This is a genomic window from Columbia Basin potato purple top phytoplasma, assembly GCF_028595955.1.
Lineage (GTDB): Bacteria > Bacillota_I > Bacilli_A > Acholeplasmatales > Acholeplasmataceae > Phytoplasma.
On sequence record NZ_JANHJP010000004.1, the window covers coordinates 1 to 57,671 of the forward strand.

At 21.7% G+C, this 57,671-nt stretch carries 52 protein-coding genes, 1 other RNA gene and 1 pseudogene; 17 read left to right on the forward strand and 37 right to left on the reverse strand.

Annotated features, from left to right (window positions below; genetic code table 11):
- The first annotated feature begins 28 nt into the window (after positions 1 to 28).
- Positions 29 to 550, forward strand: a complete 522-nt coding sequence (locus M8044_RS01230; RefSeq protein WP_273585252.1) for a dTMP kinase — start codon at positions 29 to 31, stop codon at positions 548 to 550.
- A 1,520-nt stretch (positions 551 to 2,070) separates the two neighbouring features.
- Here M8044_RS01230 and M8044_RS01240 read toward each other — a convergent pair.
- The 6 genes from M8044_RS01240 to nusA all read right to left on the reverse strand — a co-directional run bounded on the left by M8044_RS01240 (position 2,071) and on the right by nusA (position 11,498).
- Entirely contained in the window at positions 2,071 to 3,372 is a 1,302-nt protein-coding gene (locus tag M8044_RS01240) for a glucose-6-phosphate isomerase (RefSeq protein WP_273585253.1), read from the reverse strand.
- Between the two features lie 65 nt (positions 3,373 to 3,437).
- Positions 3,438 to 4,877, reverse strand: coding sequence for an MATE family efflux transporter (locus M8044_RS01245; protein WP_273585254.1), 1,440 nt, complete (start codon positions 4,875 to 4,877; stop codon positions 3,438 to 3,440).
- A gap of 833 nt (positions 4,878 to 5,710) precedes the next feature.
- A complete protein-coding gene (gene priA / locus M8044_RS01250) occupies positions 5,711 to 8,065 on the reverse strand; it encodes a replication restart helicase PriA (protein WP_273585255.1) in 2,355 nt (784 codons plus the stop codon).
- A 99-nt stretch (positions 8,066 to 8,164) separates the two neighbouring features.
- Positions 8,165 to 8,512: a 30S ribosome-binding factor RbfA gene (gene rbfA / locus M8044_RS01255; RefSeq protein WP_273585256.1), complete on the reverse strand. Its 348-nt coding sequence runs from the start codon at positions 8,510 to 8,512 to the stop codon at positions 8,165 to 8,167.
- 1 nt (position 8,513) lies between these two features.
- Entirely contained in the window at positions 8,514 to 10,316 is a 1,803-nt protein-coding gene (infB, locus tag M8044_RS01260; protein ID WP_273585257.1) for a translation initiation factor IF-2, read from the reverse strand.
- 114 nt (positions 10,317 to 10,430) lie between these two features.
- A complete protein-coding gene (gene nusA / locus M8044_RS01265; protein WP_273585258.1) occupies positions 10,431 to 11,498 on the reverse strand; it encodes a transcription termination factor NusA in 1,068 nt (355 codons plus the stop codon).
- A gap of 392 nt (positions 11,499 to 11,890) precedes the next feature.
- On the opposite strand from nusA, the gene M8044_RS01270 reads away from it, so the two are divergent.
- A complete protein-coding gene (locus tag M8044_RS01270; protein ID WP_273585259.1) occupies positions 11,891 to 13,081 on the forward strand; it encodes an NAD(P)-dependent malic enzyme in 1,191 nt (396 codons plus the stop codon).
- Positions 13,082 to 13,357: 276 nt separating this feature from the next.
- Here M8044_RS01270 and M8044_RS01275 read toward each other — a convergent pair whose 3' ends face one another.
- The 6 genes from M8044_RS01275 to nrdE form a co-directional block, all read right to left on the reverse strand.
- Positions 13,358 to 14,473, reverse strand: coding sequence for a hypothetical protein (locus M8044_RS01275; protein ID WP_273585260.1), 1,116 nt, complete (start codon positions 14,471 to 14,473; stop codon positions 13,358 to 13,360).
- 258 nt (positions 14,474 to 14,731) lie between these two features.
- Positions 14,732 to 15,748: a tryptophan--tRNA ligase gene (trpS, locus tag M8044_RS01280; RefSeq protein WP_273585261.1), complete on the reverse strand. Its 1,017-nt coding sequence runs from the start codon at positions 15,746 to 15,748 to the stop codon at positions 14,732 to 14,734.
- A 17-nt stretch (positions 15,749 to 15,765) separates the two neighbouring features.
- A complete protein-coding gene (locus M8044_RS01285) occupies positions 15,766 to 16,593 on the reverse strand; it encodes a hypothetical protein (RefSeq protein ID WP_273585262.1) in 828 nt (275 codons plus the stop codon).
- 25 nt (positions 16,594 to 16,618) lie between these two features.
- Positions 16,619 to 17,755 carry a DNA polymerase III subunit beta gene (dnaN, locus tag M8044_RS01290; protein ID WP_273585263.1) on the reverse strand — a complete coding sequence of 379 codons (1,137 nt, stop codon included), beginning with the start codon at positions 17,753 to 17,755 and terminating at the stop codon, positions 16,619 to 16,621.
- A gap of 41 nt (positions 17,756 to 17,796) precedes the next feature.
- Positions 17,797 to 19,173, reverse strand: coding sequence for a chromosomal replication initiator protein DnaA (gene dnaA, locus M8044_RS01295; RefSeq protein ID WP_273585264.1), 1,377 nt, complete (start codon positions 19,171 to 19,173; stop codon positions 17,797 to 17,799).
- Between the two features lie 104 nt (positions 19,174 to 19,277).
- A complete protein-coding gene (gene nrdE / locus M8044_RS01300) occupies positions 19,278 to 21,764 on the reverse strand; it encodes a class 1b ribonucleoside-diphosphate reductase subunit alpha (protein ID WP_273585265.1) in 2,487 nt (828 codons plus the stop codon).
- A gap of 815 nt (positions 21,765 to 22,579) precedes the next feature.
- Between nrdE and glyA the strand changes: the two genes are divergently transcribed.
- The 8 genes from glyA (at position 22,580) to rsmG (ending at position 28,732) form a co-directional block, all read left to right on the forward strand.
- The gene (gene glyA, locus M8044_RS01305) at positions 22,580 to 23,833 is read left to right on the forward strand and encodes a serine hydroxymethyltransferase (RefSeq protein WP_273585266.1); all 1,254 of its coding nucleotides are present in this window, start codon (positions 22,580 to 22,582) and stop codon (positions 23,831 to 23,833) included.
- A gap of 167 nt (positions 23,834 to 24,000) precedes the next feature.
- Complete coding sequence (gene rpmE, locus M8044_RS01310; RefSeq protein WP_273585267.1) at positions 24,001 to 24,267, forward strand: 50S ribosomal protein L31; 267 nt, start codon at positions 24,001 to 24,003, stop codon at positions 24,265 to 24,267.
- 54 nt (positions 24,268 to 24,321) lie between these two features.
- On the forward strand, positions 24,322 to 24,897 hold the full coding sequence (locus M8044_RS01315) for a thymidine kinase (RefSeq protein ID WP_273585268.1): 576 nt from the start codon (positions 24,322 to 24,324) through the stop codon (positions 24,895 to 24,897).
- A 20-nt stretch (positions 24,898 to 24,917) separates the two neighbouring features.
- A complete protein-coding gene (locus tag M8044_RS01320; RefSeq protein WP_273585269.1) occupies positions 24,918 to 25,373 on the forward strand; it encodes a nucleoside deaminase in 456 nt (151 codons plus the stop codon).
- A gap of 28 nt (positions 25,374 to 25,401) precedes the next feature.
- Positions 25,402 to 25,497: signal recognition particle sRNA small type (ffs, locus tag M8044_RS01325), an RNA gene on the forward strand.
- Positions 25,498 to 25,545: 48 nt separating this feature from the next.
- Positions 25,546 to 26,166 (forward strand): hypothetical protein, encoded by a 621-nt coding sequence (locus M8044_RS01330; RefSeq protein ID WP_273585270.1) that lies wholly within the window; start codon positions 25,546 to 25,548, stop codon positions 26,164 to 26,166.
- 84 nt (positions 26,167 to 26,250) lie between these two features.
- Positions 26,251 to 28,104, forward strand: coding sequence for a tRNA uridine-5-carboxymethylaminomethyl(34) synthesis enzyme MnmG (gene mnmG, locus M8044_RS01335; RefSeq protein WP_273585271.1), 1,854 nt, complete (start codon positions 26,251 to 26,253; stop codon positions 28,102 to 28,104).
- Positions 28,094 to 28,732: a 16S rRNA (guanine(527)-N(7))-methyltransferase RsmG gene (rsmG, locus tag M8044_RS01340; protein WP_273585272.1), complete on the forward strand. Its 639-nt coding sequence runs from the start codon at positions 28,094 to 28,096 to the stop codon at positions 28,730 to 28,732. Before mnmG ends, rsmG begins: the two co-directional genes overlap by 11 nt.
- Before the next feature lie 42 nt (positions 28,733 to 28,774).
- Here rsmG and M8044_RS01345 read toward each other — a convergent pair whose 3' ends face one another.
- The 18 genes from M8044_RS01345 to infC all read right to left on the reverse strand — a co-directional run bounded on the left by M8044_RS01345 (position 28,775) and on the right by infC (position 45,656).
- Positions 28,775 to 30,115 carry an ABC transporter substrate-binding protein gene (locus M8044_RS01345; RefSeq protein ID WP_273585273.1) on the reverse strand — a complete coding sequence of 447 codons (1,341 nt, stop codon included), beginning with the start codon at positions 30,113 to 30,115 and terminating at the stop codon, positions 28,775 to 28,777.
- Between the two features lie 46 nt (positions 30,116 to 30,161).
- The gene (locus tag M8044_RS01350; RefSeq protein WP_273585274.1) at positions 30,162 to 30,356 is read right to left on the reverse strand and encodes a hypothetical protein; all 195 of its coding nucleotides are present in this window, start codon (positions 30,354 to 30,356) and stop codon (positions 30,162 to 30,164) included.
- Between the two features lie 61 nt (positions 30,357 to 30,417).
- Complete coding sequence (locus M8044_RS01355; protein ID WP_273585275.1) at positions 30,418 to 31,284, reverse strand: ABC transporter permease; 867 nt, start codon at positions 31,282 to 31,284, stop codon at positions 30,418 to 30,420.
- A 45-nt stretch (positions 31,285 to 31,329) separates the two neighbouring features.
- Positions 31,330 to 32,241 (reverse strand): ABC transporter permease, encoded by a 912-nt coding sequence (locus tag M8044_RS01360; RefSeq protein ID WP_273585276.1) that lies wholly within the window; start codon positions 32,239 to 32,241, stop codon positions 31,330 to 31,332.
- A gap of 53 nt (positions 32,242 to 32,294) precedes the next feature.
- Positions 32,295 to 33,092 carry an ABC transporter ATP-binding protein gene (locus M8044_RS01365; RefSeq protein ID WP_273585277.1) on the reverse strand — a complete coding sequence of 266 codons (798 nt, stop codon included), beginning with the start codon at positions 33,090 to 33,092 and terminating at the stop codon, positions 32,295 to 32,297.
- Positions 33,092 to 34,069 (reverse strand): ATP-binding cassette domain-containing protein, encoded by a 978-nt coding sequence (locus M8044_RS01370; protein ID WP_273585278.1) that lies wholly within the window; start codon positions 34,067 to 34,069, stop codon positions 33,092 to 33,094. Before M8044_RS01370 ends, M8044_RS01365 begins: the two co-directional genes overlap by 1 nt.
- A 428-nt stretch (positions 34,070 to 34,497) precedes the next feature.
- Positions 34,498 to 36,270 (reverse strand): ABC transporter ATP-binding protein, encoded by a 1,773-nt coding sequence (locus M8044_RS01375; protein WP_273585279.1) that lies wholly within the window; start codon positions 36,268 to 36,270, stop codon positions 34,498 to 34,500.
- A 3-nt stretch (positions 36,271 to 36,273) separates the two neighbouring features.
- The gene (locus M8044_RS01380; protein ID WP_273585280.1) at positions 36,274 to 37,992 is read right to left on the reverse strand and encodes an ABC transporter ATP-binding protein; all 1,719 of its coding nucleotides are present in this window, start codon (positions 37,990 to 37,992) and stop codon (positions 36,274 to 36,276) included.
- Between the two features lie 202 nt (positions 37,993 to 38,194).
- A complete protein-coding gene (gene groL / locus M8044_RS01385; protein WP_273585281.1) occupies positions 38,195 to 39,811 on the reverse strand; it encodes a chaperonin GroEL in 1,617 nt (538 codons plus the stop codon).
- A gap of 44 nt (positions 39,812 to 39,855) precedes the next feature.
- On the reverse strand, positions 39,856 to 40,122 hold the full coding sequence (locus tag M8044_RS01390; RefSeq protein WP_273585282.1) for a GroES family chaperonin: 267 nt from the start codon (positions 40,120 to 40,122) through the stop codon (positions 39,856 to 39,858).
- A gap of 237 nt (positions 40,123 to 40,359) precedes the next feature.
- A complete protein-coding gene (locus tag M8044_RS01395) occupies positions 40,360 to 41,928 on the reverse strand; it encodes a YidC/Oxa1 family membrane protein insertase (RefSeq protein ID WP_273585283.1) in 1,569 nt (522 codons plus the stop codon).
- Between the two features lie 27 nt (positions 41,929 to 41,955).
- Complete coding sequence (rnpA, locus tag M8044_RS01400) at positions 41,956 to 42,288, reverse strand: ribonuclease P protein component (RefSeq protein ID WP_273585284.1); 333 nt, start codon at positions 42,286 to 42,288, stop codon at positions 41,956 to 41,958.
- A 41-nt stretch (positions 42,289 to 42,329) separates the two neighbouring features.
- Positions 42,330 to 42,467, reverse strand: coding sequence for a 50S ribosomal protein L34 (rpmH, locus tag M8044_RS01405; protein WP_273585285.1), 138 nt, complete (start codon positions 42,465 to 42,467; stop codon positions 42,330 to 42,332).
- 92 nt (positions 42,468 to 42,559) lie between these two features.
- Positions 42,560 to 43,621, reverse strand: coding sequence for a M42 family metallopeptidase (locus tag M8044_RS01410; protein WP_273585286.1), 1,062 nt, complete (start codon positions 43,619 to 43,621; stop codon positions 42,560 to 42,562).
- Between the two features lie 34 nt (positions 43,622 to 43,655).
- Complete coding sequence (locus M8044_RS01415) at positions 43,656 to 44,282, reverse strand: hypothetical protein (RefSeq protein WP_273585287.1); 627 nt, start codon at positions 44,280 to 44,282, stop codon at positions 43,656 to 43,658.
- A 35-nt stretch (positions 44,283 to 44,317) separates the two neighbouring features.
- On the reverse strand, positions 44,318 to 44,893 hold the full coding sequence (rplT, locus tag M8044_RS01425) for a 50S ribosomal protein L20 (RefSeq protein WP_323805915.1): 576 nt from the start codon (positions 44,891 to 44,893) through the stop codon (positions 44,318 to 44,320).
- 34 nt (positions 44,894 to 44,927) lie between these two features.
- Entirely contained in the window at positions 44,928 to 45,116 is a 189-nt protein-coding gene (rpmI, locus tag M8044_RS01430; protein WP_273585288.1) for a 50S ribosomal protein L35, read from the reverse strand.
- A 42-nt stretch (positions 45,117 to 45,158) separates the two neighbouring features.
- The gene (gene infC / locus M8044_RS01435; protein WP_273585289.1) at positions 45,159 to 45,656 is read right to left on the reverse strand and encodes a translation initiation factor IF-3; all 498 of its coding nucleotides are present in this window, start codon (positions 45,654 to 45,656) and stop codon (positions 45,159 to 45,161) included.
- Between the two features lie 676 nt (positions 45,657 to 46,332).
- Here infC and M8044_RS01440 point away from each other — a divergent pair.
- Positions 46,333 to 47,298 carry an IS3 family transposase gene (locus M8044_RS01440; RefSeq protein WP_273585290.1) on the forward strand — a complete coding sequence of 322 codons (966 nt, stop codon included), beginning with the start codon at positions 46,333 to 46,335 and terminating at the stop codon, positions 47,296 to 47,298.
- A gap of 382 nt (positions 47,299 to 47,680) precedes the next feature.
- On the opposite strand, the gene M8044_RS01445 is transcribed toward M8044_RS01440, so the two are convergent.
- From M8044_RS01445 to M8044_RS01475, 7 genes are all read right to left on the reverse strand, one after another.
- Positions 47,681 to 48,727: a hypothetical protein gene (locus M8044_RS01445; RefSeq protein ID WP_273585291.1), complete on the reverse strand. Its 1,047-nt coding sequence runs from the start codon at positions 48,725 to 48,727 to the stop codon at positions 47,681 to 47,683.
- Positions 48,728 to 48,863: 136 nt separating this feature from the next.
- Positions 48,864 to 50,519: a hypothetical protein gene (locus M8044_RS01450; protein WP_273585292.1), complete on the reverse strand. Its 1,656-nt coding sequence runs from the start codon at positions 50,517 to 50,519 to the stop codon at positions 48,864 to 48,866.
- Between the two features lie 16 nt (positions 50,520 to 50,535).
- Positions 50,536 to 51,891 carry an AAA family ATPase gene (locus M8044_RS01455; RefSeq protein ID WP_273585293.1) on the reverse strand — a complete coding sequence of 452 codons (1,356 nt, stop codon included), beginning with the start codon at positions 51,889 to 51,891 and terminating at the stop codon, positions 50,536 to 50,538.
- Between the two features lie 30 nt (positions 51,892 to 51,921).
- Positions 51,922 to 52,551, reverse strand: coding sequence for a hypothetical protein (locus M8044_RS01460; protein ID WP_273585294.1), 630 nt, complete (start codon positions 52,549 to 52,551; stop codon positions 51,922 to 51,924).
- Positions 52,552 to 52,699: 148 nt separating this feature from the next.
- Complete coding sequence (locus tag M8044_RS01465) at positions 52,700 to 53,098, reverse strand: hypothetical protein (RefSeq protein ID WP_273585295.1); 399 nt, start codon at positions 53,096 to 53,098, stop codon at positions 52,700 to 52,702.
- Positions 53,099 to 53,200: 102 nt separating this feature from the next.
- Positions 53,201 to 53,809: a hypothetical protein gene (locus M8044_RS01470; protein ID WP_273585296.1), complete on the reverse strand. Its 609-nt coding sequence runs from the start codon at positions 53,807 to 53,809 to the stop codon at positions 53,201 to 53,203.
- A gap of 232 nt (positions 53,810 to 54,041) precedes the next feature.
- Positions 54,042 to 54,758 carry a hypothetical protein gene (locus M8044_RS01475; protein WP_273585297.1) on the reverse strand — a complete coding sequence of 239 codons (717 nt, stop codon included), beginning with the start codon at positions 54,756 to 54,758 and terminating at the stop codon, positions 54,042 to 54,044.
- 435 nt (positions 54,759 to 55,193) lie between these two features.
- Here M8044_RS01475 and M8044_RS01480 point away from each other — a divergent pair, with 435 nt between their 5' ends.
- The 6 genes and pseudogenes from M8044_RS01480 to M8044_RS01500 all read left to right on the forward strand — a co-directional run bounded on the left by M8044_RS01480 (position 55,194) and on the right by M8044_RS01500 (position 57,401).
- Positions 55,194 to 55,325, forward strand: a complete 132-nt coding sequence (locus M8044_RS01480; RefSeq protein WP_273585298.1) for a hypothetical protein — start codon at positions 55,194 to 55,196, stop codon at positions 55,323 to 55,325.
- 216 nt (positions 55,326 to 55,541) lie between these two features.
- The gene (locus tag M8044_RS01485; RefSeq protein WP_273585299.1) at positions 55,542 to 55,811 is read left to right on the forward strand and encodes a hypothetical protein; all 270 of its coding nucleotides are present in this window, start codon (positions 55,542 to 55,544) and stop codon (positions 55,809 to 55,811) included.
- Between the two features lie 280 nt (positions 55,812 to 56,091).
- Positions 56,092 to 56,262, forward strand: a complete 171-nt coding sequence (locus M8044_RS01490; RefSeq protein WP_273585300.1) for a hypothetical protein — start codon at positions 56,092 to 56,094, stop codon at positions 56,260 to 56,262.
- Positions 56,250 to 56,477 (forward strand): hypothetical protein, encoded by a 228-nt coding sequence (locus M8044_RS01495; protein WP_273585301.1) that lies wholly within the window; start codon positions 56,250 to 56,252, stop codon positions 56,475 to 56,477. Before M8044_RS01490 ends, M8044_RS01495 begins: the two co-directional genes overlap by 13 nt.
- Positions 56,478 to 57,051: 574 nt before the next feature.
- Positions 57,052 to 57,192, forward strand: a pseudogene (locus tag M8044_RS02610) (AAA family ATPase); the annotation flags it as partial.
- Positions 57,189 to 57,401 (forward strand): AAA family ATPase, encoded by a 213-nt coding sequence (locus tag M8044_RS01500; protein ID WP_273585302.1) that lies wholly within the window; start codon positions 57,189 to 57,191, stop codon positions 57,399 to 57,401. The pseudogene M8044_RS02610 and the gene M8044_RS01500, both read left to right, overlap by 4 nt.
- The last annotated feature ends 270 nt before the right edge of the window (positions 57,402 to 57,671 follow it).

Genomic DNA, 57,671 nt, shown 5'->3' on the forward strand with positions numbered 1-57,671 from the left:
TAGACCTTCAAATCGAAGGTCTTTTTTTATGCCCAAACAAGACTTAGGGAGTAGTTCTCTTGGGAAGGAAATTAGAGGTTTATTTTTAAATTTTCAAAAAGTAGATTACCTCACTCGTTTTTATTTAAGTCTAGCTAATATGGCTCAAATTCAAGCGGAATTATTTAAAAATAACCAATTAATTATCTTAGACCGTTGGTTACCCTCTACTTATGCTTACCAATTATTTCCCTTTTCTAAGGAAAAGAAAAAACTATTACCTTTAAAAAAGATCTTTCAGCTGAATCATAAAACTATCTTAAGAAAACCTGATTTATTAATTTATTTAGATATTGACCCTCTTATCGGAAGAAATAGAAAGAAAAAACAAAAAAACCATCAAAGAGATCTCATTGAAAGACAATCATTAACTTATTTTCAAACTGTTCACCAAGGATATAATTATTATCTCACTCATTACGCTAGCGGCATGAAAAAATTAATCTTAAACGGAAGTGATTCTATTCCGTCTAATATTCAAAAAATGATGAAATATCTAGGAGAAAGATAATGGTTATTGTTATTAAGAAAAAATGTAAAAACGGTAATCTTTATTTTTATTACCATAATGGGAAAATTAAAACCATCAAACCTAAGATGGGACCACCTTCCGTTACTTGGAAAACGAAAAAAATTAAGAAGAAAAGACCTTAAAACAAGGTCTTTTCTTCTTCAAAACATTAATAACTTTATGCCAACCCAAGAATTTAAGACCTTAATCAAGCAACAAAATTCAACCCCTAAATTCGTCATCCAACCCCTTTATTTAAAAAAACTCACCCTTATTCAACCAAATTAGAGATTATTATCATTATTTGTTAATTTCTAACCGAAATATAACGAAAAACCAACCAGGATTAACTTATTTAACTCAAAAAAGAAAACTCACTTTAGAAACTATTAAAGAATTTAAACTTGGTTACCCCCCTTATATGATAAACCTTTATCTTTTCGTCTAATAAATTACTGTCAAAAAAAAATATTAATATAGATCAATTTATTAGAATATGATTTTATCAAAGCAAAAACCAGTCAACAAAGAAAAAAATATTATCATGATACTTTCCATGGTTCAATTATTATCCCCATTGAAAATGGTTATCATCAAACTTTTCATTTTTATCAAAACCATTTCCGCGAAGTTTCTTATTTCCGACCCAAATATCAAACTTTAACTAATTTTAGTCAAACTCCGACCTTTTCATTTCAGTTATCGTTTTTTTGAAGCTTTACCTTTTATTAAACAAAAAAACCATTATTATTCATGAAGGTTTTTTTGATGTCATTAGTTGTTGACAAAATGAGATTAAAAACGTGTTCGGTCTAATTTATGTCACTCAGCTACTTTCTCAATCTCAACTAGAAATTCTCAAAAAAGAAAAAATTAAGGTAATTATAACCCTAGATAAAGATGAAACAGGTCAAAAACGAAGCGAAGTCTTAAGGAAAACAACTTAAAGAAGAAAATATTATATACGAAATTAGATATATTTTGCCTCTTTATGTTAAAACTTGTAAATATATCGATGATTTATTACGTCAATAAGGAAAAGAGAAGCTTATCAAAAATGTTTTTTAGCTCCATACATCACTTATAAAGAGGTCAAAAAGAAAATTATCGTTGAAAAGAAATATAATAGAGAATATGTACGGATTCAGCATAACCTTTTACTTTAGTAGGATCCTTATCTTGATTTAGAGACGATAAAATGGTTTAGGTTCTGATTTTTTTGAATCTTCTTGGTTTTGTTTAACTTCTGTAATACTTGTTTGATGCATAAGATTCTTCTAACTGTTGAGAATTTAATTTCAAAGTTAAATATCTAAAATTCAACACGCCATTAATTTCAATAATAAGAGCTAAAGGTGTATTAATTTTAAAAATAATAAAATAATATTATTTCTTGAAAAATATTAAAAATTTAAATAATTTATTTTTTATTTCGTTAATATTTTATTTGAAAAAAGATTAACTTATAAAAGTCAGTCTTTAGATATAAAAAATTTATTTACTTAAAAAAATTACAATAGTTAGAACCAGTGAGTTTTATTTTTTAAAAGAGAAAACATTTTTTGTTTATAAAATTCAACCCCTGGTTGATCAAAAGGATTAATACCTATTAAATAACCAGACATAGCACAAGATTTTTGAAAAAAATAAATAAGATAACCTAAAGAATACTCATCTAAACGAGGAATAAAAATTTCTATATTAGGGACTCCCCCTTCTATATGTGCTTCTTTAGTAGCTCTTAAAATTGTTTGATTTATATCAGAAAAAGTTCTCCCTGATAAATAATTTAACTTATCTAAATCTTTATCAATAAGAGGAATTGAACAATCATCTTTTATACTACTAATATTCAAAATTGTTTCAAACATCATTCTTGGACCTTCTTGAATAAATTGACCTAAAGAATGTAAATCTGTAGAATTATTCACTGAACTAACAAAAAGCCCTTTACCTTCTTTTCCTTCTGTTTCTGCAAATAATTGTTTCCACCATTCAGCAAAAGATGATAAATGAGGTTCGTAACTAACAAATAATTCTATTTTTTTATTTAATTTAGTAAACATTAAATATCTCGCTGCTGCATATTGATAAGCTAAATTATTATTAAAATCATTAGTTAAAGTATCTTGATAAGCTTGCAAAGCCCCTTTTAAAATAGCTTCTGCATCTAAATCAGCAAAAATAAAAGGTAATAAACCTACAGGAGTTAAAACGCTAAAACGACCTCCAATAGAATTCGGTAAAAAAAATGTTTCATAACCCTCTTTTTGAGCGATATTCAATAAAATACCTTTTGTAGCATCAGTAGTAACAAAAATATTTTTTTTCGCTTTTTCTTTACCGTATTTCTTTTCGATTTCTTGTTTTAAAATCCTAAAAGTTAAAGAAGGTTCTAAAGTTGTTCCTGATTTAGAAATTACATTGATAGCCCATTTTTTATTTTTTAAATAACAAATTAAATTAGTTAAATAATCCCCTGAGACTTGATATCCAGCAAAAATAATTTCTGTTTTAGTTTTCTTAAAAGGAGTTTTAAGAAATTCTATACCTGCTTTAGCACCTAAATAAGAACCTCCAATTCCTATAACTACTAAAACTTCTAAATCTTCATTTAATTTTCTTAATTTTTGAATTTGTTTTATATTCGAAATAGTATTTTGATCTAAAGGCAAAGTTAACCAACCTAAATATTTATTTTTTAGATCATTATCTTTATGTAATTGGTCGTGTATTTTTAGAATTTGAGATTTTATTAAAGAACTTTCTTTATCCCAATCTAAAAAATTTTTTATACCTTGTATATCTAATTTAAATTTCATTATTAAAATACCTTTATTAATTAAATTATTTCGTTATAAAATAATACTTTTTAAATTATATTTAATTATTTTTGATCCCATTCTATTTTCTTTTGTTTCTTAATAAAAGAAAGAAATAAAATAATAGTAACTAATAAGACAATTATATTACTAATACAAGTGCTTAAACCAATTTTGACATAATTATTTATTATTGTTGAAGAATAAAATACATGATGAAAAAACCAAATACAAAACATTCTTGTTATAATCCTTAAAATATTTAACCAAAATACAATATAAGCTTTCTTTTTGTAAGACATGATATAAAACATCATCATAGAAGCCCAAATAGAAGTAAATAAAGACATTTGTTCAAAAAATAAAACTTGTCTAAAAAACGATAATTGTTCTTGGTTATCTGATTTTGTTAAAAATTTCAACAAATCTGTTCCATAAAATGTATTAACTAAAATACCAATAATACCGATAATTAAAGTAATAACAAAAACATTTTTAAAAATTTTTAAAGTTTTTTGATTTTTCTCCTGTGATGTCCTCTGCGAAACCATTACTATTTCGGCATCTTCAAAAGATTGAGAAATAGAAAAAATAATACCGTTAACAACTGATACAAAGCCTATTATAGTTATCATTTCTTTGCCATAATAGCTTGTAACCATATCATTAACAAATTTTTTACCAATTTCATAAGTTGTTTTTCCTATAACTAAAACACCTGATAATTTTAAAATATTTTTAATAATGTCTTTAGGAAAAATTAATTTGTCGAATTGAAGTCGAAAATCATTTTTAGGTTGGAACATTAAATAAAAAACAATAAGAGAAATAATAAAATTAGATAAAAAATCAGTCCAAGCTAAATGAATAAGCGTAATGTTCTCTCTGTGAATATGTTTATATAAAAAAGTAAAAATAATCTTTGAAATAATATTTAAAATATTCAAAAACAAAACAAAAGTATTTTTATTTTTAGATTTTTCTAAACCAATAAAAACAGAATTTATAGTAATAAAAACAAAACTTAATAAAGAAATAGTATAATATGTAAATCCTCCATCAGAATGATAATCTCTTTTTAAAAAAATATCTCCCAAATGAGAAGGTAAACAAGCACCTAAATAAAAAATAAAAAAAATACCGAATGATCCTAAAACAGCAATAATAAAAGATAAAGTAGCGTATTGTCTAGCTTTTTTATAATTTTTTTGTTTATATTCTCTAGCGACAAAAATAATACCGGCTCCAGCTAAAGATACAGCAATACTTTGGAGCACTTTTTTAATTTGTTTCATATAAGAAATGACAGAATTTAATATACCAGCATTTTGTTTTGCAGCATCTCCTACAATATAATAATCTATACTAGAACCTAAATGTTGAAATAATAAAAACAAAGCAACGGGGAAAGCTAAAATAATTAAACTTATCCAAATAGGTCGCTCTTTTTTAAATTGAGAATTAAATGCATTTGGTTTTTCAGAAGCAGATGTTATTTTTAACATATAAAATAATTTATAACCTTCCTTATTTATTTTGCTCCAAATCCCAAAAAATAAATAAATTATGTTTTTATTAAAATAAATAAAAAATTATAAAAAAGCATTTATCATAAAATAAAATCTAAAATATTTTAGATGCCTTCTTAATAAAAGTAAAATAAAAAATAATTAAAAAATAAAATTTCTTTCCGTTTAATAAACTAATTTAATATTATGTTTACAAAAAATATCTCGTCAACATCTTAATTTAATTATTCATTTTTTTCGATTAAAGAATAAAAAATTTTTGTTATTTTATTTCTAACCAAGATTCTTGACTATCTATAATTTTCTTAAACAAAAAATCATAAAAATAAATAAAAATTTCAAAATTAATAGTTATTTAATAAGGTGATTATAATTTTTCTTTTTTTATTAAAACACGAATCCAAAATCAAATAATGAATTTATTTACAAATATATTACGACAATCTAAATAAACATGTTTTTGTATATATATTTCTGTATTTAATATAACACCCTCTTTCATTTAATTTGATCGGCATTTATAACATTACCTTATTTATTATATAAAACTTTTTAAAAAAACTCAATTTCCCATAATTTATATTTTTTCATAAATTAAAAAAACAATCAATACTCGAAATTCATAAGTTATTAAACTGTTTTATTTTAAAAATGATAATATGTCATTTTAAGAAATGTTCGCTAATACCCTGTATAAAAAAACCTCTATCAAGATATTCTATTTCTATTTTTAACAATAACATTACAAATTTCAATGTTTCAAAAAATTTAAATTTTATCATTCTAAATGATAATAAAAATAAACATAATTAAATTACGGCTGCAAAACGATCAAATAACAGTAAAGCATCTTCGTTTAAATTTTGCTCAATGATAAAATTTAAATCTAAAGGCCAATCATTATATTTTAAAGTCAACAAAACCCTATAATTTTTATTTTTATAAAAAATTAAAGGATAAGTGGGGCCTAAAATTTTGATTTTATAACACAAATGATTTTCTAAATTTTCTTTTATTTTTAAAGCAATAGATGAAACTTTTAAATAATTTTTGTGAGAAATTAATATTTTACTATAAAAAGCAAAAGGGGGATTATTAGTTAATTTTCTTTCTTTTAAACTTTGTTCTAAAAAAGAAAAAATATCATAATATTGTCCTTTTTGAAGAGTATAATGTTGTATATTATAACCCTGAACAATCATTTCTCCTTCATCAGAAAGATAATTAGACATTTTCATTAGTAATTGAAAAGTTTTTTCTGTTGCCTTAAAATGAGGAATATTCAAAAGAGCATCTACCATCAAAATTCCTACTGTTTCAATAGAAGGTAATTTTAAATTTTTAGCAACCATTTCTGTTCCTAATAAAAGATCAATTTCATTATTATCTAATTTTTTTAAAATATTTTGATATTGAGATAATGTTTGAACAGAATTAGAATCTATAATTGCTAAATTCACGGAAGGTATTTGTTTTTTTAAAAAAATTAAAATATATTCGATGCCTAAAGTAACATTTTTTAATAAAGAATTAGAACAACAAGGACATTTAGAACTAAACGGTCGATTATAATGACAAAAAGTACATTTGAAAATATAACTTTGATGAAAAAAAACTAAATTTTGACGGCATTTATCACATTTCGGGACATAACCGCAAAAACGACACAAAACAAAAGGAGCAAAACCTAAAATATTAATAAATAAAATAGTTTTTTTCTTTTCTTTTATATTTTTCATTAATTTCTCTAATAAAACAGAAGATAAAGGAGATAAATTACCTTGTTTTAATTCTTGTTTCATATCAATTAATTGCATCATCTTTTTATTTTTTTTTGTTAAATCAAAAAAAATAATTTGTTTCTGTTTTATGCCTAAATAACTATCCATTGAAGGCATTGTTGTAAAAAAAATCAAAGGAATATTGTGGTATTTAGCACGAATATATGCTAATTCTTTAGCATCATAATTAGGAGTTTTATCTTTTTCAATTAAAGACTCATCATTTTCTTCATCAATAATAAGAACTCCTATCTTTTGTAAAGGAGCGAAAATAGCTTTTTTAGTCCCTATAACAATAAAAATTTTTTGGTATTGGATATCTTGATTTTTTTGATAATGTTTTATTAAACCAGACTCATTTTTTAAAATAGTTAATTCAATGTTAGGGAAATATTTTTGAATTTGTTCTTTTAAAGAAATGATCAAAATTATTTCTGCTACCAAAATTAAAACTTGCTTTTGTTTTTGTAAAGCAGTTTGAATTAATTTTAAATATATTGCTATCTTATCTTCATATTGATCATAATATAATAAATAATTATTATAACTATCCCAACAAATTTGTTTATAAACATAATCTTGTTTTTTATTTAAAACAAAAGAATTAACTAAATTTAAATTTATTTCTTTTGGCTTTCGAAAAACTTCTTTTTTTTGAATTAAAATAATTTTTTGTTCTACAAATTTTTTTAACATAACTGAAGACAAAAATTTACAAATATCTTCTTTGGAATAAAAATAAATTTTATTATTAGTGATGGAACCTTTTAAACTTTGAATAATTTTTTGTTGTTTAGTAGTTAATTTAAGATTTGGTATTTCTGTCAAACAAGGATTTAAATAATAAAAATTTAAAAGTTTAGGGCGATAATCTTTTTTAAAAATTATAATCTTTGAATCAATAATTTTTCTTTTTTGTAATTCTAATAATTTATCTTTTGAAAGAAAATTATCTTTTAAAGTTAAAAATCCTTTTTTTTTAACTAAATATTCTTGAATTTGTGAAGGTAATTCTTTTTCTTGCAAAATTGTAATTTGTCTCATATAAGTGCTTAAAAAACTTCTAGGTATAATGACATTATATGCTAAAGAAGTATTAATAAAAGGGATTTTTAAAATTTCTTCGGCCATTAAAAAAAGTTCTTCATTCAAAAAAGGAACTTTATCTAAAATTTCTACAATAGCTTTTGCTTTTTTTTCAAACAAACTTTCTTCTTTAAGTTTTAAAATATATCCTAAACGATAAGTATTCTTGGAACCGAAAGGAACAATAACTCTCATTCCTTTTTTAATTATCTTTTTCCACTCTTGAGGTATCAAATAATCAAAATATTCTGTTAAATGAGGAATTTTATTATCAACTATGACTTCTGCATACAACATATATTATTTTATGGGACCTTTTATATAATTTGTAAATGTTTTCGAATTATAAAATAAAAAAAGATAAATTTACTAATTTACCTTTTTTTATTATTTTCATTATTTTTTAATATTATCTAAAAGTTTATCAATTTTTTTACCATAAGTTAAAGATTCATCGTATTTAAATATTAAATCAGGAATTTTTTTAATATCTCTGATTTGACTAGCTAATTTTAAACGGATTTCTTTTTTATTTTCTTCTAAAAGTTTTTGAGCTAAATCTAAAAATTCAGATTTATCATTCAAAATAGTATAAAAAACATTACAAAAAGATAAATCATTGGATAAATCAACACCAGTTAAACTAATATAACCTAAACTATCATTTTTAATAACATCATTAATGATATCAACTAACAATTTATGAATGACATTAGCCCTTCTTTTAATAACCATATTATTCATTTCAAATTTTCACTTTCTCTATTTTAGATGATTCTATTATATCATCAATTTGAAAATCATTAAAATCATCTAATAAAATACCACATTCGTGTCCTTGAGAAGAACTAGAAATATTATTTTTTAAATGTTTCAAGGAAACAATTTTACCTTTAAAAATAACTTTATCATTTCTAATAACTTTTGCTATAGAATTATTAAAAACTGTTCCTTCAATAACATAACAACCTGCAATAGTGCCTATAGAACTTATAGAAAAGATTTTTTGAATTTTAGCTTTACCAGTAACTTTTTCTTCTAAAACAGGCTCTACTAATTTTTTCAATTTATCTTTTATATCATCAATCATTTTATAAAGAATATTATAAGTTGTCATATCAACGTTAAGATTTTTAGCAGCATTAACTACAGAATTGCTAACAGATGTATTAAAATTAATTAAACAAGAATTAAAAAGTTTAGCAAAATCAATATCATTAAGAGTAACTGTTCCAACTGAAAATTTCAAAATATTTACTTTAATATCTTGAACGCTTAATTTTTCTAAAGATTCAACAATAGCTTCTAAACTACCTTGAGTATCAGCTTTTAAAATAATGTTTAAATACTTATTTTCGTTATCTTTTTGAGGCGCTAAAACATTATTATACATATGACTGTTTTCTTTATCAAGAAATTTATTTTGTTCTTTCAAAAGATTTTGTTTACTTTCAATAATTTGTTTCGCTATTTTTTTATTTTCTACTACTTCAAAAAGATCTCCTGCTTGAGGTACAGAATCTAATCCTGTGACCAAAACAGGTTGAGAAGGATAAACCTCTTTAAAACTATTCTTTAAATCATCTTCAATAGAACGAATTTTACCATAAGTATTATCGCCTACAACTATAACATCTCCGAGTTTTAAAATCCCTTGAGAAGTAAGTAAAGTAGCTGAAGGACCTTTATTCTTGTCTAAACTAGCTTCCAAAATAACTCCTTTAGCAACCTTAGTCAAGTCAGTTTGAATATTTTTCATTTCACTAATTAGTAAAATGACTTTTAATAATCGATCTATTCCTTCTTTTTTTAAAGCTGAAATTTCAACATATGATGTTGTGCCACCCCATTCTTCAGGAATCAAACCTAAATTAGATAAATCAGTCATAATACTTTCTTTTTTATTATGATTTTTGTCTACTTTATTAATAACAACAATAATTTCGACTTTAGCTTTTTGAGCATGTTTAACAGATTCAATAGTTTGTGGTTTAACTCCGTCATCAGCAGCAACTATTAAAAGACAAATATCAGTTACTTTAGCTCCACGAGAACGCATTTGAAAAAAAGCTTCATGGCCAGGACTATCTATAAAAGTAATTTTTTGATTATCATAATTTATTTCATAAGCGCCAATATGTTGTGTGATACCACCAAATTCTTTATCCACTAAACGAGTTTTTCGGATAGTATCCAATAAAGTAGTTTTACCATGATCTACATGACCCATAATAGTTACAATAGGTACTCTGCGAGTTAAATTAGGATTTTCTACTTTCTTGTTTGAATCTATTTTAGAAGAATCTTTAGAAGAATCAAAAATAATTTCAATATTTAAAGCTAATCCTAACATTTCTATTTCTTCTTTAGTTAAAACTTGATTTATATTTGTTTTAATGCCTAATTCTATAAATTTTTTAATTAAAAAAATATTAGAAACTTGTAAAATATTAGCTAAATCTTGAACATTATGTTTAGGATTAAATAAATAACTTTTAACTTTAATCTCTTCAGTATGAAAATTATTATTGTCTTGTTTTTTATTCATATTTTAGAATTTCCTCTCCTTCTTGGGTTTTTTTATCTCATAGATATATAATTGAATATAATTATTTCGAAAAATATTTCAAAAATGCAAAATATAATAAAAATATATTAAAAATTAAGTAGTTTTAATAGAAATATTCCATTTAATAACTTGAGCTGCTAATCGAACATTATTCCCAGATTTACCAATAGCTAAAGAAATTTGATCTTCATTAACTAAAACAGAAGCGTTTTTGTTCTCTAAATCTAGAATATCAACTTGACTAATTTTAGCTGGTTGTAAAGCATTCGCAATAAGTTCTTTTGGTTCGTCGCTCCATAAAAATAAATCTATTTTTTCACCTTTTAAAACATTAATAATATTTTTTATCCTGGAACTCTTTGAACCAATACAAGAACCTATAGCATCTATATTAGAATTATGAGAAAATAAGCCTACTTTTACTCTAGTTGAAGGAATACGAGAAATACCCATAATTTCAATAATACCTTCTTGAACTTCGGGAATAAATTCTTTAAAAATTTCAAGAACAAATTCAACGCAAGTACGACTAACTAAAATTTTAGGCATTTTAGTAGTTTGTTTAACTTCAACAACATAAACTTGAATTCTTTCGCCTGCTACGAAATCATCATTATCTAATTTATCTTTATTTAATAAAACAGTCTGAACTTCTTTTTCTAATTCTAAAACATAAAGATTTTTTTTAATAGAAACTACTTTGGCAACAATTAATTTTTTTTCATATTTTTTAAAAATATTATAAATATTTTCTTTTTTATGTCTAATTATTTCTTCATTAAATTTATTTTTAAAATCTTTGCTAGCATAAAAATTAAACTCTTTAGGGTCAACTTTAATTTTAATAATCTCGCCTATTTGTGGATTATTTTTTAATTTTTGCGCTTCCTCTAAATTAACACAAGTCATCTTTTTAATATTAATATTTTCATCAATATTTTCTTCGTTAGCTACTGAATCTGGTCCTACTACTAAATATTCTTTATACAAAGATAATTCTTCGTAGTTTTTATTAAAAATTAATTGACAACTTTTAATTTGATAATTTTTTTTACAACCAGAAATTAAACTTTTTTCAAAAGCTTCCAAAATTTGTTCTCTAGTCAATTCATGTTCTATAGCTAACTGATCAATATGATTTAAAAAATCTTTAGTTTTCATATAATTTAATTTTATTTTCCTTAAATAATTTAAAATTGAGTTTTTAACGAATTTCAATTTTAAAACTAAAATAAAAGTGCATATGTTATTTTATCATTTTTTAATATTTTTATTTTGATAAAACAATAAATAATAATATAACAAAAAATATTAGTCCTCTTATGGTGTTTCAATTCTATATTAAAAAAATATTATAAATGAAGTTTGCATTTGAAATTTGTATTTATTTATTTATTTATTTATAATAATAATGTTGAGTTAATTTATGTTGTTTTTTAAAAAAAGAAAATAAAATATAATTTCTTTTTTTAAATAATCAAAAAATAATTTTATAGATTAATTTAATTTTTATATATTAAAAATTATTATTAGTAGGGGTTTTTTAAACGAAAATGTCTTTCAATATAAAAGAAGAAGCTTTAAAAGTTCATGAACAAAAAAAAGGTAAATTAGAAATAAATACTAAATTACCAATTAATAATTTAAAAGATTTAACTTTAGTTTATACTCCTGGAGTTGCTGAACCTTGTCTTAAAATTGCTCAAAATGAACAAAATGCATATAAGTATACAACAAAAGGAAATAATGTTGCTGTTATTACCAATGGATCAGCTGTTTTAGGTTTAGGAAATATAGGAGCATTAGCTTCAATTCCAGTAATGGAAGGTAAATCTGCTTTATTTAAAACATTCGCTAATATAGATTCTTTTCCTATATGCATTGATTCTCAAGATCCAGATGAAATAATTAATATCATTTCTAAAATACCTGCAATGTTTGGTGGAATTAATTTAGAAGATATTAAAGCACCAGAATGTTTTTATATTGAAAAAAAATTAAAAGAAAAATTAGATATTCCTGTTTTTCATGATGATCAACACGGGACAGCTATTGTTGTTAGTGCAGGGATTTTAAATGCTTTAAAAGTAGTTAAAAAAAATATTCAAAATGTAGAAATAGTTATTAATGGAGCAGGTTCTGCTGGTATAGCTATTGCTAAAATGCTTCTTTTAATGAAACCTAAAAATATAATTTTAATAGATAAAAATGGTGTTATTCAAAAAGATTGTACTTGGTTAAACGAAGCACAAAAAGAAATGGCTTTATTAACTAATAAAAACAATGAATCTGGTTCTTTAAAAGAAATTATTAAAAATAAAGATATTTTCATTGGGGTGTCCAAACCTAAACTTTTAACTTCAGAAATGGTTTCTACTATGAATCATAATTCTATTGTATTCGCTTTAGCTAATCCTGTTCCTGAAATTATGTATGATGAAGCTAAAAAAGGAAATGCTAAAGTAGTTGCTACAGGACGTTCAGATTTCCCAAATCAAATTAATAATCTTTTAGTGTTTCCAGGTGTTTTCCGAGGTGCTTTAGATGTTCAAGCGACTCAAATTACAGAGGAAATGAAAATAGCTGCTGTTTATGCTTTAACTTCTATTATTCCAGAAAATGAATTAAATGAAAATAATATAATTCCTTCTATTTTTAACAAAAAAGTAACAGAAATAGTAGCTAAAGCTGTCGCTAAAGTAGCTGTAGAAACTAAAATGACTAGACAATCTAAAAATTCTTAATTAAAATTAAAAAAATAATTATAAACAATATAAATATAATATATTTCTTTATAAAAAATTATAGATTATTTTAAAAATTTGTAAATAATTCCATCTTTAATGATAATAAAAACTAGTTTAAAAAACTAGTTTTTATTAAAAAAATGAAATATATAAATAAATATTTTTACAAAAAAATAAAAGAAATTGAAAAAAAAGATACATTCAATTTCTTTTATTTTTTTGTAAAAATATTTTAATATTAATAACCAAATTAACAAAATTTATATTTTTATTTTATACGATATTATAAGCTTCTTTAAGTTGATATTCAATATATTTTAAATCTAATTCTGGATTTTTTTTAAATTTATTTAAATGTTTAAATTTATTGCTTAATTTTCCGAAGAAAACAACAAAACGTTCCCCTCTTTTTTGATATTCTTTTTGTAATTTTTTTATTTCAACATCATAATAATTTAACTCGCTTTTAGCTTTTTCTACTTTAAATTTAGCATTACCAACAGATTGAATAATTTCTTGTCTTTTAACATATAATTTTTCTAATTCATTTTGATACTTTATATATTCATCATTTCTAACAAATTTATTTTTAACAAAAGATTCCCATTTTAAGTTTTCTTTAATATTCATTTCTTTCTCGGACTCAATATCTTTTATTAAAATATAATTTAATTCTTTTATCGATTGTTCTAAATTATTTTCATGAAATATTTGTTCTAATTGCAACTTATTTATTTCTTTTTTATAATTATCTAAAATTTGTTCAAATTGTAAAGCATTTCTATTATCTCGTTGATATCCACGTCTAAGTATATTTTCTCTTAAAATAATATATTTCGAAGGTATCATTCCATCATCATCTTCTTTATCACTTAAAATATAATTAATTTTTGCTTGAAACTCTTCTTCAGAAATATTTTGTTTAAATAAATTTTTTATAAGTTCATTTATTTTATTTTTCATTTGATTAAATTCAAGGGTAATAATATTTATTTGTTCTATTAAATTTGTTTTTTTATTATTAATTTTTTGTTCTTCAATTTGAATTTTCAACATTTTTAAACGAATTTTAAAATGTTTAAAAAAAGAACTATTAATTAAATTACTAGCTTGTTCTTTAACTTCAGTAATAGTTCCTTCTTGAGACATTAAAAAAATTAATTTTTCTTCTAATTGAAAAATATCTTTTTCCATTAATAAAATTTCATTATTATGTTCTTCATTTAAAGAAAAATTTTTTTCAATTGTGGATTGAGAATTATTTTTAGATCCTTCTTCGTCATTATTAGCGGAAATAAAAAACATATTAAACAAAAAAAACAAAATAACAAATATTAAGATACACATTTTAAAAACAATTATTTTATTTTTTAAAAATTTCTTTTTCATTATAAAATATCTATCATCTTTTCTAAAGGTAATTTATAAATGCATACCCATTATTATTATATAATAAGTTTTATTTATTTAAATTTTCCTCAAAAGATTTTTTTATATTCAAAATAAATATTACATCAAATTTATAAATATTTTAATTTATATAAAAAAATATCTTATAAAAATAAATTTAATAAATATCGCAAAAATAAAAATTAATTTAAAAAATAATAAAATAAAAATAAAAATTACTAATTCAAAAAATTAATTTTAAGAACTAATATCTATACCCATTTTTTGTCTAACTTCTTTTATTTTATTATCGGCTATTATTTTAACCTTTTGAGTTACTCTTTTTAAAATTTGTTCTAGATCAATATTTTTTTCTAAATCATAGTATTTCTTTTGAACAATTCTAATTTCTTCTACCAATAATGAAGCAATTTTTTCTTTAAATTCTTTATAAGAAAAATTTTTAAAATATTCAACAGTATCATTTAAATCACAATTCTTTAAAGAAGTATAAATATTTAAAAGATTGCTTAAACCAGGTTTTTTATTCAAATCATATTTAATATTATTATCAGAATCAGTAACCGATTTTAAAATTTTTTGTCTTATATTATTTAAATCTTCTAAAAGAAAAATACAACCTTTGTTATCAGAATTATTTTTGAAAGAACTTTTGCTCATTTTTTTATTAGGTTTTGTTAAAGATTTAATCATAGAACCTAATTGTAAAAATTGAGGGACAACAAAAGTATTGCCATATAAATTATTAAAGCGAGTGGCTAAAACACGAGTCAATTCTAAATGTTGTTTTTGATCTTGATTCACAAGAACAACATCAGCATCATAAAGCAAAATATCAGAAGACATTAAAAGAGGATAAGTTAAAAGAGATGTTCTCAATTTTTTTAAAGAATTTTTCTTTTCTTTAAATTGAATCATCCGATTCAACTCTCCCAAATAAGAATTAGATTCCATTATATAATTTAAATAAGTATGTTGTGGAATTTCTGATTGAATAAATAAATTAATTTTACTTAAATCTAACCCTGATGCTAAACAAAGATATATTGTTTGACGTATTGTTTTTTTTAATATGTTCGGTTCTTGAAAATCAGTTAAGGCATGTAAATCAGCAATAAAAAAATAAAAATCATATTCATTTTGATATTTATTTTGGAAAAAAATTAAAGGTTTAATTATTCCTAAATAATTACCTAAAGTTAACTCTCCTGTTGGTTTAATTCCTGTAATTAATCTTTTTTTTTTAGAAATCATATTTCTTTTTGAATATATCAACCTTTTTTTATAATTTTTTTATTTAATTTCGTTTTTAAATAAAAAATAAAAAGAAAAAAAATAGCAAAAAATAAAGTCAAAACAACTATTCTCAAAAAAACTATTATATGAGAGTAAACATGAGAATCAAATGATTTTTCACACAAAACATTACCATGAACGGGACATTGAATATTAGGATAAGGAAGCCAACAAGATTTTATATTTTTTTCGCATTTCAAAATAGCTTGTTTAGAAAACAAAGAAATTAAAAAAAAGATAAATAAATAAATCAATGGGTGTACAAAAGTATAAATTTTTTCTTTCAACTTATCTAAGTTAAAAGGAAGAAAAAAGAAAAAAAAGACAAAATAAAATAAAGGAATAAATATATGTTGCAAACTACTAATAAAATTTTTATCAAAAAACCAATAACAATTTTTTTCACGTTTTGTCATAAATTTAACCAAAATATTTAATTGTTTTGTTTCCTGATTAGATCCTATGCGCCAAAAAGGATGTAAAAATAAATTAAAAACAAAAAAAGTTAATAAAGAGTTAACTGCAACAACAAAAATAAAAATAGAATATTTTTTTTTATTTTTTATTTTTAAAAAAAAGGACAATAAAATCAATAAAATAGAAAAAATTGTTTGAATAGTGAAATAATACAAAAACCTTCCAACAAAATAATTTTCTTCATTTACATATTTGATTATATCAATTACAAATGTATAAAAAGTTAATAAGAATAAAAATAAAAAATAAATTTTTGCTTTGAAATTAAATGTTGTAAACAAAGAATATATTTTTTTTCTTTTTTTTATTAATTTTTTTTTAATCATAACAAAAAATTCCTATAATCATTAATTATTTAAAATAAAAAGGAAAAATCAGATATAAAATTGTCTCATCTTCTTCACACATAATAAGGAAAGGTTTGGATGGATTTTCGAAAAAAAATGTTATTGTTTCGCTAGAAAAAATTTTTAAAATTTCCTCTAAATATTTAACATTAAAAAAAGTTCTTATTTCATCAACAAAAGAAAATTCTAAAATTTCAAATTCTTCCAAAGCATTACCTATTTCTTCGCTATCTGAAGAAATTTCTAATTTATTATTCGAGGAAATTTTAAATTCTACAACATTATCAATAAAATTTTTTTCTTTAGGCAAAAATAAAGAAACTCTATCTAGAACTTTAATCAAATTATTTCTATTTAATTTAAAAAAATGAACTAAATTTTCTTTTTTAATTGAAGGAAATCGAGGATAATTACCTTCTAAAAGAGATGATTGAAAAAATAAAGAATTTGTTTGTAAAAAAAATTTTTGTTTTGTAATAGATATTTGAACAATATCATCTTTTTTTTGTTCTAATAATTTAATTAATTCTTCTAAACTTTTACCAGGAATAATAATATTAAAATCATGATAATCTATATTCAATTCTAATTTTTTTTGAGCTAAACGAAAAGAATCAGTAGCTATAACAGTTAAAAAAGGAGATTCATAAATTAAATTAACACCTGTTAAAACATTTTTTTGTTTATCCTTAGAAGAAATAATACTTGTCTCCTTAATTATTTTCTTAAATAATTCTGTTTTTATTTGAAAAAAATTTTGATAATCAAAATCAAAATTAATCAAAGGATAGCTATTTAAATCCATTATTTTTAATTTATACTGAGAAGTGTCAGTCTTAAGAATTAAAAATTTATCCTCTACAGAAATTATTTTAATAAAAGAATAATCTATTTTTTTAATAATATCAACAAAATTTTTGCCTAATACAACTAAAACACCTTCTTCTTGAACTTTCAAACTTTCATCTTCTATTTTTATTTTGACAACAATATGATCATTATTTACTTCTAAAAACAAAACATTTTGTTTCAAATCCATTTTGATACAATAATACATAGGGAAAAAAGTTTTTTGAGGTAATATTTTTTGAATCTGAAGCAAGTAATGTAAAAAAACTTCTTTTTTAATTTCGAAATTCATATTTTAATTTCTTATTTTCCTTAAAATAATTTCAAAAATTTTTAATCATTTATTTTTTTTAAAATTAATTCTATAACTTTCTGTAACTCTGAATTTTTTTCAATTTTTTTTTCAATTTTTTTATAAGCTTTAAAAACAGAAGAATATTTTTTATCAAAAATAAAACTTATCATTTTATAAGATAAATTATTTATTTTTTTTAAAAAATAAATAGTAAGATGACGAGGCAAAGTATATTTTGAATTTCTTTTTTTTCCAATTAAATCTCTCATGTTAATATTATAAAATTTACTAATTATATTTTTAATTTTTTCAGTATTTATTTCTTCTTTGGACGAAATTTTTTTATTTTTTAATAAAGGCTCTAAGGCTTCTTTAGTATTTTTTAAATTAATTTCTAAATTATAAATTTGAAAATAATTTAAAATACGAAATAAAGCCCCTTCCATTTCCCTTATATTATCATAAAAATGAGAAGAAATCAAATTTAAAATTTCTTTTTTTAATTGAATACCGCCATCTTTTTGAAGTGCAAATTTTTTTTTTAAAATATCAAGACGATGTTTAGCATCGGGTTTTTTAATATCTACTACTAATCCTGCTTTAAAACGATTAGTTAATCTTTCCATAATATTATTTAATTCTAAAACACTTTTGTCACTAGTAATTACTATTTGTTTTTTATTTAAATTAAGATAATCAAAAAGTTTAAAAAATTCCATTTGAGTTCTATGAGCTTCAGCCATTATCTGTATATCATCTACTAAAAGAACATCAACACTTCTATATTTATGATTAAATTCATCTATTCTTTCTTTTCTTAATTTGTTAGTAAAATCTTCAATAAATCCATCTGCTTTCATATATAAAACTTTTTTATTAGGATTCTTTTTTAAAATATGATTTCCTATAGCTTGCATTAAATGAGTTTTGCCTAAACCCACTGAACCAAAAATATATAAAGGATTTATTTCTGCTCTTTCTGAATTAGCTATTTTTTTTGCCATTTCAAAAGCAAAAATATTACTAGAACCAGAAACAAAATTATCAAAAGTATAATTAGAATCTAAATTAGAATCAAAATTTCTTTGATAATAATTATTATTTATATTCTTTTTTTCTTTTTTTAAAAAATTTTTTTCAAGATCTTTTTTAATTTCTTTTTCAGAAATAAATCTAAAAAATATTTCTTTTTCAAAATACTTTTTAGAAATTTTTTTTATTTTATCTAAATAAATATGAGAAATTTTATTTTTAATAAATTCGTTTTCAACTAAAATAAAAAAAATTTCATTTTCTACTTTATGCAATCGAATATTAGAGAAAGTTTCTTCAAAAACTTTTTCGTTATATAAAAGAGATAAATCCTTTAAAATATATTCCCAAATTTCATTGTTTGACAATTTTTTTTCTTCCATTTAAATTTACCTTTAAAAATTATTTATAATAAAAGAAGTTTTTTTTAAAAAAATTATCAGAAAATTTTAAAAATTTTCTGATAATACTAATTTAAAATTAATAATTAAATGCCGCAACTAATACATTCAAAAACTTTTAATTTTTGAGTTCTTGTATAATAAAGAGTTTTTATCCCTTTATGATGAGCATACAAATAATATCTCTGTAATTCTCTAGTAGTTACATCAGAAAGAATGCACAATTCAAATGATATCCCTTGATCAATATGTTTTTGAGCTGTCGCAATAACATCTATTAGTTTAAATTTATCCATTTTATAAGCTGTTTTATACATAAAAGCATAATCTGCTAAACCAGGAACAGGAAAATAAGTTTTAGAATTTCCATAAGTTCTTTCTTCAACTAACTGTTTTATTGGTGTTAAAGATGGAGTAGCAGACATAATATAACCTATAGAACCATTAGGAGCAACTGCTAAACGATGAGAATTATATAAACCATATTTAATAACATTTTCTTTTAAAGTTAACCAATCTTGATCTGAAGGAATTTCTATTCCTTCAAAAATTTTTTTAATTTTAGGTAACTTTGGATAAATAGCTTTTTTATCTTGAAAATATTCGCCGTTGGCATATTTAGATTTTTCGAATTGAAAAAATTTTTGTCCTGTTTTTTTCGCTTTCAAACAAGAATGTAAAATAGAATAATAATTTACCATATTAAAAAAAACATCTATTAATTCAATATTTTCTTGACTACCAAATTCAATCATTTGTTCAGCAAGAAAACCATGATGACCCATAATACCGAAACCGACGCTCCTATTTAATTTATTACCTTTATAAACGGCCGGTACATGTTTAATGTGTGTTTCGTTAGATACTGAATTCATAATTTCCATAGCGGCAAAAACTGTTTCTTTAATTTCTTTATTTTTAATCATATTGCTCATATGTCCTGAGGCTAAATTACATGAAATATCCATTCCAATTTTGTCTTTATCTCTTTCATGATAAGGAGCATAATGAGAAGTAACAGTAGGTTGTAAAATTTCTGTACAAAGATTAGAAAATTTAATTTTTGATTCAAGAGTATTAACTGCATTAGCATTATCACAAAACATTAAATAAGGATAACCACTTTCCCCTTGCATTTGAGCAATTAATTCTAATAAAGATCGCGCATTAATAAATTTTTTTCTTACTTTAGGGTTTTGTAATAAAATATCATACCATTTATCCATTTCTGCTCCAATATCAGCAAAATTCAAATTATAAGTTTGAAAAACAGTATGAGGATAAAAAAGTGCCATTTTTTCATTTTTTCTAGCTAATTCGATCATTTTATCAGGAATAATAACTCCCAAAGATAAAGTTTTAAGACGAACATCTTCATCAGAATTTAATTTTTTAGAATTTAAAAAATCTTCAATATCGGCATGAAAAACATTTAAATAAATAGCTCCAGCGCCTAAACGTTGTCCCATTTGATCTGCATATCTAAAAGCATGATCTAGTAATTTAGCGACCCCGATAATACCTTTACATGAATTATTAATACCTTTTATAGTTTCGCCTTTTGCTCTTAAATTAGAAAGATTGACCGAAACTCCGCCACCAATTTTTGAAAGTTGCATAGAAAATTCGATAATACGAGAAATATCATTTAAAGAATCTCCGGCTTCTAATAAAAAACAAGAAACAAATTCTCCTCTTTTTTTTAAACCTGTATTAAGTAAAGTAGGAGTGGCAGGGGTAAAATTTTGTTTAATTAAATTTTTAATAATTTTTTTTGCTAATTCAAAATTACCATAAGAATGGAATAAAGCGTTAACAGATAAACGATCTTCATAAGTTTCTAAATAATTTTTTTTATCACGTGATTTCAAAGCATAATCATTATAAAATTTAAAAGCACCTATAAAAGAAGGAAAACGAAAATTTTGATTATAAGCTATTTTATAAATTTCTTTAATCTCTTCCCAGCTATATTGTTTTAAAAATTTTTCTTCATAATAGTCATTTTCTATTAAAAAATTTATTTTTTCTTTTAAAGTAGGGAATTTTTTTAATTTAGGTTTTATTTCTTCTTCGAAATAAGATTTCAATGCTTCTTTATCTTTTTCTAAATCCTTTATTTTTCCTTCTTCATCAATTATTTGATTATTAAGAATTATATAATTGGGTATTCTGTTTTGAAAATTTTTATTTTCTTGAGTTAAAAAATTATTTAACCATTTTTTTGTATATATAATATCTTCTTTGAATCCTTTTCCTTCAAATTTTATTACCAAAGGGATGTTATATTTTTGAGAAATTAAATCTCCTGCTTTTCCAAAATTTTTTCCATAATTTTTATTACCCGAAACAGCGACACCTATTACTAAATGTGAATATTTTTTTAAAAAATTTTCAGTTTTATCTGAAATTTCTCCAAATTTAATTGTTTTAGTTATTAAAAAAATATTTTTATTATTATTTTTAAATTCTTCAATTTTTTCTAATTTATATTCTGATAATTCTTTAACAAAATCAGAAACATTTCCTTTTTCATAACTATCATAAACTATTTTTAATTTTGAAGCATTCATTTAATTCAACCTTTTGTTATGGTAATTTTTAAATTTTTATTTAAATAATATAAAAATAATGTTTTAAATAAAATTTAAAAATATTTTTTTTATATTAAAATTATAACTTTAAAAAAAGAAAAAAATTAAGAAATATATTTTTTAATTTATTTAAATATTTTATATTTTTTAATTAAGTAATTAAAAATATTTTTAAAAAAATAATTAATTTTATTATTTTTAATATTAAATTATTGTTATTGGTAGATGTTAAAAAATGTGAATAAGTTTTTTTATTTTTTTTATTTTAATCGTTTTATTGGTTTCAAAATATATAATTTATTTTTTTTAAGAAAAAAGTTAGGAACTTTTTTTATAAAGTTAGTAATATTTTTTATAAAGTTAGGAATATTTTTTTTGATTTAGTCATTTTTTTTAAAATTAAAATAAAATAATTATTAAACTTTTTTCTTTTTTAATTTTAAATTTTTCATTTTCTTATTTATTTTATTTTTTGATTTTGAATAAAACAATAAAAAATAATAATAAAAAGATACTAAAATTAGTTAGGAATTTTTTATTTTATTAAGAAATCTTTTTTTAAAACCGTTTTATTGTTTGAATATTTTTTTAAAAAAAACTTAGTCATATATTTAATTTTTTGACTAAGTTTTTTTATTTTTAAGAATAAAAAAATGTTAATTTTTGCTAAAATTAATAAGATTGTTATAAAAATATAAAATCGAAAAACAAAGATAAATTAAAAATATTAAAATTTTGAATAATTTAAAATGTATTTTTTAATTTTTCAAAATTATATTGAGGAAGTTATAAAAATGAATTTTTATCCAAAAAATCATTCTGAAATTTTTGAAATTATTATTAAAGAAAAAAAAAGACAAGAACAAAATTTAAATTTAATTGCTTCCGAAAATTTTGTTTCTGAACCTATTTTAGAAGTTCAAGGAAGTGTTTTAACAAATAAATATGCAGAAGGTTATCCTAAAAAAAGATATTATGATGGTTGTGAATATATTGATGAAATAGAAAAAATAGCTATTGAAAAATTAAAAAAATTATTTAATGTTAAGTTTGTAAATGTTCAACCTCATTCAGGTTCTCAAGCTAATATGGCAGTTTTTCAAGCTTTATTAGAGCCTTGTGATGTTATTTTGGGGATGTCTTTGAATGATGGAGGACATTTAACGCATGGTTCTAAGTTTAGTTTTTCAGGTAAGTTTTTTCGTTCTTATAGTTATGGTGTTTCTCGCGAAACGGAAATGATCGATTATCAAAAAGTTAGAGAAATAGCACTTCAAGTAAAACCTAAATTAATTATAGCAGGAGCTTCAGCTTATTCGAGAATTATTGATTTTAAAGAATTTAGAAAAATTGCTGATGAGGTAAATTCTTATTTAATGGTTGATATCGCACATATTGCTGGATTAATATCTGCTGGGCTTCATCCTTGTCCTTTTTTAGCGCAAGCTGATGTCGTTACTTCAACGACTCATAAAACTTTAAGAGGCCCCCGAGGAGGAATTATTTTAAGTAATAATGAAGAAATTATGAAAAAAATAAATAAGGGGGTTTTTCCAGGAATACAAGGGGGACCCTTAATGAATGTTATAGCTGCTAAAGCATTAGCTTTTGAAGAAGCTTTGCAAGACGATTTTAAAATTTATCAACAACAAATATTAAAAAATGCCATTGCTTTAGCAAATACATTTCTTAAATTAGATTATCGTTTGGTCAGTGGTAAAACTGAAAATCATTTAATTTTGATTGATATAAAACATAAATATCCTAATTTAAATGGTAAAATAGTTTCGGAAATTTTACAAAAAGTTAATATTATTGTTAATAAAAATGTTATTCCTTTCGAAACAGAAAAAGTTTTTAATACTAGCGGTATTAGAATAGGAACCCCAGCTATGACAACAAGAGGTTTTAAAGAAAAAGAATTTATTGAAACTGCTTATTTAATAGATAAAATTTTAAATAATTATCAAAATGAAGAAATTGTTCAAGAAGTTTTTAAAAAAGCATTATTATTAACTAAAAAATTTCCTTTTTATAATAAAAAATAATTTTAAATTATTTTATTATTTTTTAATTTTATAATGTTATAATAAAAAATGATGTTTGTTTATAATTTTATTTTTATATTTTATTTAAAATATAAAAGATTAAAAATTATTTCAAAAAAAACAGTTTTATAAATGTATATAGAAATTTATTAAGGAATTTTATTTTGATGAAAAAAAAATTAAAACAACCGGAATTTTCAAAAATTGAAGTGGATTGTGCTACTTGTCATTATAAACATCAAATTGGAACAGTTGCTAAACAAATTAAAATTGAAGTTTGTTCTAATTGTCATTCTTTTTATACTGGTAAACAGGTTTTTGTAACTATAGCTGGACAAGTAGATAAGTTTCATAAACGTTATAATGTTAAAAATTCGAAAGAAATAGATTCGAAAGAAAATGTTCAAAATTACAAAGAAACAGAAAACAAATAATTTTTTAAAAGAATTAAATTGCAATTAAATAAAAGGTTTTAGTCAGAGAAAAAAATGCTTTTTAAAAAAGAAGGTTTTATTGAGATCATTTGTGGACCTATGTTTTCAGGAAAAACAACAAAATTGATCGAAAAAATTAATTTATTTAAATCTTTAAGTATTAAATTTTTAGTTTTTAAACCTAAAATGGATGATCGTTATTCTTCTCAAAATGAATTAATAACTCATGATTTTAAAACTGTTCCTTCTTTTGTTATAAAAAACAGTAAGGATATTTTAAATTTTGTAGAAAAAGATGTTGAAGTTTTGTTTATAGATGAAATACAATTTTTAGATAGAGAAATTGAAAAAATTTTAAATGATTTTTCTTATCAAGGAATGCATATTGTTGCAAGTGGTTTAGAACTTGATTTTTGCGGAAGACCTTTTGGTTCTATGAAATATTTGTTATCGATTGCTGATGAAGTTATTAAATTAAAGTCTTCTTGTGTTGTTTGTGGCAAAGAAGCCAATAGAACTCAAAGAATAGTTAATGGTATGTTACCTAAAGCGACTGATCCTATTATTTTAGTGGGTGGTAATAATTATCATGAACCACGTTGCAGAAAATGTCATAAGTTTATAAATTAATTTTAAAAGAATAAATTTGTATGGAAGATAAACAATTTTTTTTTATGAAAGAAGCTTTTAAAGAAGCCGAAAAAGCTTTTGCAAAAGGTGAAGTTCCTGTTGGCTCTGTAGCTGTTTTAAATAATAAAATTATTGCTAGATCTCATAATAATGTTGAGAAAAAGAAGATATTTTTCGGTCATGCTGAATTTTTGATTTTAAAAAAATTGAATAAAACATTTCAAAATTATAGATTTAATGATATAATAATTTACACTACCTTAGAACCTTGCATAATGTGTATGGGAGCTTTAATTCAAGTAAGAATTAAAAAAATATATTATAGCGCTCCTAATATAAGATTAGGTTTGAATAGTAATTTTTATTTATCAAAAGAAGATAATAATTTTTTTTCTAAGATATCTTTTAAATCTAATTTTTTAGAAAAAGAAAGCGAGTATATTTTAAAAAAATTTTTTGCTAATCTTAGAAAATAAAATTTTTTATTTTGTAAAAAAATCTTCTTAAAAATCACCATTCAATGTGATCAAAATGAATCTGGTCAGGATTTGGTTGTAGCAGCCATAAGTTTTGATCATATGTGTTTGGTGGTTTTTAAGAAGATTTTTTAAATAATGAGAAAATATAAAAATAGGGAAAATAAACAAGATGATAAATTTTTTTAAAAATAAAAGAAATAAAATACAACTTTTTCCTTTTATTTTTAATTCTATCGAAGGAAAACCTTTCTATTTTGAAATATATGATATAAATAAAAAAGAAAAGAAAATTGAATTTTTCTTTTTAAAACAAAGTAAATATAATTCTTATTTTTTAGATATGAAACAATATGTTGTTTGGAGTATTGTAGATAATGTTTATAGAGTTTTAATTGATGAAGATTATTATCAAAAGTTTAAGATCTTATATCAAAAAGAAATTAATATTATTTATATGAATCTTCTTTCAACATTATTGCATAAACGTTTGAATATAATTAAGAAAAATTTTGTTTTTCCTTTTTTAAGTATTTTTGTTTCTTTATTTTTCATTTTTATTTTATTTGGTTTAAAAAGGGAGTTTTCACAAAAAAATAAATTTTTAATTTTTTTTATTACTTTTATTTTAAATTTTATTTTTTTATTTTTTTATTCAAATATTAAACAAAGAAAAATTTTTCAAGATTATAAAAAACAATTATTACAAAAAAAAATGCAGGAAGTCGAATCTTTTTTAGGTGCTGAAGTTTTTGAAGAAATTTCTCAAAAACAAAAATTATATTTTTTATAAGAGTCATCTATATGAAAAAGAAAAATATTTTTTGAATTTTATTTTTTTTGATTAAAAAATTTTTTATCGAAAGGATAAAAAGAAATGATTTTCGAAGGTATTGTTGTTGGTGGTGGTCATGCAGGTGTTGAAGCAGCCTTATCTTTGGCTAAAAAACACAAAACAGTTTTGATTACAGGTAATTTAAAACAAATCGCTTCTTTGCCATGTAATCCTTCTATTGGTGGCCCAGCAAAAGGAGTTGTTGTTAGAGAAATAGATGCCTTAGGAGGCATTATGGGTAAAGCAGCTGATTTATCTCAAATTCAAGTTAAAATGTTGAATACTTCCAAAGGCCCCGCTGTTAGAAGTTTAAGAGCTCAGGTAGATAAACTCAAATATCCTCAAATTATTTTAGAAATTTTAAAAAAAACACCTAATTTAACTTTATTAGAAGGTTTTGTTAATAATTTAGTTATAGAAGATAATAAAGTTAAAGGTGTTCAGTTAACAGATCGAACTATTATTCATGGTAAAGTAGTTATTTTAACAGCAGGAACTTATTTAGCAAGCAATATTTTAATTGGTCAAAAAAAAATCAATTCAGGACCTAACAATAGCCCGACTACTTATGGTATTAGTAAACAATTAAAAGATTATGGTTTTGAAATTGTTCGTTTAAAAACTGGAACTCCTCCAAGAGTTAAGAAAGATACTATTGATTATTCAAAAGCAAAAATTCAATTAGGAGATGATATTTTACAAACTTTTAGTTCTCCTTCTGTAATTAAAGATTTAGGAATTCAAGAACCTTGTTTTTTAGTACATACTAATGAAAAAACTCATGCTTTAATAAAACAAAATTTAGATAAATCTTCTATGTACGGCGGTTATGCAGAAGGTAAAGGACCACGTTATTGTCCTTCTATTGAAGATAAAATTGTTCGTTTTTGTGATAAAGAAAGTCATCAAATTTTTATTGAGCCAGAAAGTTTAAAATTAAATGAAATGTATTTACAAGGGCTTTCTACAAGTTTTCCTGAAGAAGTACAAAAACAAATTTTACAAACAATTCCTGCTTTAGAAAAAGCAGAAATTACTAAATATGCTTATGCTATTGAATATGATGCTTTTAATCCTAATCAATTAAAATATAATTTAGAAACTAAAAAGATTGAAAATTTATTTTTGGCTGGTCAGTTAAACGGAACTAGTGGTTATGAAGAAGCTGCTTGTCAAGGTTTAATGGCTGGTATAAATGCTGGTTTAAAAATTGAAAATAAAGAAGATTTAGTATTAAAAAGAAATGAAGCTTACATTGGGGTTTTAATTGATGATTTGATTAATAAAGGAGCAACAGAACCTTATCGTCTTTTAACTTCTAGATCTGAATTTCGTTTGCTTTTAAGACATGACAATGCTGATTTAAGATTAACTCCTTATGGATATAAATTAGGTTTAATAGACAAAATTATTTATGATAAAGTAGAAAAAAAACGTTTAGAAATAGATAATTTAAAAAAAGATTTAAAAGAATTTATTGTATTTCCTAATGAATTAAATTTAAATTTTCTTAAAAAATATAATTCTTCTATTAAAGAAAAAATGAGTTTATACAAATTATTAAAAAGAAATGAATTAAATATTAAAATTATAGAATTTTTTTTGAATAAAAAATATGATTCAGAAGTTTTAGAACAAACAGAGATACAGATTAAATATGAAGATTATATTTTGAAAGCCGAAAAAGAAGTGCAAAAAAATTTAAGTTTTGAAACATTTAAAATACCTTCGGAGATCGAATATAATAAAATTAATAATTTGTCTATGGAAGCAAAAGAAAAGTTAATATTAATTAAACCTGCTAATTTAGGTCAAGCATCTAGAATTTCAGGAGTTAATCCTGTTGATATATCTATTTTAAATGTTTATTTAAGAAAATATAAAAATGTTTTTTGAAAATTTATTGAAAAAAAAATTTCATTTAAATGATTTTCAATTAGAACAGTTTAAAAAATATTATTTATTTTCAATTAGTTATAATCAAAAAATTAATTTAACTTCTTTGGTGAAAAAAAAAGATTTTTATTTAAAACATTTTTATGATTCTTTATTAATTTCTAAAATTTTAAATTTTAATAAAATAAAAAATTTATTAGATTTAGGATCAGGCGCTGGTTTTCCCGGAATTCCTTTAAAGATTTTATGCCCTAATTTAAAAGTTTTTTTAATTGATTCTTCTTCTAAGAAAACTAATTTTTTAAAATTATTAATTCAATATTTAAATTTATTAGATGTTTATGTTTTTCAAGAAAAAATTGAAAAACATAAAGAAAAATATAATTGTGTTATCGCAAGAGCTTTAGGCAAATTAGATTTAATTTTAAAATTAGCTTCTTTTGTAACCAAAGATAAAAGTTATTTTATAGCTATGAAAGGTCCTTCTTATGAAAAAGAATTACAAAATATAAATATAGAACATCAATTTAAATTAAAGAATAAATTCTTTTTTGAATTGCCGGAAAATTTAGGTAAAAGAGTTAATTTATTGTTTCAAAAAAACAAAAAAACCAAGTTTACTTATTAAATAAGTAAACTTGGTTTTTTTTGTAATTATGAAAAATTTCAATTATTCTATTTCGATTGAATCCATATTATAATATGAACCAAATATATTTGTTTCAAAACCTTTTTTTATTTTTTTATTCATTATAACGTAACTTTTATTTGTTGTCAGTGGTAATAAATAATGATTTTCATTTAAATATGTCTCTATTTCTGATAATAATTTTTTATATTCATTTATATTGTTTGTTTGACGTTTAGCTTCATTTATTTTATCTTCAAGTTTAGGTTTATCGGTTTCGTCTATTCCGATAAAATTATTATTGTTTGCGCTAGTTAAAAAATAATCTTCAAAATATTTGTGTCCAAATTTTGTTTCGAATGATTCTCCTAAAAAAATAAGATTATAAGGTGAATCATCTTGTGTTGCTTTTGTTGTAATTGTGTTAAATTCGTCTGCTACTGTTTCCACTTCAAAACCAATATTATTTAATTCTCCTATTATTTTACGATCTATTATTGCATTTTTTTCGCTCAAAGGAATACATAATTTTTTGTCTTCTTTTGATAATTCGTTAACTTCTATTCGAGCTTGTTCCCGAGTCAAAAGATTTTCATGATAATTTATCTTAGGATCATATCCTATTAAATTATTATGTAATGCAGTATTTGCGATTCTATCTTGTAAGTTTAAATCATTAATCAATTTTTCTATATCTAAACTTTTAGCAATTATTTTACGTACTTTTGGTTTTGTTTTTCTTTTATTGAAATAAATATACCTATGACTAGCCTCATGATTTTCTAATATTTTTATATTATTAAATTGTTTGTTTTCTATATTTTTTTTAAGATCTTTGATTTTTTCTGTTTTAAAATCTAATATAGCGTGAATATCTTGATTTTCTAGTTCTTGTATAAGCGTGTCATCTTCTCCAGATATTTTGAATTTAATGTTTTTTCTATCTTTTTTACTATCATATTTTTCAAAAGGTTCTAATTCTAATAATTCATTTGGTAAATATTTTTTTAATTTATAAGCACCGCTTCCGATTCTATATCCATTGTCCGGATTTTTCTTCATTTCCTTTTTGCTAATTATTCTAATGAATTGAATAAAAGGATCTTGCCAACATTCATTGTCATCTTTTAATTCAAGTGTAAATTCTTTATCATTTATTTTTGTAATTTTTTCTATTTTTTTATATTCTTTATGTTGATTTTGGTGTGCTCGCTCAAAAGTATAAACAACATCCTCAATTGTTATTTTTTCATTATTATGAAAAAAAACATCATCTTTTAATTCACAAGTTAAAATTTTTTTATCTTTCGAAGGCATTTTTTTCAATAATTGAGGAATGTATTCATTTGTCTTTTCGTCTCTTATAAAAAATTTACTATGCAATAAATCAAGAATAACCCTAGAATAAACAGTACCTGTATTTTTTTGGTCAGGTAGGGTCTAGTCCTTTTACATCTTCTTTCATAGCTATAATAATATTATCCATAGCTATAATATTATTGTTTTTTTTCATTTTTAACATCATGAATACAAAAAAAATTACTATTATTAATATTGTTATAGTAAAAAAAATATAATTTTTATTGTCAGTTAAAAAAAGTTTTATTTTTTCTTTTTTATTCATATATTTTTATAATTTCTTTCTAAATTTTTTTATTAATTTCTTTTTAAATATTTTTTATATTTTAATAACTATTTTTTTTATTTTCAAAGTGTTGAATTAAACTTTTTCCTATTAGATTAAAAGATAAAATAGTTAAAAAAATAATAATAAAAGGACCATAAAATAAATGAGGATAATTCATGATATAATTTTTGGAAGAAGATAAAATATTACCCCATTCAGGTTTAGTTCGATCTAAACCTAATCCAATAAAACCTAATCCTGAAATAGCTAAAATAACATTTGACATATTGAATATCATTTTAGTTATTAAATTTGTTAAAATATTAGGAAAAATATGTCTTTTGATAATTTGAAATTGATTTGCTCCTAAAGCTTTAGATGCTTTAATAAAATCTTTTTGTTTAATTATTAAAGTATTGGCTCTTATAATACGAATATAAGAAGGTAAATAAGAAATACTTAATACCATAACAAGAGTTTTTATATCTCGTTTATCGTTTAGTAATAACATAATTAAAATAGCTAATATAATATCTGGTATAACAGTTAAAAAATCACATAAAAAAACAATTATATTATCTATAAATCCTTGAAAATAACCAGATATAATGCCTAAACAAACACCTACAAAACCACTTATAATTGTGACAAAGAAACTTATTTGTAAAGAAATTTTGGCGCCCTCTAAAAAACGGGTAAATAAATCATATCCGATATCATCAGTTCCCATCCAATGTTTAGAATTTATATTTTGTAATATTTTGTAATCACATGAAAAAGGATCTGGTAAATTTAAAATTTTTTTGAATAAAATAAAAAATAATAAAATAGTTAAAAAAATAATACCGAATAAAAAATTTATATCTTTTAAAATTTTTAATTTTTTTTGAAAAAATGATATTACATAATTTATTTTTTTATTCATTAGTTATTTTTATATTTTCCTTAATATAATTTTTATGTTTTCTATTTATTTTAATTTAGGGTTTAATTTGAAATAAAGTAAGTCTAATAAGAGATTAAAGACAGAAATAAAAATAGCTAATAAAATCATACAACATTGAATAATAGGATAATCTCTATTATGAAAGGAATCTATTATTAATCTACCAACACCTCTTAAATTGAATATACTTTCTGTAATTACTGAACCACTAATTAAATAGTTTAAGACTAAACCTATTTGAGCTAATATTGGGATTATAGCATTTTTTAAAGCATGTTTAAAAATAACTGTTTTCGTTGATAAACCTTTAGCATATGCTGTTGCAATGTAAGGTTGTTTTAAACAATCTACCATATTATTTTGAGTTATTTTGAATATTGAACCACTGACTGCTAAAGATAAAGTTAAAATAGGTAAAGGAAAAGCTCCTGATATGTCAAAAAGCTTCAATTTATATGCTAAATAATATTGAAATATAAAACCGATAATAAAAGTAGGAGTAGAAAATAAAAAAAGAAATATAAATTCTAATATAAAACTTTTTTTACTATTTTGCCATAAAGCTGATAAAGATCCAAAACAAATACCTATTAAAGAACCTAAAATACAACTTAGAGAAGATAACAATAAAGTTGTTTTAAATGACTTCCAAAAAAGACTTAATGTTTTTTGGTCTTCATATTTATAAGAATTGCCGAAATTAAATTTTAATATATTTTTTAAATATATTAAAAATTGTTGACTTGTTGGTTTATCTAAACCTAATTTTTTTTCTAAATCAGCTCTTTGTTCTGGCGTAGGACCTTTTTGTCCAAAAGCAGCTGTAACTGGATCACTTGGTATTTGTTTAACAGAAAAAAAACTAACTATTACAATAGTAATTAAAACTAACAAAACATAAAAAAGTTTTTTAAAAATATAATTTATGAAAGACATTTCATATTTATTCCTCGCTATTTAAAAAAATTATCTTTTTATATATTTATTTTTTAATAATTTAAAAAACTTGTTTTTAAAAAATTATTTAATAAAGATTTTGTATATTCATGTTTAGGATTTTTTAAGATGTTTTTGATAGAACCACTTTCAACTATTTTTCCTTTATACATTACTATAACATCGTCAACAATTTGCGATACAACTCCTAAATCATGAGTAATAAATAAAATTGATGTTTTAATTTCCTTTTTTAAATCGTTAATTAAATTTAAAATTTCTTGTTGGATAATAACATCTAAAGCTGTAGTTGGTTCATCAGCGATTAAAAGTTTAGGTTCACATACTAAAGCCATCGCTATCATTACTCTTTGACACATTCCCCCTGATAATTGATGAGGGTATGACTCCATAACTCTACGAACATTATTAATTTTGACTTTATTTAAAATTTCAAAAACTTTTTTTTCACTTTCTAAAGAATTTATTTTTTTGTGTAATTTTAATATTTCTATTATTTGTTCTTTTATTTTAAAAACAGGATTAAGACTAGATAAAGCATCTTGAAAAATCATAGCTATTTCATTACCACGAAGTTTTTCCATTTCTTTTTGATTATATTTAGAAATTTCTTTATTATTAAAAAGAATTTTTCCTTGATGGATTTTTTGATTTTTATCAAATAATTTTAAAATAGAAATAGCAGTTTGGCTTTTACCACTTCCTGATTCACCAACAATACCTAAAGTTTTTCCTTTTTTTAATTCAAAAGAAATCCCGTTCACTGCTTTTATCAATCCTTTAGGAGTTTCAAAATAAGTATGTAAATTTTCAATCTTTAATAAACTCATTATATAAAATTAAACCCTCTTTTTTTATTTTTCAAAGTACATCTAACAAAATGTTGAGGCGTAATTTCTACCCAATCTAAATCTTTTTGATTTTGATGAAATAAAAATTTAAAATTTGCATTTTCATAGATAATTTTATGTTCTTTTTGTCTTTGATTATCAAATTTAGGAATAGCATTTAAAATTTTTTTTGTATAAGGATGACAAGGATTTTTTAAAATTTTTTCTTTAGGCGCGATTTCTACTATATTACCTAAATACATTACGCATATTCGATCGCTGAAATAACCAGCTACACCTAAATCATGAGTAATAAACATAAAAGTTAATTGATAATCTCTTTTCAAATTATTCAAAAGATTAAGAATTTTGGATTGTGTAGAAACATCTAATGCTGAAACGATTTCATCACAAACAATAAATTTCGGTTTTATAATTAATGAACGAGCAATAGCTATTCTTTGTCTTTGTCCTCCTGATAATTGCGTTGGATAACGTCCATAAAAAGATCTATCAATTTGACATTTTTCCATAATATCTAAAATTTTTTGTTTATATAAAGGATCTTTTTTATTTTTAACCATTTTATGAATTAGAAGTCCTTCGCCGATGATATCAGATATTTTTAAAGAAGGATTTAAAGAAGAAAAAGGATCTTGGAAAATAATTTGGAGATCTTTTCTAAAATAACGTTTTTGTTTATTATTTAATTTGGTTAAATCAATTTTATTTAAATTATTTGATTGATAAAAGATATTACCTGAAGTAGGTTTGTTTAATTGGACAATTAATTGTCCTAAAGTTGATTTTCCTGAACCTGAACTTCCAACTATAGCTAAAGTTTCACCTTTATAAATAGATAGATTAATATTTTGGTTTGCATAAAAAAAAATATCTTTTTTAAATAATTTTTTTTTTACGCAAAACTTTTTGGATAAATTATTTATATCTATTAAAGTATTATTATTATCAAACATAATTTTAATATCTTTCTTTTTTAATTATTTTTAATTAATTGAGAGAATTTATAATATAAAAAATCCATTTATTTTAAATTTACAATTATTTAAACTTATAATATCATAATATTTTATATTTTTAACTATATAAAAATTAATTTATTTAAAAAATTTTAAATTTAAAAATAAAAAAAACTCAAAAAAATTAATTATAAATTTTTTCGATATAATTATTTTTTTGATTTTTTTATTATATTAAAATTAAAAAAATAAGGAGATATGTTTTAAAAACCTCCAACTGAGAATTTTAAATTAAATTTAGTAAATTTTATTTAAAATAAAAAATAAAGAAGTCATTTAGTTAAAAATTTTTAACTATTTTTATTAATAATAAAAATTATATAATTTTATGTTTTATTAAATTTAATTTTTTAATCTTTATTTTATTATTTTTTAAATTGGCTATGATAAAGATTGTGATAAAAACCTTTTATTTTAATTAATTCTTCATGTTTTCCTTTTTCGATAATGGAACCATTTTTTAATACTATAATAACATCAGCATTAACAATTGTAGATAAACGATGCGCAATCACAAAAGAAGTTTTATTTTGGCATAATGTTTGAATAGATTTTTGACAAATTATTTCCATTTGTGTATCAATAGTGGAAGTTGCTTCATCTAAAATTAAAATAGAAGGATTACGTAATAAAGTTCTAGTTATTGTGATTAATTGTTTTTCACCTTGAGATAAATTATCTGATTCTTCGTTAATTATAGTTTGATAACCTTGATCTTTTGACATAATAAAATCATGAATTTGAGTTTTTTTCGCTATTTCTATTGCTTCTTCATCACTTTTACCTTCGCTACCATATTTAATATTTTCTAAAATAGTACCTTTAAACAGCCAAACATCTTGTAAAACCAGTCCTAAAATTTTTCTTAAATATTTTTTTTCAAAGTTTCTAATATCTACTCCATCAATAGTTATAGAACCTTCATCAACATCATAAAATCTAGTTAATAAATTAATTAAAGTTGTCTTTCCTGAACCAGTAGAACCTACAATAGCTATTGTTTGGTTTTTTTTAACATTTAAATTAATATTTTTCAGAATAAGTTTATCTTTTGAATAACCAAAAGATACATTAGAAAATTTAACAATACCTTTAACTTCGTCTAAGGTAATGCAATTAGGATCATCTTCTTTTTCTTCAGTTTCATATAAAAAATCTAAAACTTTATGAATAGCAGTTTTCGTTGATTGAACCACAATAAAAATTTTACTTAAATTATTAATAGGATCTCCTAAACGCCAAACATATTGAATAAAAGCTTCAAACAGACCGAACTGAATAGATACAAAACCTAATTTTATTAGTAAAAGAGGAAGTTCTCCTTCTTTCATTAAAAAATATCCTAATATGACAATAATTGTTAGTATTATGTATGTAACAGCATTTACAATAGGAATCACTAAACCAGATAAAAAATTAGATTTAAAAATTATTTTAGATAAATCTTTGTTAATTTGTTTAAATTCTTTAATAATATTTTCATGTTGGTTATACAACATAATTTCTTTATGACCGTTAAATTTTTCTTGTAAAAAACCATTATATTCAGATGTTTTATCAAATATTTGAATAAAAACATTACGAGATTTTTTATTTATGATGATGATAATCAAAAAAGAAAGAGGGATCATTAAAGAAATAATAAAACCTAAACGCCAATTAACTATTAACATACAAATTAATAAAATTATGATTTGAAAAAAAGAATAAATTATAGAAGCAAAAGTTTGTTGTAGACCATTAGAAATAATATCGACATTATTTGTCATTTTATTCATAATATCACCAACAGTATTTTGATCAAAATATCTTATAGGTAATTTATTAATTTTTTTATAAATATCTTGGCGTAGGTTTTTCATACCTTTATGAATTGAATTTACCAGAAATTTATTATAAATAAATTTACCAATGGCACATAATAAATAAAATACAAAATTTATACTTAAAAAAATAATAATATGTTTTTTATAATCAACCCAGTTTGTATGGTTTTTTTCGTCAATAAGAAAATTTAAAATATATTCAGCTTCAAATAAAGGAATATATGTTTGAAGAATAGTAGTAATAAAAATTAAAAAAATGCTTATTGTTATTTTTTTTTTAAAAGGTTTTAAGTATTTAAATATTTTTTTCATTTTTTATACGGCCTCTTTTATTTTTTGCGAAATAGCAATTTTTTGATAAGAAGGACATGTATTAATTAATTCTTTATGTTTTCCCATACTTACTATTTGACCTTCATCTAAAACAATAATTTTATCAGCATTTAAAATAGAAGTTAATCTTTGAGCCACTATTATTACGATAGATTTTCCTTTTACTTCAAAAAACTTTTGTCTAATAGCTAATTCAGTTTCATAATCTAAAGCAGAAAAAGAATCATCAAAAATATATACATCTGGTTGTTTTAATAAAACTCTTGTAAGCGATAATCTTTGTTTTTGTCCTCCTGATAAATTTGAACCTAATTCACTGACTTGATCTTTTAATTTATCACTTTTGTTTTGGATAAATTCATATGATTGAGCTATTTTAGCTTTTTCTAACATTTCTTCAGAATCAGCTGTTTCTTTACTGAATAATAAATTGCTATAAATAGTTCCTTTGAATAAAATATTTTTTTGCGAAACAAAACCAATTTTATTTCTTATTATTTTGACATCATATTTTTTTATATCTATCCCATTTATTTCTATATTTCCTTTAATAGGATCTAGTAAACGAGGTATTAAATTTAATAAAGTAGTTTTTCCAGAACCTGTTTTACCTACAAAAGCAATTATTTCTGATTCTTTGGCTTTAAAATTAATATTTTTTAAAGTTAATTTATTAGCATTAGGATATTGATAAAAAACATTTTTGAATTCTATTTTTTTAATAGTTTCTAATTTTTCAGGATTAGCTAAAGAATCATTAATAGAAGGTTTTATATTAAATAAATATTGGATTTTTTGTAAAGCGATTAAAGTTTTAGGAAACATCATGAATAATAGTAAAAAATTTAAAATAGAAGATAAAATATGTACATTATAAACTATACAAATATATAGATCGCCCACATTAATTTGTTTGTCGAAAATAATATCAGATGCAATAAAATTAGTAATAATAACAGAAAGATTTAATAATAAATAAAACAAAGGTTCAATTGATAAAATGGAAGTAAATAATTTAATTATTAAATCTCTAAAATTTGAATTTATTTTTTCAAATTTATTTTCTTCATTTTGTTCTTGGTTTAAAGTTCTGATTATTTTGGTTCCTGTTATACCAGATCTAATTTTATAATTAATTTCTTCTAATTTTGTATGTTGTTGAACCGATAAAAGATAATTTTTTTTAATAATTAAAATTAAAATAATTATAAAACAAGGAATAATAAATAAAATACCGTAAGATAACGCAGCTTTTATTTTGAATATTATAATAAAACAAGAAATTAAAACGATAGGAGTCACAATAAATGTTTTATAAAAAGTAGTGATAAAATTTATTATTTGGTAAATATTATAAGTACTTCTACTTACTATAGCAGAAACTCCTAATTTTTGTATTTCCAAGAAAGAAAAAGTTTGTATTTTTTTAAATAAATCAGTACTTAAATCTTTAAAAATTAAAGATGAAATCTTGGAAATACAAAAATTAACTATTAAATTACCACAAATAATCATGCAAACTAGCATACATAAACATAAAAAAATAGTTTGAAAAGGTGTTTGATTATTTTGATTTTTAACTATATATCTACCCACAATATAAGGTATTGATAATTCGCCAATAATTATTAATATAAAAGAAGAAATATTTAATAAAAGAAGTTTTTTATATTTAAAAATGTATTTTAGAATTAATTTCATGATAATTTATTTTTAAAAAACACTTCCTTTTTAAGATATTTATTAAAATTTTAAAATTTTTATAAGCACAAAATATATTATATTTTATATATCTACTAGTCATTTTATCATTTTTACATTAATTTAAATAAAAATTAATAAAAAAAGTTTTCTTTTTTTGTGGATTTTATCCAAAAGAAAACTTTTTTATTCATTTTTTATTTTAAAAAAGGTTGTTATCTGAAAGTTTAGATAATCCTTTATTGTCTTGAATAGAAGCAACTGCTGCTCCAGTAGTTATAAACATAGCAGCGATCGATGCTGAATTTAAAATAGCTTGTTTGGTTACTTTAGTAGGATCTACAATACCTTCTTTAAATAAATCAACATATTCTCCTGTTTCAGCATTAAAACCAAAACCTTCTTTTTGTTCTAATTGCGCTTTAACTATTGTATCTCCGTCGAAACCTGAATTTTCAGCGATTTGATAAGCTGGAGTTAATAAACTATCTAAAACGATATTAATTCCTTTTTGGATATCAGGCATAGAAACTATTAAAGTTTTTTTTAATTTTTTATAAATTTCTATTAAAGTTTTTCCACCGCCAGCTAGTATACCTTCAGTAACAGCTGCTTGAGTAGCATTTAAGGCATCTTCAATTCTTAATTTTTGTTCTTTTAATTCTGTTTCTGTTGCTGCGCCTACTTTAATAACTGCTACTCCTCCAGATAATTTAGCTAAACGAGATTTTAAATTATTCAATTCATGTTCATTTGTTGTATTTTGAATATGAGTTTCTATTTCTTTAATTCTTTCTATTAAAGAAGGGTTTTTAGATGCTCCTATTAAAACTGTATTATCTTTTTTGATAATCGCTTTTTTTATTTTACCTAAATCTTCGATTTTAGTATCTTGTAATTTATAATTTAAGTCTTTAGAAATAAAATTAGCTTGAGTCAAAACAGCAATGTCTTTTAATAATTCTTTTTGATTATCGCCAAAACCTGGTGCTTCTGTAATAGCAACATTTAAAGCCCCGTGGAATTTATTTAACGCTAAAATATTAATTATATCATTATCAAATGAATTAGCTATTATCAATAAAGGATTAGATGTATTTTTTACTTCTTCTAATAAATGACTAATTTCATTAATATTATTAATTTTATGATCAGTTATTAAAATTAATGCTTGTTCTAATTCAACTGACATATTAGCTAAATTATTAATGAAAACACTTGATAAATAACCTTTATCATATTGCATTCCTTCAACAACTTCTAGTTCAGTTTCTAAACCTTTAGATTCTCCTATAGTTATAACACCTTTTTCAGTAACTTTGTCCATAGCAGAAACTATAATTTGTCCTATTTTTTTACTTCCTGAAGAAACAGTAGCAATGTTAGCTATTTCTTCTTTTGTAGAAATTGGTTTAGATTTTTGTAAAATTTGTTCTACTATTTTATGAGAAGTTTCTAAAATTCCTTTTTTCATTAAAGAAGATTTAAAACCAGAATCAATAAATTTAAATCCTTTTTGAATCATACTTTGCGCTAAAACAATTGCTGTTGTTGTACCATCACCAGTATTATCATTAGTTTTAGTTGCTGCTTCACGAATTAATTGAGCCCCTATGTTTTGAAAAGGTTCTGTTAGTTCTATTTCTTTGGCAATTGTAACTCCATCATTAACAATCAAAGGTAAACCATGTTTTCTTTCTAAAACAACGTTGTTTCCTTTCGGTCCTAAAGTAATTTTTACAGTATTAGCTAAAACATTTACTCCATTTAAAATTTCTTTTCTAGCATCTTTATCAAAAAGAATTGATTTAGCAGTCATGTTATTAATTTTTTCTCCTTTTCTAAATTTATTTTTAATTTAAATTAAACTAACACAGCTATTATATCTTTGCTTTTTATAATTAAGTATTCTTCTTCAAGTTTAATTTTTTGCCCTTCATAGTTTTTATACATCACTTTACTATTAGGTTTAATATTTTCATCTGATACTTGAGGTCCGCAACTTACAACAATGCCAATTTCAGATTTATTTAGTTCTAAAATTATTCCGCTTTTGCTTTTAATTATTTCGTTTTCTTTTTTATGTTTTAATAAAACATAATCATGTAAAGGTTGAATCAATTTAATCATTTCCTTTCTTATATTATTTTTTCATTAATTATTTTAAATAATCAATGAAAAGTATATGAATATAAAAACAAAAAATACATTATAAATTATACATTAATTGTATTAAATTAATCTTGAAAAAAATTTAATATAGTTAATATTTCGCTAATAAACTTATATTTTATTTATTTTTGAAATTGAATTTTTTTATAAAATTTTATAAAAAAAGTATATCTTAAAATAATCAGGATATTATTTTTAAATTTTTTTATTTAATAAATTATGTTTTTCGATCATTTTATTATTTATTTTTATTTGAAAAATAGTATAAATATTACCAGTTATCCAATATAAGGCTAAAGTTAAGTCTTTAAAAGCAGCGAAAACCATAAAAATAATCATAATATAATTAACTATTTTCATTGTCATTTCTTGTTTTTTTTGCTCTGGATTTATATTTATATTTTTTCGTTTTAAATCAGAAGATCTTTTTAGGTTAATTTTGTTGAAATAAAACATACTTAGTCCGACTAAAAATGATAAAAATATTTTAACGAAAATATTTGTTGTTTCGCCGTCAGGTTTTAAATATATACAACCTAGAAAAGGTTTAGCATAATTAGCTTTAAAAATACCACCTAAAACAAAAAAACGATTTAAAGTTCTAAACATTGCGATTAAAATAGGCATTTGTAAAAAAGATATAAAAATACCAAAGATGCTAAAATTATATTTGCGATATGTTTTAAAAATTTCCATTTGCATTTTTTGCATAGATTCTTTATCTTTTTTTAAAGCATATTTTTCTTGTATTTTATTAATTTCTGGTTGAGCTAAACTCATATTTCTACTAAAAGTACTAGCTTTAGTATAAATAGGCCATGATAAAGTTCTTATTAAGATAGTAGTCAATATTATTCCTAGACCTAAATTACCGAAAATAAATCCTTCTTCTTGCGGAGAGGTGAATATATTTGAAAAAAAATTTAAGAAAAAAGAAATAAATATGATTAAAACATTCCATATATAACCCCATCCTAAAAAAAAGTTCCATTCTAATTTATTAGGCCATTGAATAGGTAAATCTCCTTTATCATTAACAAAAATTTTTATATATTTAATAGGAATATCATTATTCTCATATTTTAGTTCTAAATTAAAATAATTAATTGCGTTATTTTCATTTACTTTTGTTCTAATTAATGAATTGTATTCGGCATTCGAAATTTCTTCATTTGAAATTTCTTTGTTAATTTTTGTTTGTATTGGCGATAGGTTAACTAATTTATTTTCTTTATTTATAAAACCAAATTTTAATTTTGATTCATTATTATTTGTATATTTATTTTCAAAAGAACTTCGACTAGTTCCTGTTTTAATAGTAAAAAATTCTTGAATTTGATAAATTTGTTTTTTGTCATTCATTTCTTGTGGATTTTCGAAATAAAAACAAAGTTCGCGTCCATTTAAAATATCTTGAATTTTATCTTTAATTTCATTTTTCTTTTTATCTAGATTTTCTTTAGTTACTTTTATTTTTTCGATTAGAATATTTTTATTTTTTTTTTCAATTTGAAATTCAAAAATATTAATGTTTTGTAATAAAGTTTCCGTTTGGCTATTTGTAATATCTTGTAACTCTTCTATATAATTCGGAGTTAATAAATTATTTTTATTAAAAATAATTTTTAATTCTGTAGTTTCGAATTTGTTAGGATCGATTTGTGGATCGCTTTTTTTAATAATAAAAAATAAAATTAAGCCCAAAAGAAAAATCATAAAAAAATTTTTAATTAATTTTATATTTTTATTTTCAATATTATTCACAATTAATTACCTTAGTTTTATATTAAATTATAAAGAAGTTTTCTTGATTAAAGTTAAAAATTTTTTTTCTAAATCAGAAAAATCTAATTTTTTTGCGTTATTTTTAATAACAATAACAAAAGACATATTATTATTTATCAATGAAAAATTGTTATGAATGATCATTCTTAAACGTCTTTTTATTAAATTTCTATCATGGGCTTTTCCATATTTTTTATTAATACTTAAAGCAAATTTAAAATTTTCTAAATTTTTATTTTGAATATAATATAATATAAAAAAATAATTTCTTACATTTTTTTTAAATTTAAAAATCAAATCTATTTCGCTTTTTTTTTTTAAAATAAATTTTTTTTTCATATTTAAAAATTATGTATATTCCTTAATTTATTTTTGATATTTTATGAAACAGTTAATTTTATACGTCCTTTTTTTCTTCTATTAGATATTACGCGACGTCCTCCGACAGTGGATATTCTAGTTCTAAAACCATGTGTTCTGATTCTTTTTATTTTACTAGGTTGGTATGTTCTTTTCATAAAATTAAAAACCTCTTTATTTTTGTTTTGAAAAAATAACCAATCATTAATATTTTTTTATTAATTATGATTATTTTTTAATAAAATTTGAATTAGTTAAATAAAATTTCTTGTACTTTTTTTTCGTCTAATTGTTTTATTAATAAAACTAGAAGTTTAATTGTATTTTCGATATCTTTTGTATGGATAACAGAAGTATGAGAATGTATATAACGAGTTGGCACGCTAATAGAAAGAGATGCTGCTCCTTCATTTTGAACATGTATTGCTGAAGCATCAGTTTGTCCACCGCTTGGTTTAGATTCTTGAAAAGGAATATCATTTTCTTTAGCTGTTTTAATGAATAATTCTCTTAAAGCTTTGTGATGAACTAAACCATGATCCCAACAAGTAAGTTGAGGTCCTTGACCTAAAACTTTAATATGAGCATTCGCATCACCTGGAACATCATCAGCAACACTAGTATCTACAGCAATAGCTATTACAGGTTTTGCTTTATTTGTACTTGTTTTAGCTCCTCTTAAACCTACTTCTTCTTGAACTGTAAAAGCACCGATACATTGATTAGGATTATCTTTTAAAGTTTCAATTACTTTCATTACTATTAAAGCGCCTACACGATTATCTAAAGCTTTAGCTGCTATAAAATCTTTATTAGCTAAAAGTTCAAATTCGCTATAAGGAGTGATCATATCTCCTATTCTAACACCTAAATTTTCTGCTTCTTCTTTATTATAAACACCAAGATCTAAAAATAAATTTTTCATTTCAGGAGTTTTATTTCTTTCTGATAAAGGTAATATGTGAGGCGGTCTAGCACCTGTAATACCTCTTATAACACCTTTATGAGTGTGGATATTCCATTTTTGAGCTAACATAACTCCAGTTATCCATCCGCCCAGAGGTTGGAATTTAATAAAACCTTCTTTAGTGATTTCAGTTACTATTAAACCAATTTCATCTACATGACCAGCTAACATAATTTTTGGTCCTTTATTGCCTTTATAAAACATTAAACTTCCTAAATTATCGTATTCAATTTTGTCAAATTGTCCTTGAATATTTTTTTTAATATAATTGTTAACTTCTTTTTCTTGTCCAGGTACACCACTTAACATAGTTAAATCTTTTAATTGTTTTAATAGATCAGACATAATAATTTAATTAAACTCCTTAAATTTTAAAATTTTATTCTACTGTTTCTTCTTCTTCTGATTGGTTAATATTTTTTTTATTTTGTTTTAAATGATTCATTTGTATAACAAGTTTATATATGTAATATATACTTACTATTAAAAATACAATACCTAAAATTGTTCTGAAATAATTTGATAAATTTATTTCAGAACCTCTAAGATAGCAACTTATACTTAATAATGATATAAATAATATGAATTTCATAGAGGATATAATATTTACTTTATTATTTAATTGATTAATATACAATTCTACAATACTATGAGTTATAAAAATATAATAAATTATATAATATAATTCAAATATTTTTTCGATATAGTTATTTTTTATAAAAAAATGAAAAATAAGTATTAAAGAAACTAAAATGAATATAATACTTTCGATAAAAAAGAGAATTTTAGCAAAACCTTTACTTTTTTTAAAATTATTAAATACTAATAAATAATTAATAAATAAAACGACAAGACCTAATAAAATTTTAGAAGGAACAATTGAATAACCATTAATGTTCCATGTTGAATCTAACCAACAAAAAGTTGTTAAAGAAATTAATGCAAAAAATATTATTTTTAATAATATTAAAAAAGTTTGTTTTTTTGTAACTTCTGTTTTTATCATTTATATTCTTTTTTCCGTATCCTCCCTTTCAGGATTTATTTTTTTAATAAATTAATTAAATCTATTTTTTTTAATTTAGAAATATTTTTTATTTGATGCTTTTGTGCTATCTTTTTTAATTCTACTAATGTTTTTTTATTTAGATTTTCTTGGCTTAAATTTTCTTGTTCTATATTTTCATCTTTTGTTTTTTTTATTTCTTTTGTTGAAATATTTTCTTTTTTTGTAATATTTTCTTCTTTATTTAAATCTTTTTGTTCTAAAGCTTTTTTAGATACATTGACATAATTAACAAACATTTGAGGTTCATTATAAGCCATATCAGCTAACATTTTACGATTAATTTCTATTTTGGATAACGCAAGTCCGTGTATAAATTTAGAATAACTAATATTATTATTCAAACAACCAGCATTAATTCTTGTAATCCATATTTTTCTAAAATTTCTCTTTTTTTGTCTTCTATCTCTGTAAGCATATTGTAAAGAACGCATTACCTGTTCTTTAGCTGTTCTGAAAAGGGTGCTTTTAGAACCGACATAACCTTTTGCTAATTTTAATATTTTTTTACGTTTTTTATGTCTTGCTGTAACGAAATTTATTTTAACCATCTTTATTTTGCCTTCTTAAGTTTATTTTGAGAATTTAAATAAGATATTTAATTCTTCTTACATCAGAAATGTCTACTTTTGTAATTCCTCTTAATTGTCTATTTTGTTTTGTTGTTTTAGAACCAGCTAAGTGATTTTTATAAGCATATCTTCTTAACATTTTGCCAGTACTAGTTATTTTAATTCTTTTTTTTAAACCTCTATGAGTTTTTTTTTTAATCATAATTATTTCGTTATTCCTTTTGATTTTAATAAGAAATATAATTTATTTTGTTTTAGGCGATAAAACAGTAATCATTTGATTAGAAACCATTTTAGGAGCTACATCAAAATTACCTAAATCTTTTAAATCAGATGTAATTTTATCAAAAATATTTTTACCTAAATCACTATGTGTTATCATTCTTCCTTTAAAACGCATAATAATTTTTACTTTATCACCCTGTTTTAAAAAATTAAAAGCTCTTTTTATTTTAACATTTAAATCATTAGCATCAATATTAGGGCTAATACGAATTTCTTTTACAACTACTGTAGATTGTTTTTTTTTGATTTCTTTCAATTTTTTTTGATGCTTATAACGAAACGATGAATAATTAATTAAACGAACTACTTGAGGATTAGAATTTGGATTAATCATTACTATATCTGTGTCTTTTTCTTCAGACATTTCAATTATTTTATCTTTTTCTAAAACCCCTAATTTGTCTCCATTTTCATCAATTACCAAATATTCTCCTTGGGGAATATTTTCATTATACAAGATATTTATTTTTTTATCTTTTTTAATATTTTTATTGTATTTAATATTAAATAACTCCTTTTTGAAAAAATAATTTTTATATCCCATTTTTTATAAAAAAAATAAAAAAATTTATAAAAAAAAAGTACTTATAAAAAAGTACTCTCTATATTTTATGGATATTGTAAATAATAAAATATTAAAACAAAATTTTTAAAAATTTTGTTTTAGATTATTATTTATTGTGCTTTATTACCTAAAAATAAATTTAAATTTATTTTTCAGGTAGAGGAGAGTTGACTCTTCTTTTTCACTTTTTTAATTTTTTTTCTCAATACTATATTATTATACATTAAAAAAAATTTTTAAAGAAATTATTTTTTATTTTTAATTATTTGTACTCTGAACTGCACCCAAATAATTACAAATTTTTAACAAAAATAAAAAATCATTTTTTTATTTATAATATCATTTTTTTAAATAATAAATAAAAAAATTAAAATATAATAAATTATATAAGTACTTAATGTGCTAAATAATAATTTAAATATTTTGTCTTTCATTATATATATGCAAACAAAAATGTAAAAATCCCTTATAAATTTATTTTTTAATTTATATTTTACCTATATGTGTAATCATTTTATAATATTTTCTTTTTTATAAAATTAAGTTAAAAATAGGAAAAACTATAGATATGATAAAAAATCAAAATCAAAATTCAAATGTTATAAGGCAAAAGGAAATTGAATTATTACAATTAGTTATCGAATATCAAAAACCTAATTTTAGAGATTTTATTTTTGTTTTGATTAAATTTTATAAAAAATATTTGAAAATTACAGATATTTTAAAATTATTAAAAATAAACCGTAATTCTTATTATTATTGGAAAAAAGTTCAGCATCAAAAAGAAAAAAGAGAATCTAATTATAATAAAATTATTGAAAGACTTGGACGTTTATGTAAAAAAACTGGATATTCTTTTGGTTATCGGAAAATTACAAATCTTTATTTTCAAACTTATAAAGAAATAGTTAATAATAAAAAAGTATTACATATTATGCGTATGAATAAATGGTTGATGACATATAGAAAACCTTATAATAAGAGAAATGTTTATATCTCAAGAGAAAAAAATTGTAATTTAATTAATTTTAATTTTAAAGCTGATAAACCTTTGAAAAAAATATATACTGATTTGACTTGTTTTTCTACTAAAAACGGTAAATTTTGGTTATCAGTTATAATAGATGGTTTCAATAATCAAATTTTATCATCTGCAATAAGTAAGAAACCTAATTTAGAATTAGTAAAAAAAACTTTTCAAAAATTACCTAAATTAAAAGAACCTTGTATTATGCATTCAGATCAAGGTAGTGTTTATCAAAATATTAAATTTAAAAATTATCTTAAAAACAAAGGATTTTTAATTAGTTTTTCTAGAAAAGCTTTTCCATTTGATAATGCAATGATAGAATCTTATTTTGGTACTTTAAAAGGATATTTAAAAGAAAATACATCTTCTTCTCATCAACAATATACTTTTGAAACATTAAAAAAAAGAATTAAAAGTTTTATTTTTTATTACAATAAAAATTGGATATTAGCTAAGTTTAATTATAAATCCCCTTTACAATATTTAAAATTTAAAAATTTTTAAATAAAATAAATAAATTAATATCGCGTGTAAAGCTTATTTATGTGATTAGGTCTCTTTTAAGGAGGGCTTATAATAAAATAGGTTTATAATTTTAATTATCTAAAAACTAAAGACATAGATATTTTAGTTCCATTAACCATTTTAAAAAGATATTCGGTCTTTCCTTTGTTTATTAATACCCATATTATCATAAAAATAAATATTTATTATTTTTCACTATTTGAAAAAACTTTCATCAGGTAAAGGTATAAATAAGGTCTGGATGAGGAGTCGTATTATAACATTTATTTTTAATATCATTTTTATATCTTTTTTTGTTTATATTCTTTTTTATCTAAATTATTTATTATATTGTTGAAGTGATTTTCTTTTTTCTATAAATTTATCTTGTTTGTTTAGTTAATTCTTCTATTAAATTGAAGTTTTTGTATTCTCCTGTCTTAAAAATAAATTCATAATTATAGCCCTTAAAAATAGGACAAGCTTGACGTGGGTCTCCAGGCGGAAATTGATAAAAAAATTCAGGTCCTGGATGATCTTGAAAAAGTTTATCAAAAAATTTACTTCTATTCAAAAAATTATAATCATGCGGAGCCCAATTCTTTGGAATATATTCTAAACTAAAAACATAGATATTTTTAGCTCCATTAGCCATTTTTAAAAGATCTTTTGTTGTTCCTTTTTTTATAATACGGATACCATTATCAAAATAAATATGCGTTATTTTTAAACCATTAAACAAACTTTCATCAGGTAAAGGTATGATTATACCTGATTCAAGAGTCATATTATAACATTTATTTCGGATATATTTGTTATAATGATTTATATACCTGTTTATTGTATTTGATCCATGATAATCCTCCTCCTTACCTTCAAATATACTGCCATAAATATGATGAATTGCAACGTTGGGGGGATCTTGAGATTTTGTTTTAACATTCCAAAAACAATAAATTTCTTTCATTGAAATTTTATTATTATTTAATAATTCTTCTAATGTAGTCGAGTATTGTGTGTCTGGATATTTTTTTTTAAAAGGATTATTTCTAGGCACGATATAAATACCTAATAATTCCTTAGGAGGATTTTTTAAAGATATATAATTTAAAGAATTCGTATTAAAAGCATTATAACCTGGTATATGATTTTTTAAATTTGTATCTAAATTTTTCAATTCTTTTAAAAATAGTTTCATATCTTCTGTTTCTTCAATATTGATATCATATACTTGCGTAGGTGGTTCATTGGTGATCCATTTATTGGCTATTTCATTTATATCTATAATTTTAATTTGATATTTTGAAATATTTTCTTTTTCTCCTAAACGAATATGAAAATAACCGAGTATATTGTTGGATTTAAGAAATATCATAATAATACAATAAAATAAAATTTTGAAACCAAATTTATTTTTTTTTAATATCATTTTTTATATCCTTGTTTATTCGTATTTATATTTTTTATATAAAATAATCAAATTTTTTATTTTAATTAAAGCGAAATTATTTGAAATTATCATTTTTATAATAAAAATTTTTTGACATTTTATTTTATATCAGATATTAATTATTTATTTGTTTTATTTGGAATACAGGAGCTTTGATACCATTTTTTTGATTTTTTCTATTAATTATGTTTTGTTGAATTTTAGCATAATTAGGATTTTGTTGTTTTAATTCATTATATTCTATTTCTTTTTCTTCTATATTTTCTTCAATTTTATCTTTTTGTTTATCTAAATTATTTATTATATTGAAGTGATTTTCTTTTTCTATAAATTCATCTTGTTTTTTACTCAATTCTTCTGTTAATTTTTCATATTGTCCTAACCATGTACTATAATCTTCCATAACTTTATCATTGTCTTTAGCTGTTTTTATTTTGAAATCTCTGATGTTTTGAATAATTTTATTATTATCGTTTTGCATTTTATAATTTCTATATTTTTCTTCATATTCTTTATATTCTCTTTCTAATTTCATTAATTCTTTATGAATATCATCCATATAAATTTTTAAAAGTTCAGTGCTTATCATTTGAGGCTCTTCCCCTTGTTTTCGAACTAAACTATTGATCATAATTGATATAGGATGTCCTTGCGGTAATTTTATTGATGTTGTATCGATTTGTGAATTATTTGTTAGGGTAGTAGAATTTTTTTCAAATATTATTTCATTGTTAGATACAAAAAATTTTTTTTTAACAGTAAGTAAATCGGTAATACGATCGAAAGCTTTGAAAAATACTTTTGCTAAATTACCGAAGGAAAATGAATTGGATCTTTCCCATGCTTCAGCGTTTTGTCTCAGGATTAGTAAAATAGATTTAAAGTTTTTATAAGCTTCACATTCTGTTTGTATTTTGTCTATTTTGTTTTTTATTTCATCAAGATTTTTTTGTATTTCTTGTTTTTTCTCCTCCATTGTCATAATATAAGATGCTATTTTTTTTAATTCTGCATTTAATTCATTCATAGATGTTGTTAATTTTTGTTTAAAATCTTCTACAATTTTTAATTGTTTTTTTAATGAAATTTCAGCTGTTTCTAATTTTTTAATTTTTATTTTTGTATTTGTTATTTCTTCTACTATTTTTATATGTTGTTTTCTTAAATTTCCGATTTCTTCATATAATTTATTTTTTTTGTTTTCGTTTATTTCTTTCAGCGCCTCTTCTTCTTTTTGTTTTATTTCTTTTTCAATTTTTTCTTTATTTTTTTCTAAATCTTTTAATTTACCTTGTTCGATTAATATTTCATTACGAATATTAGTTAATTGATTTTTAATATTTTTAATATGAGCTTCGTTCGTATCAAGACTTAATTGAATTTTTTCTTTATCTAATTCAGTAATTTCTTTTTCTTCGTGAAGTTTTTTTAATTCTTGTTCAGCGTTTTGGAGTTCTTTTTCCCAATTAGATTTTAATCCTTTATAATTATGGGCAATATCTTCATATTTATCAATAGCTTTATTCACTTCATTAGTTAATTTATCATAATTTTTTGTTATAGGTTCTTTTCGCCAAAGGAAGAACCAAAATATAAATATAATACCTAATATAATTAAAGAAAAAAAAATAATTTCTTTTACTGAAGTTTTTTTCCCTCTTAATTTGTTAATTATAGGTAGAAAACGAAATATAAGAAGTATAATTATTCCGATTATAAAAATAATAAAATATAATTTGAAATTTGTGAAAATACTAAAAATTGAGAACATTTTTTTCATTCTCCTTTTAATTTGATTTTATTTTGCTTAAAGATTTATATGAATCATCTATTATTATTTGATAAGCTTTTTTTAAATCTTCAACATTAATAGCTTTGCATTCACAACAATTTTCTAAAATATTAGGATTAGTTTGTTGTTTTATTTTATTATTATTGGCAAAAGTTATATTATTTTGGAATAGTTCTTGATGTTTAGGGTGCTCACATTCTTTTTGTTCTGTTATTAATGTTATTTCGCGATCAATAGATTTTAAATTTGCTTCTTTAATTAAATTTTCTAAAACACGATAAGCTTTTTTATAATTTTTTTCTATCGGAATCTCTATTATAGTGCCATTCATAGTTTTTTCATATTGTGGAGGCAAATGATCTAATGCTTTATTAATTGTGTTTAATAAATATTCTTTAGCCTCTTTAGTGATAGGAAATTGATTATGTTGCAAAATACTTTCAAATTGAATTTGACGTTCTAATTCATTTCCTGGTTTTAATTCGATAAGATGATTAAAACGTGATAAAATAGCAGGTTCTATTCCGTCAATATGATTAGTTGCACCTATAACAAAAATAGGTTGTTCGGGGTTACGTTCTTCTTCTCTTGGTTCTAATTGAATTTTGAATTCATTAACAACATTAGCTATTTCAGAACCAGGTTTTAAACTATCAATATTTAAAAAAATATTTTCACATTCATCTAAAAATATAATTGCTCCTTTACCATTTTGATGAGCCGCTTCTCTAGCCAAATCAAATAATTCTTTAACCATTCGTGGGGCTTTTCCTACAAATTCTTGTGCAAAAATAGAACATGAAACTTCAATAAAAGGTAATTCTGTTTCTTTTGCGATTGAACCCGCAAAAATAGTTTTACCACAACCAGGTGTACCATACATCATTAAACCTGTTGGCGAAAATATTTTTCCTCTGTTTTCGAAAGCTTTTTTATTTTTTAAAAAATTTACAAATCCTTTAGCTGCTGATTTAGCTTCCTTTAATCCTACTAATTTTTCAAAAGTAGGAAATTTTTTAGAATCTTGGGCTATAAAATTTTCGCTTTCTATTAAAATATCTTTATTTAACCCATGCATTTTATTTTTTTTATTAGAATTATTTTCTAATTTTTCTTCTGTTTCTTCTTGATCTTTTTTTGCTTGAATATTTTGTTCTATTTGTTTTAAATTTTTATTTATATAAAAATTGTTTTTTTCTATTGTATTAATTTTTTTGTCATGTTGGATCATATTTTGATGATTAACTGAAGCATAAAGAACTAGAACAAAAGAGATAAAAAATAAAATACAAATAGCAATAATAAATATTTTTTTTTGTATTTGAATGTTGTTATTTTGTTGTTGAAACATATATTGCATCCTTTTTTGTTAATAATAAACTTATTTATTAACAATATTACTTATTTTGTTTGAAACGATATTAGACCCTCCAGTTATTGTTTTACCTTGTTGATCTACTATTTCATAATCATAAACGAGATAAAGTCTAGGATTATCAGATGAAAGTATTTCTTTTTGTTGAATTTGAGTGTTAATTATTATTGATTGTGTTTCATTTTCTTTCATTGTAATATAATAAGGTCTTTCTTCGTTAGAGTAAATTTTATTTTTTTTATCAGCATTTGTTGTAATAATTTGAAAATCAAAATATTTTTCTGGGTTATAAAATGTATTTTGAGTATCTAGAGAAATTTGTATTTTTAAAAATAAAATTTCTTTTATTTCCATGTTGTTAGATTTTAAAGTAGCTTTGTGTTCAATATTTATTAAATGATCATATTTCTCTTTATTTAAATTAGGAATTTCAATTGGAATAAGATATTTATTTTGATTATTTCCTCCTATTATTTCTACTTCAAAAGTTGGAAAATTATTTTCTAATTTAATTTCTTCTTTTCTTTTTTGAAAGAAAATAGATAATGCTGTTAAAGATAATATGAATGTTATTATTAATAATAAAATGATAATTTTGATTTTATTTTTGTTTATTTGCTTTTTTTTCGTTTTCATTAAACTTAAATTCCTTACTTTGATTTTTTTATTTTTATAAAAAAATATAATAATAATAAATTGCGATATTATTTCTAATTTTTTTAATAAAAACATAATTTTAGGAATAATTAATATTCATTTATGTTGATTTTTTTTATTTATTAAATTAATATTTATCTTTTTTTAAATCGTTATTTTCTTGGGTTAAAGTATTGATTTTTTCTTTTTGTATTTCGATTAACTTATTTGCTTCTAAAATACGATTTTCTGAAAATGCAATTTGATCGCTTAAATAAGATATTAATTCACTATTACTTTTATTTTTTTCTTTAAGTTCTTTATTTGATTTGATTAAATTTATTAATTTGTTAGGATCTTGAATTAAATTATATAACTCTTCTTCGTTTATATCATCATAATCGACATTATTTGTTTTTAAATCATCTTCTGCTGCTTTATGTACTCTACTATATTTAATAGAGAATAAAGCTGTTAAAGACACAATAATAAACAAAATAATAGAAATAAATATTTTAAAAAAATTTGGTTTATTTTGAAAGAACATAATTTTTTATTTCCTTTTTTTATTTTTTATTTGAATAAAAAAAAAGAGACTAAATTTGAATTAGTCTCTTTTTGAACTTATTAAAAAAAATTAAAAAAAATTTTATTTTAAAGAATTAGGATCATCTTCGTGAGAATCTTTTGTTACATTATCTGATTTATTAGAATCTTTTTTTTCATTATTAGATTCGTCAATGTTATCTATATCATTTAAGTCTCGTTTTTTTGTTTCATTTTCTGAATTATTGGATTTATTAACAAAATTATTATTTGAATGATTTTGAAATGTTTTAGAGATGACTTCTGAAATAAGTTTATTAGCATCTCCTTTTAATATTTGTTGATATTCATTTTCTAATTCAGTTAAGATTTGTTCTTTTATTTTGCCGTCATTTAAAACTTTCTGTTGAATTTGATTATACAATGCATCACAAATTGGTTGATTATTATTTTTATTTTTCAAAAAATTTATATTATTAATATATTTTTTGAATAAAATAATTTGAAAATAAAATGCAACAAAATTTTTTAGGAAAAATAAAAATGAAACATTTAATGTTTTAATGGCGTCTGGATCCCATTCTTTATAAATATGACAAATTAAAATAAATACAATAATTTGCATTGTGGTGAAATTAAAGTTTTTGCCGAATATATCTAAGTGCGGAAATTTAGATTCTTTTTCTTTATTTTCTTGTTCTTGTTGTTTCACTTTCGTAATCTCCTTATTTTAATTTTTGTGTCAAAAAAAATATTTATAAAATTATGAAATTATATTCAAAATAATATACATTAAAAAATTTTTTAATAATTTTATATAATAAATTAAATATGGCCTTAAATTTAAGGATTTGATAATTTTGTAAAACAACGAATTCGTTAAATTAAAAAAAAGCAGTTTTAAGACTTACTTAGGTCATGCAAAAGAATAAAAATTTTATTTGTTATTTGCGATATTTAAGTTTGAAAATGGCTTTTTCTCTATATTTATAAATTTGTTTTTTTGTTATATTTAGTTTTAATGATATTTCTTGATCAATTAAAATACAAGGATAATTCGAATCAAGATAATTTGTTGAAATGCCATAACTATATATTAGAATTTGACATTCTATAGGATTTAATTTTCTTTTCATGTTTTTTAAAAAGTTTTCATGATTGATTTGTTTGATATATAATTGATGAGGATTAAGATTTCTAGGATAGTATGGATTATATTCATACTTTTCTATTTGTTGTTTTTGAATATATTTATCCGATGATAATGATTCAGTATTTTGATTTGGCTTTTTTTCTTTTTTATTTTTATTATAAATTCTAATCGGGACAGAAGGCGAATGACTTAAACGAATTAATTTATCAATTTGTTGTTTGATTTTTCTTTTGGTAAAAGTGGTGAAATCACAATTGTATACTCCGTAAATATATTTTAATAATGCATCATTAATAACTAAACTTCCTTCATTTATTAAATCTTTTTTTTCTAAGCATCTAGGACAATATTTTAATTTTCGTACAATATGAGAAATTATATATTTATAAAATAATAAAAATATTTTTTCACGAATGAAATAATTTTTTTTATTTTCTTTGAAATAAATATAAAATAATTTATTAATATTTTGTTCTATTTTTAAATAATTTTTTATATTTTTGCTCATATATTTTTTTGTCCTTATTTCTTTTTATTTATGAAAAGAATATAAAAATATATAATAAAAAATTTTATATTTGGATAAATTAAAAATGTTTAATATATGGGATGCATCTGATATAGATATAGAAAAAAATATATAGCTGAATAAAAATAATTTAATAATGTTTTGTTTTATTAAAATGAATTTTTTTAAAAAAAATATATTTAAGTCAAATTCTTTATTCAAATAATAATTTGACTTATTTTTTTTCAAAAAAATTAAGTTTTGAAGAAATTTTGTTTCAGTTAATAAAACTTGTTTTTTTTATGTTTTAATAAAGAAAAATAAGAAAAGAGGTTTTAAAATATATAAATGATTAATCCAAAAACAATTACTTGAAAAAAAAGACAAAAATTTTAATGTTTTTTTAAATCAATAATAGCGATGGGAATATTATTATTGTTAGTAAATTTTCAATTTATTAAAGGAAATTATAATGACCAAAATAATTTAGAAGCTTTATTATCAAATGAAGAATATCAAACTTTAAAAAAAATAGATAATATATATAACAAAAGAAAAAATAAATAATGTTATGAGATTTAATAATTTGCTAGTTTATCAAGATAATATTAGAGACTTCCGACAAATATATCGAAACAAAAGCTTCAACATTATATGAAATAAAAGAAACTTTAATAACAAACGGGGCAATTTTTACAATTTAAAATTTTTATAAAATTACTTGAAATTGAAGAAGAAATAGAAATTTCAATTGTAAGACAATTTGATAGTAATAATTCAGTTTTGGCCGGAAATAATATAATATTTCAAGAAATAAAAAGAGATAACACTCAATCAAGACTTCTAAGGAACCGAATATTCCAAAAAAATGGTTTCTTTAATTGGGAGTCTCAAACGGATATGACATTTACAACAATAAAACATAATTCAAATAAAGAAGAAGAAAAATTATTTCAAAAATTTTTTAAAGAAGATGGTTCTATGAATTTGGAGCGAAGCTCTATCCAAAATACTATAAAAACAAAATATGATAATCATCCACAAAAAATATAAAAGAAACACAAGAATTAGAAGAAATATATTATTTGACAGAAGATTGTTTAAGAAAAAATTGGCAAAAGAGCAAAAAAATAAAAACTACATAAATAAAAAATAATAAAATTGAAAAAAAATTGAAGAAATTAGATATTTTAAGGCAGAGGAGGATCAAATGGATTAAGGTAAAAGTTCTAATAATTTAGATGCCAAAAACACAATCTCTAATGAAATAGAAAAATATATTATTTTTTTTTGATTCAGAAGGTAAGTTAGATGCTCACAAAAACAACCTCTAATGAAATCAAAGCAAATAAAAAAAGAAAATATTATCTTGTATGTTTCAGAAGGCAAAATGTCTTTGGATAACAAAAATGTTGAATATACAAATTTGACTTTTCGACAAAATCTGCCAGATAATTTATTATCTGAAATAATCAGTGATAAAAAAATGAATTGTTCAAAATAAATGAAAATTTCTTTTTAATTTTAAACTTAACAAAAGATTATTTATCATTAGATAATAATGATTTAAATAAAAAATTGATGGCTAAAATTCGCTTAAAATCATCTCAAATTTTTCAATCACTTATAATTTTTGATAAACTTAAATTAAATGAAATATTTAATTTAAATTCAATTATTAGTTTAGATCAAGAACAAGAAAAAAATATTCAAGAATAAAATGTTTCAATTATACAAACAAAAATTAGTGAACAAAAATCCACAGAATTAAAAGAAGTTAGGTTTGAAGTTAAATTAATTGAAAATACAGATCAAAAAAACAACAAAATTATTTTAATAAATTTAGATGATTCAAACGATTTAATTGAACTTAAAATTAATTTTAAATTAAAATCATTAAGTGAAATAATAGAATTATAAGATCCTGGATTGTAAGTTAAAGTTAGAAATATAGAATCTTTCAAAACATCTATTATTAAACAATATCCTCCTCAGTTAAATTAGCTAAAAGATATTTTAAAAATAGAATTTATTTCGAATAATAATGAAGCTTTAATATCGTATGTCATGATAATATAAAAAAAACGGACAACAAATATTTTATAGACTCAAAAAAAACCGACCAATTAGAATTAAATTTCAATTAAAATCAAATAATAATTCTTTTTTATCTTCTTTTTTAGGTTTTGAAGAAGTGAAAAAAAATTTAGATATATTTATGATTATTTAGGAAATCCTACAAAATATGATGGAATGAAAATTAAAATTCCATAGGGGTTATGTTTTACATGGTCCTCTTGGTACAGGTAAAACTCATTTAGCTAGAACTTTAACTTCTGATTTTGATATTCCTTTTTTCAATTATAGCGGATCTGAATTTGAAGATAAATTTATGAGTGAAGGCGCAAGAAAAGTTAGAGAAATGTTTGGTTGAATCAACAAGACATAAAAAAAAGCCCTTATATTATTTTTATAGATGAAATTGATGCTTTATTATCTCGAAGAACAAAAACAATTGATTCATCCTCAGGGAGAGAGGACTTATCTCATAATCAAATGGTTAATCAATTCTTAAGTGAATTAGACGGATTTAAAGAAGAAAAATTCCCTATTTTTTTCATAGGAGCAAAACTAATCTCTTAGATTCTTTAGATTCTGCTGCGATTCGATCTGTAATATTAGAAAAACATATTTTCATCGGTTTACATAACAAAAAAGATACTAAAATTCTTTTAAAACAAAAATTACAAGAAAAAAATTTAGATCTAGCATTATATTATGATGTTTCTAATCAAAACATAAAAGATGTAATTTTAGAAAAAATCCCTTAAAAAGGTATAAATTTGAAATTTAGTAATGTTGATTTTATTAAATTTATTAATAAATTGTTATTAGAAGCTTATAGATCCGGAC

Bases quoted from the DNA above. Each gene is read 5' to 3' on its own strand.
- rpmI (WP_273585288.1), bottom strand. From the start codon at position 45,116: ATGATTAAAAAAAAAACTCATAGAGGTTTAAAAAAAAGAATTAAAATA.
- nrdE (WP_273585265.1), bottom strand. From the start codon at position 21,764: ATGAATGCTTCAAAATTAAAAATAGTTTATGATAGTTATGAAAAAGGA.
- M8044_RS01475 (WP_273585297.1), bottom strand. From the start codon at position 54,758: ATGAGCAAAAATATAAAAAATTATTTAAAAATAGAACAAAATATTAAT.
- M8044_RS01360 (WP_273585276.1), bottom strand. From the start codon at position 32,241: ATGTCTTTCATAAATTATATTTTTAAAAAACTTTTTTATGTTTTGTTA.
- M8044_RS01350 (WP_273585274.1), bottom strand. From the start codon at position 30,356: ATGAATAAAAAAGAAAAAATAAAACTTTTTTTAACTGACAATAAAAAT.
- M8044_RS01380 (WP_273585280.1), bottom strand. From the start codon at position 37,992: ATGAAATTAATTCTAAAATACATTTTTAAATATAAAAAACTTCTTTTA.
- priA (WP_273585255.1), bottom strand. From the start codon at position 8,065: ATGTTGTATGCAGAAGTCATAGTTGATAATAAAATTCCTCATTTAACA.
- M8044_RS01450 (WP_273585292.1), bottom strand. From the start codon at position 50,519: ATGTTCTCAATTTTTAGTATTTTCACAAATTTCAAATTATATTTTATT.
- M8044_RS01275 (WP_273585260.1), bottom strand. From the start codon at position 14,473: ATGAAAAAGAAATTTTTAAAAAATAAAATAATTGTTTTTAAAATGTGT.
- nusA (WP_273585258.1), bottom strand. From the start codon at position 11,498: ATGAAAACTAAAGATTTTTTAAATCATATTGATCAGTTAGCTATAGAA.
- M8044_RS01240 (WP_273585253.1), bottom strand. From the start codon at position 3,372: ATGAAATTTAAATTAGATATACAAGGTATAAAAAATTTTTTAGATTGG.
- M8044_RS01415 (WP_273585287.1), bottom strand. From the start codon at position 44,282: ATGATAAAAACAGAAGTTACAAAAAAACAAACTTTTTTAATATTATTA.
- M8044_RS01365 (WP_273585277.1), bottom strand. From the start codon at position 33,092: ATGAGTTTATTAAAGATTGAAAATTTACATACTTATTTTGAAACTCCT.
- infB (WP_273585257.1), bottom strand. From the start codon at position 10,316: ATGAATAAAAAACAAGACAATAATAATTTTCATACTGAAGAGATTAAA.
- M8044_RS01455 (WP_273585293.1), bottom strand. From the start codon at position 51,891: ATGTTTCAACAACAAAATAACAACATTCAAATACAAAAAAAAATATTT.
- M8044_RS01490 (WP_273585300.1), top strand. From the start codon at position 56,092: ATGAAATCAAAGCAAATAAAAAAAGAAAATATTATCTTGTATGTTTCA.
- M8044_RS01460 (WP_273585294.1), bottom strand. From the start codon at position 52,551: ATGAAAACGAAAAAAAAGCAAATAAACAAAAATAAAATCAAAATTATC.
- M8044_RS01390 (WP_273585282.1), bottom strand. From the start codon at position 40,122: ATGATTAAATTGATTCAACCTTTACATGATTATGTTTTATTAAAACAT.
- M8044_RS01285 (WP_273585262.1), bottom strand. From the start codon at position 16,593: ATGATTAAAAAAAAATTAATAAAAAAAAGAAAAAAAATATATTCTTTG.
- M8044_RS01245 (WP_273585254.1), bottom strand. From the start codon at position 4,877: ATGTTAAAAATAACATCTGCTTCTGAAAAACCAAATGCATTTAATTCT.
- M8044_RS01230 (WP_273585252.1), top strand. From the start codon at position 29: ATGCCCAAACAAGACTTAGGGAGTAGTTCTCTTGGGAAGGAAATTAGA.
- M8044_RS01270 (WP_273585259.1), top strand. From the start codon at position 11,891: ATGTCTTTCAATATAAAAGAAGAAGCTTTAAAAGTTCATGAACAAAAA.
- M8044_RS01320 (WP_273585269.1), top strand. From the start codon at position 24,918: ATGGAAGATAAACAATTTTTTTTTATGAAAGAAGCTTTTAAAGAAGCC.
- rnpA (WP_273585284.1), bottom strand. From the start codon at position 42,288: ATGAAAAAAAAATTTATTTTAAAAAAAAAAAGCGAAATAGATTTGATT.
- rpmH (WP_273585285.1), bottom strand. From the start codon at position 42,467: ATGAAAAGAACATACCAACCTAGTAAAATAAAAAGAATCAGAACACAT.
- dnaA (WP_273585264.1), bottom strand. From the start codon at position 19,173: ATGGAAGAAAAAAAATTGTCAAACAATGAAATTTGGGAATATATTTTA.
- M8044_RS01315 (WP_273585268.1), top strand. From the start codon at position 24,322: ATGCTTTTTAAAAAAGAAGGTTTTATTGAGATCATTTGTGGACCTATG.
- M8044_RS01355 (WP_273585275.1), bottom strand. From the start codon at position 31,284: ATGAATAAAAAAATAAATTATGTAATATCATTTTTTCAAAAAAAATTA.
- dnaN (WP_273585263.1), bottom strand. From the start codon at position 17,755: ATGAATTTCGAAATTAAAAAAGAAGTTTTTTTACATTACTTGCTTCAG.
- M8044_RS01465 (WP_273585295.1), bottom strand. From the start codon at position 53,098: ATGTTCTTTCAAAATAAACCAAATTTTTTTAAAATATTTATTTCTATT.
- M8044_RS01330 (WP_273585270.1), top strand. From the start codon at position 25,546: ATGATAAATTTTTTTAAAAATAAAAGAAATAAAATACAACTTTTTCCT.
- glyA (WP_273585266.1), top strand. From the start codon at position 22,580: ATGAATTTTTATCCAAAAAATCATTCTGAAATTTTTGAAATTATTATT.
- rsmG (WP_273585272.1), top strand. From the start codon at position 28,094: ATGTTTTTTGAAAATTTATTGAAAAAAAAATTTCATTTAAATGATTTT.
- M8044_RS01445 (WP_273585291.1), bottom strand. From the start codon at position 48,727: ATGATATTAAAAAAAAATAAATTTGGTTTCAAAATTTTATTTTATTGT.
- rpmE (WP_273585267.1), top strand. From the start codon at position 24,001: ATGAAAAAAAAATTAAAACAACCGGAATTTTCAAAAATTGAAGTGGAT.
- rbfA (WP_273585256.1), bottom strand. From the start codon at position 8,512: ATGAATAATATGGTTATTAAAAGAAGGGCTAATGTCATTCATAAATTG.
- M8044_RS01440 (WP_273585290.1), top strand. From the start codon at position 46,333: ATGATAAAAAATCAAAATCAAAATTCAAATGTTATAAGGCAAAAGGAA.
- trpS (WP_273585261.1), bottom strand. From the start codon at position 15,748: ATGATTTCTAAAAAAAAAAGATTAATTACAGGAATTAAACCAACAGGA.
- rplT (WP_323805915.1), bottom strand. From the start codon at position 44,893: ATGGTTAAAATAAATTTCGTTACAGCAAGACATAAAAAACGTAAAAAA.
- M8044_RS01370 (WP_273585278.1), bottom strand. From the start codon at position 34,069: ATGTTTGATAATAATAATACTTTAATAGATATAAATAATTTATCCAAA.
- M8044_RS01410 (WP_273585286.1), bottom strand. From the start codon at position 43,621: ATGTCTGATCTATTAAAACAATTAAAAGATTTAACTATGTTAAGTGGT.
- groL (WP_273585281.1), bottom strand. From the start codon at position 39,811: ATGACTGCTAAATCAATTCTTTTTGATAAAGATGCTAGAAAAGAAATT.
- mnmG (WP_273585271.1), top strand. From the start codon at position 26,251: ATGATTTTCGAAGGTATTGTTGTTGGTGGTGGTCATGCAGGTGTTGAA.
- M8044_RS01375 (WP_273585279.1), bottom strand. From the start codon at position 36,270: ATGAAAAAAATATTTAAATACTTAAAACCTTTTAAAAAAAAAATAACA.